The organism is Ancylobacter sp. FA202, from assembly GCF_000380205.1.
Taxonomy (GTDB): domain Bacteria; phylum Pseudomonadota; class Alphaproteobacteria; order Rhizobiales; family Xanthobacteraceae; genus Ancylobacter.
In genome coordinates this window covers 1-57262 of record NZ_KB904819.1, presented here as the reverse complement: position 1 = coordinate 57262, position 57262 = coordinate 1, and the positions used below count along the sequence as shown (strand labels likewise).

Sequence of the window (57262 nt, the reverse complement as noted above, 5' to 3'; positions counted from 1 at the left end):
CTCACAGGAGCTGCGGACCGCGCAGGGCTACGGGCTCTATTCCGCCCGCTACGGCAACCTCTACACCGCCCGCCAGCTGCTCCAGCTCATGCAGCGCGCCTATGGCGACTTCACCCCGGAGGAGAGTGCCTGGACCGAGGCGGACGGCAGGGTGCTCGACCCGTTTCGCCCCAGCGTGCAGCCGGGCGGCTTCGTCTCGATCGCCGAAATGGAGGCGGATCGCGCGCAACACCTGGCGAGCGTGCGACGGCTGTTCGAGAGCTGCGACGTCTTCGTCTTCACGCTCGGCCTGACCGAATGCTGGAAGTCGCGGGCAGACGGCGCGGTGTTCCCGCTCTGCCCTGGCGTCGAGGGGGGCGTCTTCGACCCGGCGCGCTACGCCTTTCACAACCAGACGGCCGCCGAGGTGGAGGCCGATCTGGTGGCCTTCGTCGAGCGGCTGAAGGCGCTCAACCCGACCGCGCAGATCGTGCTGACCGTTTCGCCCGTGCCGCTCATGGCGACGGCGGAGCCCGACAGCCATGTGCTGGTGGCCACCACCCATTCGAAAGCGGTGCTGAAGGTGGCGGCGGAGGCGGTGCGGCGGCTCTACCCCCATGTCCATTACTTCCCGTCCTATGAAATCGTAACCGGCGCGCATAATCGCGGCCGCAGCTTCGGCGCCGACCTTCGCAGCGTGAGCGAGGAAAGCGTGGCCCGCGTGATGCGGCTGTTCCTCTCCCATGCCGCTGGCGTGGACCAAACCGAGGCCAATGCCGGTACCAAGGCCGCTCCGGCGGCTGGCGTGCCCGACCCGTCGGCCGGGCTTTCAGCCCGCATCGTGGCGGTGGAGTGCGACGAGGAAGCGCTGGATCGCCCGGCCGCCGCCTCGCACGCGGCGGGTGAGGCCGCCTCTCGGCGGCTGTCCTGGCCACGCTCGGGCGACTGGCGTGGCGCCATCACCGGCGTGATTGACGGCACCCGCATCGAATCGACCTCCCTCAAGTCCCGCATCGGCGGGCTCGACGAATTGCGGGGACTGGCGACGCTGTGGGTCATGGTGTGCCATGGCGGCGTGCTGTTCGACTTTCTGCCCCCTGCCATCATGGGCTGGGGCATGCACGGCGTCGTGCTGTTCTTCATGGTGAGCGGCTACCTGATAACCCGCATCCTGATCGGGCAGATCCGCTCCGGTGAACCGCTGGTGCATTTCTTCGTGCGGCGCATGCTGCGCATCTGGCCGCTGATGCTCATCGTGCTCGCCGTTGGCGCGGCGATCGAGCCGCGCTTCGCCAATTCGGTCGCCTTCAACCTGCTGCTGGTCAATAATTACGCGCAGGGTCTCGGTATCGAGCCGGTATTCCGTACCGATGTCATGTGGTCGCTGGCGATAGAGGAGCAGTTCTACCTGCTCTGGCCGCTGGTTCTGCTCGCCCTCGGCCTGCGCTTCCTGCCCTTGGCCCTGTTCGGGATCATCCTCGCCGGTTTCTGCTTCGACGCCGGGATCTTGACCACGCCATGGCCGATGCCGATGTCACGCACCACCTATGGCTGCATGCAGTACATCGCCCTCGGGGCGGCGGTGGCGCTCGGCCGACCGGGGCTGTTTGCAGCGCTCGCCGCCATTGCCACCTTCATCGTGCTGTTCGCGCTGGAGACCGGCACCCGCTTCCTTGCCGAGTTTCGTTACATCTGGTGGGGCGCCACCGTCGCCCTGTTCGCGGCGGTCTACCTCAACGTTCACTGGCGCCCGCTCATCCGCTCCTCCTTCCTCGCCTTCACCGGGCGGCTCTGCTATGGGCTCTACCTCATCCACTTCTTCCTCTCCTATTGGACGCTCAGCCGTATCGGCACGGGGCTGATCGTGCCGGGAGCGGTGTATTTTGCCGGTAGCTACGCGCTGGCGATCGCCTCGCTCCACCTCATCGAGAAGCCCGCCCTGGCGCTCCGGCCGGCACTGGAGAACTCGAAGCGGGCGCAGCTCTGGCTGTTGATCGTCGTGCTGACCAGCGCGATGGTCGCGCTCATCTCCATCCTTTCGCGCCTGCCGAAAAGCTGACGCGCGGGCGGCGGGCGGCGGATGGCATCGATCAGCGGGTCGGGGCCGTCACGCCCGGAGGCGGACGGTAGCCCTTCAGGAAGAGCGCGAGGCCGCTTTCGATCGTCATCGTCACCCGGTCGGTCGTCAGCGCGCCGAGGCCAAGCAGGCCCGTCAGGGGAATGTCGACCGAAATGAGCTGCATGAACTGGGAGGCCGCCAGCGCCGGGTCCGGGATGGACAGGTCGCCCCTGGCGCTCGCCGCGCGCAGGAAAAGCTCGATCCGCTCCTGAATCACCTTTGGTCCCGATTCGTAGAAAATACGTCCGAGCTCGGGAAACCTCGGCACCTGGGCGATGATGGTTCGATAAAAGGCGAGCGCGTCCGTCGTCGCGAACATGGTCATGAAGTTCCGGGCGATCAGCCGCAGCGCTTCCTCGACATCCTCCGACTCGGATGCGGAACTCCAGATGGAGTGTGCCGTCTGTTCGCAATTTTGCTGAACAAGGGCCGAGAACACGGCCTCCTTGCTGGGAAAATAGACGTAGAGTGTCGTCTTCGAAATACCGGCGGCCTTGGCGATCGCGTCGGTGCTGACGGCATCATAGGGCAGCTCAAGAAACAGCGCATGCGCCGCCTCCAGCACCTGCCGCACCCTGGGGTTCTCCCGATCGGGCAGGGCGAGAGCCTTGGCGCCCGGCGCGGTTGCCGCCTCCGTGCCGCCGCGGACCGCATCGGACGTGTCGATCTTCAAAGGGTGGCGAACCATGGCGGGCCCCCATGCGCAAGAAAATGGACTGGACTGTTCAGTTCATCATTGACCGCGCCCGCAATATGCGTCAAGCGTAAAACTGAACTGAACTGACCAGTACAGCCAAGGCAGGTCCTCATGCGCGTGGGTCTTTCAAGCATAGCCGGGCCTTCGAGGCGCCGGCGGCCGAACCGGGCGGGGGTTCTCGTCATCGGCCTCCTCGCGCTCGCCGCGCTGACCGGCTGCGGACCGGAGCAGGCACAGGCACCGCGGGCCCTGGAGACGGTGAAGGCTCAGCCGGCCTCCTTCCAGCCGATCGCCCGCACGGTGTCGCTGAGCGGAACGGTCGCCGCGCGGGTGGAGAGCAAGCTCTCCTTTCGCGTCGCCGGCCGTATCGCCGAGCGCAAGGTCGATGTCGGCGACCATGTGAAGGCGGGCGACGTTCTGGCGACGATCGAGACGCCGGAGCAGGTCGCCGATCTGGAGGCCGCCAAGGCGTCGCTGCAATCGGCCGAGGCGACGCTGGCGCAGGCGCAGAGCAGCTTCAAGCGGCAGCAGCAGCTGATCGCGAGCGGCTTCACCACCCGCAGCAGCTACGACGCGGCCGAGGAACAGCTGCGCCGCGCCGAAAGCTCGGTGGAATCGGCCCGGGCCGATGTCGGCACCGCCGAGGAACAGCTCGCCTTGACCGTTCTGAAGGCGGACGCCGACGGCGTGATCACCGCCCGCGACGCCGAGACGGGACAGGTGGTGTCGGCGGCGCAGACGGTGTTCACCCTGGCGCAGGACGGGGCGCGCGACGTGGTGTTCGATGTCTATGAGGCCCTGCTCGCCGATGCGCCTGCAAGCGACAGGGTGGAAATCAGGCTGCTCTCCGACAGGAGCGTGGTCGCCACCGCCATCGTGCGCGAGATCGCCCCGACCTTCGACACCGCGACCGGCACCGTGCGGGTGAAGATGTCGCTGATTGATCCGCCCGCCGCCATGAGCCTGGGCGCGGCCGTGCTCGGCAGCGGGGCGTGGGCGAGCACGGAGGTTGTCACGCTGCCCTGGACGTCGCTTGCCGCCGGTGAAGCCGGACCCGCGGTCTGGGTCATCGACCCCGCGACCAACGCCGTATCGCAACGCGCCATCACCGTGGAACGCTACAGGACGGGGGAAATCCTCGTCAGTGCCGGGCTGGCGGAAGGCGAGCTGGTCGTGACGGCGGGCGGCCAGTTCCTGCGCGCCGGCCAAATTGTCTCCATCTCATCGGGAGAACCGTCATGATGGTTCGACGCGCATTCGTCACCTTGGTCGGGCTCGGCTCCCTGGTCGCGCTCAGTGCCTGCTCGGAGAATGAGGCGGCGCCAGCGCCCCCCGTCCGGCCCGTATTGTCAATGGTGGTGGCCCCGCAGGGCGCCGAGGCGGTCCGCTTCACCGGCACGGTCCAGCCGCGCTTTTCGCGCGATCTCGGCTTCCGCGTGCTGGGGCGGGTGGTCTCGCGCCATGTCGATGTCGGCCAGACGGTTACGGCCGGGCAGGTGCTGGCCGAACTCGACCCGACGACCCTTTCCCTTGCCGTCCGGCAGCTGGAGGCGGAGCTTGCCAAGGCGGAGGCCCAGCTCGTCTACGCAACCGCGACCCGCGACCGGAAAAAGGTGCTTGTCGGCCACAAGGTCGCCTCGCAGGCCGATCTCGATACGGCGGAGGAAGCGCTGGCGAGCGCCAATGCCGCCGTCACCCGCGGCCGCGCGGCCCTCGACAAGGCGCAGGAACAGCTTTCCTACACCCGCCTGCTGTCCGAGACCGATGGCATCGTCACCGCCACCGATGCCGAAGTCGGCCAGACGGTGAATGCCGGCGCGACCGCCATCACCGTCGCGCAGGCCGATATTCGCGAGGCCATGGTCGACGTTCCCGACGAGATAGCGCGGGCGTTCAAGGTGGGCGACCTGTTCACCACCGCGCTGCAGGTCGAGCCCAGCATCCATGCCGATGGCCGCGTGCGCGAGATCGCGCCGCAGGCCGACGCCGCCACCCGGACGCGGCGCATCCGCATCACCCTCGACGCCCCCCCGCCGACCTTCCGCATCGGCACGACCGTCATCGCCTCGCCACAGCAGATCACGCAAAGCGCGATCGAACTGCCGCGCTCCGCCCTGCTCACGGCCGATGACCGCCGTTTTGTCTGGGTGGTGGACGAACAGGCGATGACCGTCGCGCGCAAGCCGGTGGAGGTCACGGACGAGGCCGGCGAAACGGTTCGGATCACCGGAGGGATCGAGGCCGGAACGCGGGTCGTGACCGCCGGCGTGAACAGCCTCACCGAAGGCCAGACGATAAAGCTCGATCCGGAGATGGTTCCATGAACGGCTTCAACCTGTCGGACTGGGCGCTCCGCCACCGCTCGCTGGTCTGGTATTTCATGCTGATCGCGTCGGTTGCCGGCGCCATGGCCTATTTCAATCTCGGTCGTGAAGAAGATCCCAACTTCACCATCAAGACGATGCTCATCACCGCCATCTGGCCGGGGGCGACGATCGAGGACACCGCGACGCAGGTGACCGACCGGATCGAGCGCAAGCTCGAGGAGATCACCACCCTCGACTACACCAAGAGCCAGACCTCGCCGGGCCGGACGACCATCTTCCTCAACCTGCGCGACACGACGCAGGGGCGCGCCGTCAACGACACCTGGCTGCGGGTGCGCAACATCCTCACGGACCTCAAGGGAGAACTCCCCGAGGGCGTGCAGGGCCCGTTCTTCAACGACGATTTCGGCGACGTCTACGGCAATATCTACGCCTTCACCTCCGACGGCCTCACCCAGCGCCAGCTGCGCGACTATGCGGAGGCGGCACGGGCCCAGATCCTCACCGTGCCGAATGTCGGCAAGGTCAATTTGATCGGGGCACAGGACGAGATCGTCTATCTTGAATTCTCCACCCCGCAGATGGCGGCGCTCGGCCTTTCCCAGCAGACCATCATCAATGCGCTGAGCGCCCAGAACGCCGTCGCTCCCTCCGGCACCGTCGAGGCGGATGGCGAGCGGATCTCGGTGCGGACCAACGGGCAGTTCGCCTCGGAGAAGGACCTGAGCAAGGTCAATCTCTGGATTAATGACCGGTTCTTCCGCCTGTCTGATGTGGCGACCATCACCCGTGGCTATGCCGATCCGCCGAGTTCGCTGTTCCGCTATGATGGGCAGCCGGCCATCGGGCTGGCCATCGGCATGAAGCCGGCCGCCAACCTGCTGGAGTTCGGCGAGGCGCTGTCGGAAGAGATGCGCCGGATCGAGGCCGAGCTGCCTGTCGGCGTCGGCGTGCATCTGGTCTCCGACCAGCCACAGGTGGTCGAGGAGGCGGTCGGCGGCTTCACCAAGGCGCTGGGCGAGGCGGTGGCGATCGTCCTGGTCGTGTCCTTCATCAGCCTCGGCATGCGCGCCGGCCTCGTCGTCGCCCTGTCGATCCCGCTGGTGCTGGCGATCACCTTCGTGGTGATGGAATATCTCGGCATCTCGCTCCAGCGCATTTCGCTCGGCGCGCTCATCATCGCCCTCGGCCTGCTGGTGGACGACGCCATGATCGCGGTCGAGATGATGGTGTCACGGCTCGAAGTGGGCGACACGCTGGAGAAGGCGGCGACCCATGTCTACACCTCCACCGCCTTCCCCATGCTCACCGGCACGCTTGTCACGGTCGCCAGCTTCATTCCGGTCGGGCTCAACAGCAGCAGCGCCGGCGAGTTCACCTTCACCCTGTTCGTGGTCATCGCGGTCTCGCTTGTGGTGTCGTGGATTGTCGCGGTTGTGTTCACGCCGCTGCTCGGCGTCAGCCTGCTGCCGAAATCCATGAAGAAGCACCATGAGGAAGCGGGGCGTTTCACCCGGCTGTTCCGCGCGGTGCTGCATGGCTGCGTGCGCTTCAAATGGCTGACCATCGCCGCCACCCTCGCGCTGTTCGTCGGATCGCTGGTTGGGATGGGGTTCGTGCAGCAGCAATTCTTCCCCTCCTCCGATCGACCCGAGGTCATTGTCGACTGGACGGCGCCGCAGAACGCCTCGATCACCGAGACCCGGGCGCAGATGGACCGCTTCGAGGCGGCGCTGAAGGGCGACGACGACATCGCCTTCTGGTCGTCCTATGTCGGCGAAGGCGCGCAGCGCTTCCTGCTGTCCTTCGACGTGCAGCCGGCGAGCCCGAATTTCGGGCAGATCGTCATCATGACCAAGGGGCTGGAATCGCGCGACCGTGTGATCAAGCGCCTCAAGACTCTCGGCGAGCAGGAATTCGTCGGCACCGACGTCTTCGTTCACCCGCTGGACATCGGGCCGCCGGTCGGGCGCCCGATCCAGTACCGGATCAGCGGCCCGGATGTCGCGAAGGTGCGGGCCTTTGCCCAGGAGGTCGCCGGCATTGTCGGCGCCAACGAAAACACCGATCGCGTCACCTATGACTGGATCGAGCCGGGGCGGGTGGTGAAGATCGACATCCTGCAGGACAAGGCGCGCCAGCTGGGCGTGACCTCGCAGGACGTGGCTACGGTGATGAACGGTGTCGTCGGCGGCTCGACCGCGACGCAGATCCGCGACTCCATCTACCTCGTCGACGTCGTGAGCCGGGCCCGCGCCACCGAGCGCGCCTCGATCGAGACGCTGGAGAACCTGCAGATTCCGACCCAGAACGGGCGATCCTTCCCGCTCGCCGCGATCGCGACGTTCCACTATGAGCTGGAGCAGCCGATCCTGTGGCGGCGCAACCGCATCCCGACGATTACGGTCAAGGCGGGCCTGGTGACGCCGGTCCAGCCGGCGACCGTCGTCGACCAGATCAAGCCCACGCTCGACGCCTTCATCGCCAGGCTGCCCCCGGGCTATCATGTCGTCACCGGCGGTGCGGTCGAGGAGAGCGCCAAGGGACAGGGCCCGATCCTCGCCGTCGCCCCCTTCATGCTGATCACCATGGCGACGCTGCTGATGTTCCAGCTCCAGAGCTTCCAGCGCCTGTTCCTGGTGGTGGCGGTCGCGCCGCTCGGCCTGATCGGCGTCGTCGCCGCGCTGCTGCCTTCCGGTGCGCCGCTGGGCTTCGTGGCGATACTGGGCGTGCTGGCGCTGATCGGCATCCTTATCCGCAACTCGGTCATTCTCGTCGTGCAGATCGAGCACCTGATCGGGGAAGGGCAGGACAGGTGGCACGCCGTGCTGGAGGCCACCGAGCACCGGATGCGGCCGATCATGCTCACCGCCGCGGCGGCCTCGCTGGCGCTGATCCCGATCTCGCGCGAGGTGTTCTGGGGCCCGATGGCCTATGCGATGATGGGCGGGATCATCGTCGGCACGGTGCTGACGCTGCTGTTCCTGCCGGCGCTGTATGTCGCCTGGTTCCGCATCAAGGAGCCGGACGACGTGCCGGCCGCGCCCCCGGCAGAGGATGCGAGCCTGCGACCCACGGGTGGCGGCGCCACCTGAACAGGGTTGCGGCGACAGGGGCAGGATCTGCGAATGGACTTCTCCGCGCGTGGCGGAGAAGTCCTGACCCTTGTCAATCCGCCGCGCAGCCGCTTCGGCGGAGCGCTGTCGCACCGGCGAGACGCGGGACCGTGCGGCCGATTATGGACATCGCCCTCAGGCGCCGTAGCCGACGATGCCCTTGATCTCCAGAAAATCGCGCAGGGCGAAATCGGCATATTCGCGCCCATTGCCGGACTGCTTGTAGCCGCCAAAGGGGGCGAACAGGTCCCAGTCCGGGTAGTTGAGATAGACCGAGCCGGCCCGAAGCTGGCGCGCCACGCGGCGGGCCTCGTCGATGTCCGCGCCCTGCACATAGGCCGCCAGGCCATAGGGCGTATCATTGGCGATGGCGACGGCCTGCTCCACGCTGTCATAGGGGATGATCGACAGCACCGGCCCGAAGATCTCCTCGCGCTCGATCCGCATGCCGGGCTTCACGTCGCCAAACACCGTCGGCTTCACATAGTAGCCGGTCTCTAGCCCCTCCGGCTTGCCCGTGCCGCCGATGACGAGGGTCGCGCCCTCATCGATACCGGCCTGGATGAGGTCCTGCACCTTGGCGAACTGCACATCGCTGACCAGCGGGCCGATCTGTGTCTCGGGGTCGGTGGGGGAGCCAACGAGCACCGCCTCGGCGGCGCGGCGGGCGATGTCGAGCGCCTCGCCGTGCCGGTCGGCCGGCACCAGCATCCGGGTCGGGGCGTCACAGGACTGGCCGGTATTGCCGAAGCAGGCCCGCACGCCTTCCGACACCGCCGCCTCGAGATCGGCGTCGGGCAGCACAATGTTGGCGGACTTGCCGCCGAGTTCCTGCGCCACGCGCTTCACTGTCGCGGCGGCGTTGCGCGCCACATCGGTGCCGGCGCGGGTCGAGCCGGTGAAGGACACCATGTCGATGTCGGGATGCGAGGACAGCGCGGCGCCGACTTCGGGGCCGGTGCCATTGACCAGGTTGAACACGCCCTTGGGAAAGCCGGCCTCGTGGACGATCTCGGCGAAGACGATGCCGGAGATCGGGGCGATTTCGGAGGGCTTCAGCACCATGGTGCAGCCGGCGGCAATGGCGGGCGCGACCTTGCACATGATCTGGTTGAGCGGCCAGTTCCACGGCGTGATGAGGCCGACGACGCCAACCGGCTCATGGGTGACACGGGTGGTGCCGCGCGTCTCGTCGAATTCGAAGCGCCGGAACGCCTCGATGGTCGCCTTCAAATGGCCGAGGCCGGCATAGGCCTGGGAATCACGGGCGCGGGCGATGGGCGAGCCCATCTCGCGGCTGATCGCCTGGGCGACATCCTCGTAGCGGCGCTCATAGACCGCGAGCAGCCGCTCAAGGAGAGCCAGGCGCTCCTCCTTGGTGGAGAACTGGAAGCTGGCGAAGGCCGCGCGCGCCGCCGCCACGGCGCGATCAACATCGGCCTGCGTGCCCAGCGAGATGGTGGCGAATTCCTGTTCGGTCGCCGGATCGACCACGCCGAGCGGTCGGTTCTCCAGCGGCTCGACGAAGGCGCCATCGATGTAGAACTTCTGCGTGTTGGGACTCATGAGGGCTCGTCTCTCATCGCTGGGAAGGCAGGGGTCGGCTAATCTGCGCGCTGCGCGTGGCGATAGGCAATACGGATGGCCGCGCCGCAGCACCGATACCAAGGAAAGTTGGGGGTAGCGATCGGCTCGCGAGGAGGCAGGCTCTGCCGAAGCGCCAAGCTCCTGGATTGCCTATGGACTCGGCTGATGGATTAATCGGACTTCTTGCCGACAAACGGGACACCCCGAACCTCAGGTGAAGCATGCACGATATCGTGGAAAAGACGGCGCTCGACATCAGGTCCCTGATCCGGTCCAAGGCGCTGTCGCCGGTCGAGGTGTTCGACGCATTCCGGGCGCGTATCGAAGCGACCAATCCCGTCATCAACGCTTTCGTCACGGTGGACTTCGACCGCAGTCGCGAAGAAGCCAAGTGGGCGGAGGACGCCGTGATGAGGGGTGAGCCGCTCGGGATCGTCCACGGGCTTCCCGTCGGTATCAAGGATCTTCAGCTCACCGCCGGCATGCGGACCACCTTCGGCTCGCTGGTTCACAAGGACAATGTGCCGACGGAAGACGAGCTGATGGTGCAGCGTCTGCGCGCGGCCGGCGCCGTCATCATGGGCAAGACCAACACGCCCGAATATGGCAGCGGCGCCAACACGACCAACCGGGTCCAGGGCGCCACGGTAAACCCGTTCGACCTCGCCCTCTCGGCCTCGGGGTCGTCGGGTGGCTCGGCCGCGGCTCTGGCGGCGGACATGGTGCCGCTGGCCTCGGGCTCCGATCTGGGCGGCAGCTTGCGCACCCCGGCCTCGTTCTGCGGGATCGTCGGGCATCGCCCGTCGCCGGGCGCCTGCCCGATGGAGGTTTCAGGTGACGTCTGGTCGCCGCTCGCCGTCGATGGCCCGATGGCCCGCAACGTGCCGGATGCGGCGCTGCTGATGGCAGCCATCGTCGGAAGGACGCACCGGGATCCCCTCTCGCAGGACCTTTCGGCCGATGCGTTCCTAAATCTCCCCGAAGTCGACACCAAGCGGCTGCGGATCGCGTTTTCCGACGATCTCGGCTGCGCGCCGGTCTCTCGCGACGTGCGGCAGCATTTCCGGATGGTGGCCGAGCGGATGGCGGGCATGTTCGGCAGCACCGAATGGAGCCACCCCGAGATCAAGGATCTGGACGAAACCTTCGAGGCGCTTCGGGCGGTGGGCTATGGTCATTCCCTCGGTGACTATATCGATCAGCACCGTCCTCTCTGCGGCGCCAACGTCGTCTCCAATGTCGAGCTCTCCCGAAAACTCTCTCTTGCGGATGTGGGGCGTGCCCATGCCCGCCAAAGCGAGATTTTCCGCAACTTCGAGACGTTCTTCAGGGACATCGACATATTGATCTGCCCGGCGGCCTCCGTGGTGCCGTTCCCGGTCGAGAACCTCTATGTGAAGGAGGTCGATGGCCGGCAGATGGAAACCTATATTCGGTGGGTTGGCATTGCCTATGCCATCACCCTGAGCAGCCATCCCGCCACGGTCATCCCGGCCGGGCTGGGGCCGACGCAGATGCCGTTCGGCCTTCAGATCGTGGGGCGCAGCCGCGATGATGTGGGGACGCTGGCCGCCGCCGCCGCGATCGAGGCGCGGTTGGCGCGCGACGCCGTACTGGCGCGCCCGCTCCCGGACGTCGGGATGCTGTCGACCCCCGGCATCGCGACCTCGGCGGGAAACATCCCGCCCGCGCTTGCTGCCCACTGAGTGGTTAAGCGGTCATGCGCGTGGGGCCAACAGGCGGCCCCCCGGCGCAGGGTCCGCTCCGGGGAGGCGACGCCCAGCCGGCGTGGGTGCCGGCTGCCCCTCTCCCGGGGAGGGGAGGGTCAGCGCGTCGCCGGGTCGGTCAGGAAGACGTAGATCTTGCGGGTATGCTCCACGATCTCCCACGTGCCCTTCCAGCCGCGCGGCAACATGAGGGCATCGCCGGGCCCGAGCTCGCGGCTTGTGCCATCGAGCTGGGTCATGATGATCTTGCCCTGCAGGAAATAGCAGAACTCCGCCGCCCCCGTCCGATCGGCGGTGAAGTGGCCCGGCGTGCACTCCCAGAGGCCGATGTCGAGCGACCCGTCGGGCGCGGTCCAGAGCGAGGAGGCGCCCTCCTGCTGCCCGGGGCTCAGGGTGGTGGGCTTGTCGGCCAGTGCGCCAAGGTCGATGCCGGACAATTGGGTGAATACGGAAAGGTCGATCATGTCGTCTCCTGCCAAAGGCGGCAGCGATGGCGCCGCCTTGGATCAATGGGCGCGGGGGGGTGAAGGCGCGCGGGCGGTCAGCGCCCGGTGAGGGCGTTGGCCAGCGTGGCGAGGCGCGAGGTGGCGCGCCCGCCGGTGCTCGCCTCGTTGCGGTCGGCCTTGTGATAGAGCCAGTACATGCCGTGCACGCCCAGCCAGCGGAAGGGCTCCACTTCCCATTTGCGCGGCCGGCGGTTCACCCAGGGCAGGCTGGTGCGTTCCGTGTGCTTGTCCAGCACCAGATCGGCCAGTGTCTGCCCGGAGAAGTTCGAGGTGGAGACGCCAAGACCGACATAGCCGCCCGCCCAGCCGATGCCGGTCCGGGGATCCAGTCCCGCCGTCGCGCACCAGTCGCGCGGCACGCCGAGCACGCCGCACCAAGCATGGTCCAGCTTCAGGCCGCGGGTCTGCGGAAGCATGCGGTAGAGAATATCCTTCAGCGCCTGGATGGTCTCGGGCTGGGTCTGGCCGCGCACATCGGTCTTGGAGCCGAACCGATAGGGCACGCCACGCCCGCCCATGGCGATGCGCCCCTCGCGCGTGCGCTGGGCATAGCAATAGGCGTGGGAGGCGTCGGCAAGGAGCTGGCTGCCCTGCCAGCCGATCTCGCGCCACAGATCATCCGGCACCGGCTCGGTGACGATGATGGCGCTGTTCATCGGGATCCACTGCCGCTCATTGCCGGGAATGCCGTGGGTGAACCCCTCGGTGGCCCGCACGATGCGCTTGGCCTTCACGGTGCCGCGATCGGTGCTGACTCGGCCCTTGGCGATGCCGGTGACGGCGGTGCGCTCGTAAATGGCGACGCCGCGCCGCTCCACCGCCTCGGCGAGGCCCCGCACCAGCTTGGCCGGCTGCACCCGCGCCACATCGTGCCGCACCAGGGCGCCCTGCGCCTTGTCGACCCGGATGCGGGTGGCCGCTTCTGACCCGTCGATGAGCTCCAGCCGGCTGGTGGGCACCTCCCAGGCCATGGCTTCCTCATAGCCCTCGCGCAGGCGCTCCATCTGCGCCGGGCTCTGGGCGAAGGTCAGGCAGTCGGTGAGCAGATAGTCACAATCGATGCCCTCTTTCTCCGTGACGCGGCGCACCTCCGCGACGGTGCTGCGCAGCTGCCGCTCCCACTCGATGATTCCCTCGCGCGTGCCGGAGGAGAGATATTTCTCCCGGCTCCAGCCGAATTCGCCCGAGCACCAGCCGCCATTGCGGCCGGAGGCGCCGAAGCCGGCGAATTCCTTCTCGACCACGGCAATGGAGAGGCCCGGCTCTGCCTCCTTTAGATAATAGGCGGTCCACAGCCCGGTGAAGCCGGCGCCGACAATGCAGACATCGACCTCGATGTCTCCCGGCAAAGGCGGGCGATAGCCGGGCACGCCGCCAATATCGGCATACCAGAAGGACACATCGCCATTCTTCTTCACGTCCATCGCCATCGTTCCTTCAGTGACCGGCGGTCGATCCGTCGTCTGCCAAGAGCACGCTCTCCTGCGGCCGCCACGCCAGCTCGACCGTGGTGCCGAGGGCGAAGGGCGCGCCTTGCGTGGGGGTTCGGGCGGTGACATGGCTGCCATCGGCCAGTGTCACCTCATATTTCATCGCAGCGCCGAGATAGAGCATCTCGCGGACCACGCCGGAGAGGATGTTGGTGCGCCCCTCCTGCGGCCCGGTGCCCGGTGCCTGCACCATCACAGCCTCGGGTCGCAACAGGATGACCTGCACGCCATCCCCCTTGGCCGCGCCCGGAGCGGCGAGGGGCGTGCCGGCGACGGTCAGCATCGTCTCGCCGCCGGCCGCGCGGTGCGGGCCGCGCAGCACCGAGCTCTCGCCGATGAACTGGCCGACGAACAGCGTCTGCGGCGCGGTGTAGAGTTCCTGCCCGGTGCCGACCTGCTCGATCCTTCCCCTGTTGAACACCGCGATCCGGTCGGAGAGCACCAGCGCCTCCTCCTGGTCGTGGGTGACATAGACGAAGGTGGAGCCGAGCTCGCGGTGGATGCGCTTGATCTCAAGCTGCAGCACCTCGCGCAGCTTCTTGTCGAGAGCGCCGAGCGGCTCGTCCATCAGCAGCAGCGAGGGATTGAACACCATCGCCCGCGCCAGCGCCACGCGCTGCTGCTGGCCGCCCGACAGCTCGGAGGGGTAGCGATGGGCGAAGCTTTCCAACTGCACCTTACGCAGCGCCTCTCCCACCGCACGGGCCCGCTCGGCCTTGCCGACGCGGCGCTGCTTGAGCGGATAGGCCACGTTCTGCGCCACGCTCATATGCGGGAACAGCGCGTAATGCTGGAACACCACGCCGATATTGCGCTTGTGCGCCGGCACATGGCCGATGGAGCGCTCGCCGAGCCGGATGTCGCCGCCGCTGAGATCGGTGAAGCCGGCAATCAGGTTCAGTGTGGTCGTCTTGCCCGAGCCCGAAGGCCCGAGAAACGACATGAACTCGCCGGGCTCCACCCGCAGGCTCACATTGTCCAGCGCGGTGAAGCTGCCATAGAACTTGCTGATGCCGTCAATGTCGATCGCCGCGCCTTTTGAGGCCGCCTCGTTGCTCACAGCGGTCATGCCCCGCGCCTCCGCAGTCCTAGGATGAGTCCCAGCCCGATAATCAGCGTGGTCGCCAGGAAGATGAGCGACCCCACCGCCGCCACGGTCGGGTCGGCATCCCGCGTCATGGAGGAAAAGATCTGCACCGGCAGCGTCTTGAGCTGTGGGCTGGTGATGAACAGCGACACGATCACCTCGTCAAAGGAGGTGACGAAGGCGAACAGCGCCCCCGACAGGATGCCCGGCAGGATGAGCGGCAGGGTAACGGTGAAGAAGGTGGTGAGCCGCGAGGCCCCCAAACTCGCCGCCGCCGTTTCCAGCCGCGCGTCGAACACGGCGAGATTGGCCCCCACCGCGATCACCACAAAGGGGATGGCGAGCAGCGTGTGCGCCAGCACATAGCCGGTCCATGTGCCGACCAGCCTTGTATCGAGATAGACGGCATAGATGCCCACCGCGAGCACCACGCCGGGCACGATCATCGGGGTGAGCAGGACCACGCGGATGATGCCGCCGGCGCGGGTCTTCAGCCGCTCGATGCCGATGGCCGCCATGGTGCCGATGATTGTGGCCACGACCGCCACCATCGCCGCGATCTTCACCGAGACGACCAGGCTGCCGAACCACTGCGGATTGGAGAAGAAGTTCGCGTACCACTGGGTGGAGAAGCCCTGCGGCGGGAAGGCCAGCGATTTCCTGTCGGCGAACGACATCGGGATCACCACCAGCGTCGGCGCCACCAGCCAGATGGCGATCAGCAGGCAGGAGAGCTGCAGCAGCAGCCGGCCGGGACGGAAGCCTGTCATCGGCTGCCTCCGCTGATCTGGTAACTGCGCCGCATGAAGGGGCCGGCCAGCGCCAGCACGCCGAAGGTCGCCACCAGCAGCACCACGCCCATGGCGCCGCCGCGTCCCCAGCTCAGCAGCGACAATACCTGCTGCTGGATCAGGGTGGAGAGCATGGTCGATTGCGGCCCGCCCAGCAGCAGCGGCGTGATGTAGAAGCCGAGCGACAGGATGAACACGATGGTCGCCCCGGCGAACACGCCGGGCAGCGACAGCGGCAGATAAATCTGGAAGAAGCTCTTCACCGGATGCGCGCCGAGGCTGCGCGCCGCCTGCAGCAGCCGCAGGTCGATGCCGCGCATCACCGCGTAGAGCGGCATGATCATGAAGGGCAGCAGCACCTGCGTCATGCCGATGGTGACGCCGAGCTGGGTGCGGATCAGCCGCACCTTCTCGAAGCCCAGCGCGAGCAGGATGCGGTTGATGACGCCGGAATCCTGCAGCAGGATCACCCAGGCCAGCGTGCGCACCACCCCCGACACCCAGAAGGGCACCAGCACGCACATGATCAGAGCCAGCCGCACGCGCGGCCCGGCGATCGACATGGCGAAGGCGTAGGGATAGGCCACCAGCACGCAGCAGGCCGTCACCCAGAAGGCGATGGTGAAGGTGCGCGCCAGCACGGTGAGGTTCACCGGAGTCTGAAAGAACCACACATAATTCGCCAGGCCGGGCACCGGCTCGGCAAAGCTGCGCAGCACGATGACGCCGAACGGCACCGCCATCACCAGGAGCAGCACCGCGATGGCCGGCAGCGTCAGCAGAAGCGCCCCGCGCGGGGCGCGGCCGGTCAGAACAGACATGGTTCAGCCTCTCTCGCGGACGCGAAGCGCGGCGTGGGGGCGCAGCGCGCGGGCGCCTCGCGCGGGGGATCGGGGCGACGCGGTCGCCCCGACCGTTTCAACCGCCGGATCAGTTGCCAGCGATGAATTCCGCCCATTTGGCGCTGAGAGCGTCGTAGTTCTTGACCCAGTAATCGACGTTCTGGTTGTAGGCCATCGCCTGCTTCTCGGGCGTATTGGTCATGAACGAGGCGGTGAGTTCATCCACCTTGGGCGTGGCGTCGACATTGACCGGCGAATAGGAAGTCGTCTCGGCCATCACTTCCTGCGCGTGCTTGCCGAGATAGGCATTGACCAGCGCATAGGCGGCATCCGTGTCCTTCACGCCGACGGGGATGGCGATCTGGTCCTTGACGACGATCCAGTCCTTCCAGACCGGCTCATATTTCGCCCCGTTCGCCAGAGCCGCCTTGCCGCGGCCCGACCAGACCATGACCATGTCCGCCTCGCCCGACTCCATCATCTGCTGGCTTTCCGCGCCTGTGGTCCACGGCACCAGATGCTCACGGATCGAGCGCCATTTGTTCAGGCCGCGGTCGATATCGGCGGGGAACATCTTGTCCTTGGGCACGCCATCGGCGAGCAGGCCAAGCTCCACCATGTAGCCTTCGGCGTCGGCATAGCCGGGAATGCCGCGCGTGCCGGGGAACTTCTCGACATCGAAGAAATCGGCCCAGCTCTTGGGCGGGTTATCGCCGTATTTTTCCTTGTTATACAGGAACATGACGGCATAGTTCATCGCCGGAACGCTGCACGGGCCGACCTGGCCGGGCGGGATCTTGGAGGTGTCGATCTTGCTGAGATCCAGCTTCTGGAACAGCGTGCCGCAATGGACGAAGGGCGTGTAGTCGCCCGTATCCACCACGTCCCACACGACGTTCTTCGATTCGACCTGCGCCTGGATCTTGGCGTTCTCGGTCGGCCCGTCGGACAGCAGAGTGACGCCGGACTTCTTGACGAAATCCTCCAGCGCCTTGATCTGGCCGTCCTGAAAGACACCGCCATAGGACACGAAGGTCAGCGTCTTGCCCTTGAGCGAGCCTTCGGCGACCTCGCCGGCGACCGGACCTTCGGCCCGCGCGGCGCCGACCAGCGCTATGCCGACGGCGGCGAGCGTGGCGATGCCGGTGAATGTGCTCCGCTTCATCTTTCTCTCCTCTGGACTATGCCCCTGGGGCTTATGCTTTTGCCGTGTGAACGTCGCTCGCCACGGAAGGACAGCGTCCGTCCCGTGGCGTGCCTGCGCTACTCACCCTTGGCGCGGTAAGTATCGAGGTAGGTCGCCGTCGAGGTTGGCGGCGAAATGATGAACAGCACCTCGGCCACGACATCCCCGATGTTCGCGACCCGATGCGGGACCGAGCTCGCGTATTCGACGCTGTCGCCCGCGTGCATTTCATGATGATCGGCGCCCAGCTCCAGCCGCACGGATCCCCTCAGCACGATGAACATCTCGTGCGAGTCGCCATGGGTGTATTGCTCGGGACCGGTGGAGCCGCCGACATCGAATTCCGAGACATAGGTTTCGAAATGGGTCAGCGGGCGGCGCGACAGCAGCATTTTGCGCTGGCCGTCCGTCACCGGCAGCGCCGGGCGTTGCGCGCGGCGCAAAACCGGATCGCGGGTGATCTCCGGCGTCGAGAACAGTTCGGAAATGCTGGTGCCGAAGCAGTTGGCAATGCGGATCAGCGTCGAGGCGCTGGCCCCGGTGAGCCCGCGCTCCAGCTGGCTGAGAAAACTCGCCGAGGTGCCCGTCGCCTCCGCCAGCTGGCGCAGCGACAGACCGTTGGCCCGCCGCAGCCGCCGCAGCCGCTCCGCCACCAGGCGCAACGTGTCGGTCTCATCGGGAACGGGGCGCGTCGAGGAGTCCATCTCGTCCTTCGTCCGGCATGACTTAACAAACGTTAAGTGAAGCCGAACGGAAGTTCAATGGGGCCCGGACGCCAAAATCATGCACGACACCTGCGCCGCGCCGTCAGGCAATGCCTCGATCGGACGACCCGCGGCAACCTCGCTATCGGTCTGAATGTCGGGCCACACCGGGTCGCCTCGTGACCAATGTCAGGCGTAGCCTTGCAATGGCCCGCCCCCGCCGCGCCGCCGCGGAGTCCGCCGAAAGCGCCGCCACGCCCTCACATTCCGGGTGCGAACACCCGGGGGAGGCTCAATTTGTCGTCTCAAGACCACGATTGCCGAGATCCTTCTTCTCGGCGATGAAGCGGGCGGCGAGGACGAACGCGCCCATGGTGAAGTCGCGGCCGTGCTCGGCGATCATCCGTTCGGCGAGCGCCGCGATTTCCGCGAAGAACATGTCCTTGCTTTCGTCGGCCTGGTCGGTCGCGCTCATGCAATCCTCCTGTTGATCTGTTTGAACATGTGGGCCGGCAGGTCGATGACCCCGGCCCAGCCTTGCGCGGCGTGAAAGGCCAGGTGCTCGCCATCGCCCGACCAGACCAGGTCGCGCAGGCCGCCCGGTGCCGGATCGCGAATGACGAGTTCGTCGCGCTGACCCACCGCCATGACGACGATCATGCCGTTTTCATAACCGGCCGCAACGAGGGGCAGATGCGGATGCAGCCGTGCCGCCTCCACCGCCACCAGGCCGGAACGGCCGGTCTCCAAGGTTTTGGGGCGCTCGTGTCCACCGTCCACCGCCCAGACGATGGTGCGGAAGGCGCCGCTGGTGACGAGCCAGCGGGAATCGGCGCTCCAGTCCAGCGTGCGCACCGGGGCCGGATAATCCGGCAGGCGCAGCACGCGCCGGGTCGCGGGGTCGATGAGAGCGACACCGCCATCGAGCAGGCCGGCGGCCAGAAGGCGCCCGTCCGGCGACCAGGCGAGGGCCTCCACCGGCCCGAGCGCGGTCTCGAAATGCGCTCCGTCGCTCTGCGGGTCATTGGTCGGCAGATCAATAACCGAGAGGCGGGAGTCGAAGCCCAGCGCGACACGTTCGCCGCCGGGTGCGGGCGCGATCACGCGGGCGGTGCCCTCATAGCGCGCCATCGCCCGGGCGGTGCCGCCCTCGGGGTCGTAGCGCGTGACGCTGCCGCTGGCGGCGACCCAGCAGACACCCGCGCCGGCGGCAGGCGCGCACGCGGTCGCCAGCGCATCGACGCCCCCGCTGTCATGTTCGACCACCACTTGCGTCGAGCCATCGGCGCCGATCTGCACCACCCGCCCGGTGGCACCGCCAACCAGAAAGCCCGATCGGCCGAACGCCGCCAGACGCAGCGGCGGCTCGCCCACCGGCACCCGTGCCGGGGCCGACACGGCACGGGCGCGCGGGGAAATGGTGGAGCGGCCATCCTCGATCGACATGCGCCAGCGCACGCCCGCCGCTTCCGGGTCCTCCATCGAGACAAGGGCGAGCGAGCCGTCCGCCAGCGCGTAGGCAAGGCGGGCACCGTCGCGGGCGAAAGCGCAGGCCTGAACCTCCGCCTCCAGCCGCCATTGCCGCGCCAGCAGGGTGAAAAGCGGTGATGCCTGGGCTTCCGTCGTGCTCATGTCGTTAGGCTCCCTGCCGATGCCCGGCCATTGGGCTCACTGTTTGCTGATCTCGCGGTCGAGCGCGTCGAGCTGCCCGTGCGATTCCATGAGGTCGCGCGCATCCTCGTCGAGCCGTGCCAGCACCGCGTCGCACTGCGCCCGGGCCTGGGCGAGACGGTCCGCCACGGCTGCATCCTCCCCCGGCGAGAGGTCGCGCTCGCACTGCATCACCTCCAGTTCGACGCCGCCGAGGATCTGCCGGTTCTTCAGCTGGCGCGCATTCAGGCGGGCGATCTCCTGCACGAGCTCCAGACGCTTTCCGAGCAAGGCGCGCAGGCGCTGCGTGTCCGTCATTGGGCATCTCCCGCAGCGCCCGGGCGGAGGGCGGAGACTTCGGCCAGAATGTCCTGCAGGCCGCCGAGCCCGGACAGGAAATGCTGCTCGGCGCTCTCGATATAGCTGCGCAGGCTGTCCCAGATGTCGGCCCGCAGCAGATGGGTGGAATCGCCGCCGAAGCGTTCGAACGCCTTCAGGTCGATCTGGTGCGACAGGGCCATGCCGTTGACCACGAAGTCGGTGAGTTCGCGGCTATGGGATTCGACGAACAGCCGCAGCAGCGGATGGTCGCCATAATCGACGCCATTCGCGCCGAGCGCGCGCTCGATGAAGCCCTGGAAGTGCCGCGACAGCAGATCAAGGCTCTCCCCGCGAATGCGCAGGGTGAAGACCACGTCGCGCTCGACTTTGTCGAGAATGGTCGAGGCAAGTTCGCTGGCCCGGGGAACATGGGCCGGGGGATAGATCCGTTCTGTCATCTGGGGCTCCCCTCGGTTTCCTCAGCCGGCGCGCGCGGCGGCTAGAGCCTTGCGCGGTAGTGCTGGAGCTTTCGGTAAAGCGTGCTGCGCGAGATCCCCAGCCGATCGGCGGCGACCGACGTATTGCCGCCCGAGGCGACCAGCGTGCGCTCGATCAGCCGGCGCTCGGCCTCGTCGATACGGGCGATCGGCTCCCCGGCATCGGACCGCTCGGCCGCCTCGACGCCCCCCTCGCCGCCCGCCTCGCGCAGATGCTGCACGTCCTCGATGAAGTCCTCCGGCAGGTCGTCGATACCCACCGTGCGGTCGATCGCCATCAGCGACAGCGACTCGACAAGGTTACGCACCTCCCGGACATTGCCGGGCCAGTCATAGCGCTCCAGCAGATCGATCACCGCCGGCTTGAAGCACAGCGGCTCGGTGCCCTGACTTTCCGCCACGCGGCTGTTGAAATGGTGCACCAGCAGGCGGATGTCGCCATGGCGGTTCCGCAGCGGCGGAATGGTGATCTTGACCGCGCCGATGCGGAAATAGAGGTCCTTGCGGAAGCGCCCCTCAGCCGCCTCCACCTTGAGATTGCGGTTGGTGGACGCGATGAGCCGCACATTTATCGGCCGAGGCCGCCCTTCGCCGATGCGGTAGACCGCGTTTTCCTCAAGGATACGCAGCAGATAGGGCTGCAGCTCTAGCGGCATCTCGCCGATCTCGTCGAGGCTGAGCACACCGCCATCGGCGATCTCGAAGCGTCCGGCGCGCCCCTCGCGGGTGGCCCCGGTAAAGGCGCCCGGGGCATGGCCGAACAGCTCGCCGCCCAGCAGATCCTTGGAAACCGCGCCGCAATTGAAGGTGACGAAGGGCTCCTTGCCCGTGGTGAGCGCGGCCGCGTGGATGAGCTTGGCGAACAGCTCCTTGCCGACCCCGGTCTCGCCCTCCAGCAGGATGGCGCTGCGGCCCTGCGCGGCGCGCTCGGCCCGCTCAATCGCCTCGATCAGGACCGCGCTCTCACCAATGATGGCGTCCCGCGCCGCCTTGAGCGCCACGCGCGCCGGGCCGGTGCCGGTCCGGACCGCCGGGGCAGGGTGGCCCGGCGGGCCGAGCAGCAGCACGGCGCCGGAAAAGTCACCGGCGTGCATCAGCGGCTCCAGTCGCTGGCTGTCGATGCCGGGAAGGCTGGCGATGTTGTCCGGCCAGTTGTCGCCCTTGAAGTCCATCAGCTGCTCGCCGAGCCGGAGCTCGGTGCCGGGATGGGCATGGCGCCAGCGCGCGGCGGCGATGTCGCTGTGGTGGATCACCCGGCCGCGGCGGTCGAGAATGACAAAGCCATCGCCCCGCCCGCCGCTTTGCAGCCGCGCAAGGCACAGTTCGAGCAGCTGCATCCGCTCGACCCGCAGCTGATCGGCGAGGGCGAGCTCTATATGGCTCGCCGCCATCATGCCGAGGGCGATGTTATGGCGGCGGAAAATGTCCTGCGGGCCGGAGAAGTCGACGACGCCGATGACACTGCCGTCGAGCGGATTGCGGATCGGCGCGCCGATGCAGGTCCACGACTTCACGCCCTCGCAGAAATGCTCGGCCGCGCGCACATAGACAGGCTTGCCCGTCACCAGCGCGGTGCCGATGCCGTTGGTACCGGTGACGGCCTCGCCCCAATTGGCACCGATTTCCAGACGTATGTCATGGGCGGCATCGACGATATGGGGGTCGCCAGCCGTGTCGATGACGACGCCGCGCTCGTCGGTGACGACCACCATGGTCGCGGTCTCGCCGAGGATGTCGGCAAGACGCTCGAAGGTCTTTCCGGCCGCCTGAAGCAGGCCGCCATTGTGCCGGCGCAAGCCGTCCACCTCGTCGGCGGAAACGATAAGATCGCTGCCGCGACCGCGCGGATTGACGCCGGAGACGGCGCTGCGCTGCCAGGAGCGTTCGATGACGCTGCGCACCAGCCCGCCGGATCCGATCGGGCGGCCTCGATCGAGAAAATTCTCCCACGCCTTCATCGTCGCCGATGCGTCGTAGGAGGCGCCTTCCGTGGCGTGCTCCGCGCCGTCCCCGCCCTCTTCCATGCGAGAGGGGAGTGCGGTCGAACGGTGCTCAACGGGCGGCTTTGTCATATGCGCTTCCGTCTGCATTGCAGTGTCCCGTAGCCCACGCACGGGCCCGCCTCCACACAAGGCGGGCCGCAGCTTCTGTCGGAGGCGCTCGATCAGATGTCCCGCGGCGCGGCGAAGCCGAGACGGGCGGCGAGCTCCTGCTTGAACGGTTCGTCGACCTCGTCCTCGGACAGCACGCAGCCATCGAGCCCGGCCAAGGCCTCCAGCACCTCGTCCGTCGCCGGGTCGAAGAAGCCATTGGCACGGGTGGCGAGAGCGAACACCCGGCCCTGCGGGCGGTGCCGGATTTCCCCAAGGAACAGCAGCTGCCGGTTGGTGTCCTCATCGACCACGACGACGCGGTTGTTCAGGCTGATGCGGATATAGGGCCGGGCCGTCGCGGCCCGGTCCACCGAGGCGTAACCGATGAAGCTCCTGCGATCGTATTCGGCAACGGATGTCTTGGCAGCGCGGGCCTGCTTGATGTCCTGCCAGCGCCCACCGGAAATCTGATTGGCGAGACGATCAATCGTCCCCCAATTTTCCCGGATCATCTGCTTGGCAGAAACGTCCTCTTTTCGAGGACCGTCCTTCTTGGTGATGATATACACCAAAGCAACCTCCCCTTTATTTTAGCAAATATCAGATGCCCGGATTCTTGGCGTTCGGCATCTGCTTCGCTTCATTGAGCCGTTTTTACCACGCTTCCAATCAAGCGTCACTCAACCAGGTCTCCCGGCGGACGGGTGCCCCTGCGGTTGAGCGCGACGGCACGGACGGCACTGAAAAACGGGCGTGCGACGCTGCCGACGAACCCGGCGATAAGTTCACGCATGGTCGTTTCCTTTGATGTCGATGCCGCCGGCCGTGGCCGGAGCGGGGCCGGCGCAGGGTCGAGGCGTGAAATTCCCGAACCCTTGCGGGGGGCGGCCCGCCGGGCGGGCGGGAGCCGCCGGCGGGACGCCATGATCATGCGCGGCCGAGCTTTTCAGCGCCGCCGCCGAGCGCGGGCCCGGCGGTGGGGTCGACATAATCGGTGATGTCGGCGATCAGCGTGTTGGTGGTGAGCACCAGCGTGGCGACCGAGGCGGCGTTGCGCAGCGCGGTGTAGGTGACGCGCACCGGATCGACGATGCCGGCCGAGATCATGTCCGTCATCTCGCCGGTGGCGGCATCGAAGCCGACACCCTCGGCCGCCGCCATCAGCTTCTCGACAATGGCCTCGGGGTCGTAGCCGGCATTGCGGGCGATGAACGCCGCCGGGCGGGCCAGCGTCTCGCGCACCAATCGGATGCCTTCGCCCATATCGCCATTGAGATTGCCGAGCCGGGCGGCGACGATGGGCGCGCATTGCAGCAGCGCCGTGCCGCCGCCGGCGACGATGCCCTCTTCCGCCGCCGCGCGGGTGGCGCTCAGCGCGTCGTCGATGAGCTGGAGCGTGCGCTTCTGCTCGACCGGCGTCACGCCGCCGGCATAGATCACCGCCGTGCCGCCGGAGAGCTTGGCGAGGCGCTCCTTCAGCTTGTCCTGCTCGATATTGGGCGGGGCGAGTTCGTGCTGGCGGGTGACCTGCGCCCGCCGGGCGGCGATCGCTTCGGCGTCTCCCCCACCCCGGATGATGACGGTCTCGCGGGCGCTGGCGCGGACCTGGTGGGCGGTGCCGAGATCGTCGAGCGTGACGTCCTCCAGCTTTCCGCCGAGATCGCGGGCGATCACCTTGCCGCCGGTGATGATGGCGAGATCGTCCATCATCGCCTTGCGCCAATGGCCATAATCGGGCGGGTTGACCACCAGCACCTTGCCGCGATTGCCGTCTCCCAGCAGGGTGACGACCACTTCCGGAGCGATTTCCTCGGCGATGATGACCAGCGTGCGCCCGGTCTGCGCCACCGCCGCGCGGAGGCCGGCGATTTCCTGCGGGGCGCGGATCTTGAGGTCGGTCAGCAGGATGTAGGGCTCGTGCAGCACCACCTCCATCTTCTCGACGTCGGTCACCATGTGGTGGGAGATGTAGCCGCGATCGAAGGACATGCCCTCCACCACGTCGAGCGTTGTCGCGATGGTGAGGCCATAATCGGAGGAGACGATGCCGTCGAGCCCGACCCGGTGCAGCGCCTCGGCGACGAGATGGCCGAGATGCGGGTTGGTGGCGGCGATGGTCGCCACCGCTTCCAGCATCGCGCGCTCGGAGGCCGGGCGGGCGCGGCCCTTCAGCGTTTCCACGACAAGCTCGACCGCCGTGTCGATGCCCCGGCACAGATCAACGGGTTTGGCGCCCCGCTCCAGTGCAGCGACACCGTTCTGGATCAGGCCATTGGCCAGCACCATGGCGGTGGTGGTGCCGTCGCCGGCCACCTCGTTGGTCTGCATCGAGACCTCGCGCACCACCTGCGCGCCCATATTCTCGAAGCGGTCGGGCAGTTCGATTTCCGAGGCGATGGTCACGCCGTCGCGCGAGACGATGGGGGTGCCGATCGGCCGGTCGACCATGGCGTTCATGCCTTTGGGACCGAGCGTCGATTCAACCGCCGCCGCCAGCTTGCCGACGCCGCGGGCCAGCGCGCGGCGCGCCTCGCCGTCATGCAGGATCATCTTTGCCATGGCTGTTTCCTCGTTCTTTTGTGTCGTTGTTCGGATCGACGTCGGAACGGAGCGTCGCCGCCCCGTTCACAGAGAGAGCGGCGTGCCGGCGGCTCGGCCAGCGGGCACGGCGCCGGTGGCCTGAAGGGCGCACCCGCCGCAGCAGCCGGTGGACGTTCCGGCGCTGCCGCAGGCGTGGGTGGCAGGGGTGGCCGTCGCCGGGCGCGGCCCCTCGTCGTAGCGGGCATCGAGAAGCCCCCGGCACAGCGCGCCATTGGCCTCCATATTGATGCGTATCGCCCGCAGCCCACGCAGATGCACAGGCAGGTCGGCGGCCGGGATGGGCGCGCCATCGAGGGTGACGAAGGCCAGGTCGGAGGGCCGCGTGGCAAGGCCGCGCGCCAGCAGGATTTCGCGGTAGCGCGACTTCTGGCGAAGGCCCTCGGGGTCGGTGATGACGGCGCGGTCGAGCGTCGCGAGGTCCGTCGTCACAATCGCCGCGTCCGACCAGCCGGCGCGCCGCAGACCGAGAATGACGGCCTCCTGCCGGCGCTGGAACGCCTTGCGCAGGAAGGTCTCGCGCAGGCCTTCCAGCGTGTCGCTGACCTCCAGATCGCGGAACGTGTCGGCGAAGGAGAGGCCGAGATGGGTGCCGCGATTGACCTCTTGCGAGAACATATGGTCTTCGAGCCGGGGATGAACCCCCCGCGCCCAGGGCAGCGCCCGCACCGCCCGGCCGATATCATCCGCCATCAGGAAGGCGAAGTTGGGCGAGCACCAATAGGTCGGCAGGCGGAAGGCGACATCCACGCGGCCGTCGGCACCGATCGCGATGTCTTCCACGAAGCCGAGATCGACGATCGACTCGTCGAGTTCCGGGTCCATGACGCCGGCGAGCTGGTTCCACACGGCGGCGATGCGCGCATCGCCGCCGGTTTCTGTACGGGCGGGGCGGCGCATGGGCCTACTCCGCCGCAACCGCCAGCGAGGCATCCTTCAGCCTCGCCTTCTGCGCCTCGACATCGACATTGTAGAGCCGGGCGGCGTTGAGGCCGAGGATCTTGCGCTTGGCCTCGCGGGTGAGATCGACGCCGCGCTCCTGCTTGATGTCTTCCGGGATCTCGAAGTTCCAGAACTTCTCGACCAGCCAGCGCGGCGTCCAGATCGCGTAGTCGCTGCCGAACAGAATCTTGTCCTCACCGACCCAGAACAGCAGCTCGCTGATCACCTCGGCGAAATAGCGCGGGCGGGAATGGATGAAGGGCAGGGCCACGGCGAGACCGCCATAGACATTGGTCTCCTGAACCGCGATCCAGCAGAAATCATCCAGCCGGGGCAGGCCGCAATGCTCGACGATAAAGTTCAGGCCCTGGAAATCGGTCGCCGCATGGTCGACGTCGTGGACATCGAACGCATCCTTGTCGAGCGGGATGATGGTCGGTCCCTTGTGGACATGGACATTGGTGATGCCGAGCTTCTGGCACAGCTCCAGGCAGCGATAGGCGCTGGGATCGGTGAGCTTCCAGCCGCGGGAATCACCCTTCCACTCCGCCGTGTAGAGCTTAACGCCCTTGATATTGTAGTTTTCCTTCATGAAGTGGATGTATTCGAGCGCCTTCTCGCCATCGCGCGGGTCGAATGCGCCGTTGACGATGTAGCGGTCCGGGTAGGCTTTCGCCATGTCGAGGTTGCGCTCGATGGTGTTGAAGCCGTTCTTGTAGAACTCGCTGAGATAGGTCGACTGCACGATCGCCATGTCGTCGGGACCATCGACGAACAGATCATGGTGCATCTTGTCGGCGCTGTATTTCTCGAACTGCTCCTTGCTCCACAGCTGATCCTTGGGGCTCAGGGCGGTGTGGTAGGCGTAGAAACAGTCGATGAACTGCTTGCCATGGATGTTGGCCTGGTTTTCCGGGCTGCCGTCCCAGAAATGGGTGTGGCCATCGATGATGAAGATCTCTTCACCGTCCGGCGTCCTGAACATGAACCCTCTCCCCTTTTTGACGAATTCTGTAAGCGCGTGGCGTCGCTTTTGATGGCGGCAGGCGTGCCGCCCCGGGCAAGGCAGCCTTCCCCGGGGCGGCGTGCGGGCCTCACTCGATGTATTGGCGGATTTCGTCCATGTCGCCGAACAGCGTCACGGTGTTGTCGTCGACACGGATCATGCGCCCGTAGTGCGTGGAAGTGTTGACCTCGAATATCTCGGCGTTCATTTCCTTGCCGAGGATTTCGCTGATCTCGTCCATCTTGAAGATCAGCTTGCCTTCGCCGTCGATGCGGATCAGCGCCGGCTGGTAGGTGATGGTGACATTGGGCTTCTGGCCCATGAACTCGGCGATGGCGCGCGCCTCGACGCTGTCGTTCATGGTGACGCCGCACTGGTGCGAGATCGTCTGGTCGAAGACGAGGTCGCCCATTTTCTGGAAGATGTTCTGATTGGTGGCCGAGCGAGACATGGTGGACATGGGCGTCACTCCTTGGGAAGGTCGAGGCCGAGCTCGCTCAGGATCTTCCCGATGCGCTCGACCGACTGCGCGCGCGCATCGGAATACTGGACAGGCTTGGAGTGCGGCTGCGACCAGATCGGCTGCAGGCCCGCCGCCGCCTTGTTGGCCAGGCCGACATGCTTGTGCAGCCAGGCCTGGAACAGGCGCTTGTTGTGCGCGCCGTGCTCGGGATCATGCGCCAGCAGGTGGAACAGATCGATCGCATTGGCGAGGTTGCGCTCGTAATCCGCCTCCGCCGCCGAGATCACCGGCGGGGTGATGAAGTCCCCATTCGGGGAAGCTACCTGCATGAGGAAGCCCGAACGGAACAGTTCGCCCACCATCGGCTCGAAGACGATGTTGATGGCGAAGTACTGCTCGAGATAATCCTCCGAGCCCATGATGGACTCGACCGCCTCGCGCGTGCCCTGCCAGAGGCCGTCTTCAAGCCAGGTGCGCTTGCCCGCCTCGTCGTCGAAATTGCCGATGTCCATGCCGATTTCGGCAAGATACAGCGTGATGTCCTGGGCGAGGCGCAGCTTGTACGACGAGTTGGTCAACGTCGCATTGTTGATCATCTGCGTGTAGCCGTAGCGCTGCGCCTGCATCAGCGAGGTGCCGAGGCCGAATTCGGCGTGCTTCCACGCGCCGAGATGGTTCTGCAGCACCCGGACCCACGCCTTGTCGAAGTGCAGCGGCGCGCCGGACTTGCGGCCATTGGCGATGACGGCCTGCACCATCGCCTCGATCTTGGACTGGCGCTGGTAGTGGGTGCGCTCCCACTCCTGGTCCGGGGCGCGGAACAGATGCCAGTTAGAGCTCAATGCGGCGGTGTTGTCCTTGGAGTAGGCGCCGCGCCCGTTCGGGAACGAGATGATCCAGTCCTGCAGCAGATAGCGCTCGGGATCGGGCTGGACGTCGACGGTGACGTCCTCGTAATGGGTCGCGCGCTTGCCGCGCGGCTCGAAGTAGCGGTACTTCCGGCTGTCGGAATCGGCGAAGACGGCCGATCCGGCTGCCCCCGACTTGACCGGCGCCGTTTGCGTGGCTGTCATGGTGTTCCTCCCAAATTATATTTGTCTGGCCAAGGCTTGTGGTGAGTGCGCTCAGGCGTGCGCCAGTTGCTCGGTGGTGCTCGAGGCCGGCGTGAACTTGTCGAAGAAGATCCGCTCGGTCGGCACATCGTTCATCTGCAGGACCGGCACGAGAGCCTCGATCATCGGCTCCGGGCCGCAGGCATAGACGTCGACCTCCTCGCCGAAATCCAGCCGGCGCAGATGGGCGTTCAGCACTTCATGGATGAAGCCGCGCTCGCCGCTCCAGCCGTCCTCGTCGCCGACGCCGGAGAGCGCGGGGATGAAGTGAAAGCGGGGGTTTTCCGCCGCCAGCCGGGCGAAGTCGTCGAGGTAGAACAGGTCCTTGGGCGTACGGGCGCCGTAGAAGAAGTGGATCTCGCGCTGCTCTCCGCTCTCCAGATGGTCGTGCAGGATCGACCACAGCGGCGACATGCCGGAGCCGCCACCGACCAGGATTAGGGCTCCTCCCTTGTCTTCCCGTCGGAAGCAGGTGCCGAAGGGGCCGCGCAAGGTGAGCTCGGTTCCGGGGCGGAGCTCTCCATCGAGGCGGGAGGAGAATTTGCCGTTGGGGTATTTCTTGATGATGAAGGCGAGTTCTTTGCCCTCGACCGGCGTATTTGCCATGGAAAACGAGCGCGTAATCGCCTCTGCCCCCGGGAGCGTGATGTCGACATATTGGCCCGCCCAGAATTTGAGAGGCTGATCGAGCACGATCTCCAGGCGCCTTATGTCGTGGGTCAGTTCGACCACCCGCGCCACTTTTGCGTTGAAGCTCCGCACGGGTATCGATTTCGAGAGGATTTCTTCATCGAAGTTGAGAAGATCCACCTCAATGTCGGAATAGGCCAGGGTCCGGCACAGCAGGATGTGGTTCTGGTCCCGTTCCATCTCGTTCAGCGCGAAGGTGGAGTAGGGCTTGAGCTCGACCTCGCCCTCGTTCAGCACGCATTTGCAGGCCGCGCACCGCCCCTCCTTGCAGCCATGCGGCAGTGCGATGCCCTGTCGGAAAGCTGCGTCGAGGACCGTTTCACCTTCTTCGACCTCGAATTCGACGCCGACCGGATTCAAGCGGACGGTATAGACGTCGCCCATCGTGCGACCTCCCCGTTAGATTCTGGAGCACCTTGGTCGATGCGGGACCGGCAAGGCCGGTCCCGCACGACGTTCAGTTGCAGGGATTGATGGTGAAGCCGGCGCGGTAGGCGGCGAGATGCGTCTCGCGCTGCTCGGGGCTCATCTCCCGCAGCGTGATCAGCGGGCTCTTGATGGTGTGCCCGCGCACATCGTCAAGCGTCCACATCTCCTTCTCCTCGAAGCGCAGATGCGGCTGCGGCACGAGGGTCTTGCCGTCGGTGCGCACGAAGCCGAGATCCTGGATGGCGTCCGCCAGGTCCCAGTCGTGGTAGCAGCTCTCCCATTCGCGCCGGCCGCTGAAGCGACCCATCGCCGGGGTGGGACGGCCCTGATATTCGCTGGCGAAGGCTTCCACCGCGGTCCAGCGGTCGAGCTCATGGGCGAAAGTGTGCAGCTTGCCGTCGATCATGTCGGTGACGATGTCCTCGCGCACCACGCAGGGCACCATCGAACTCCAGCACCGGTGCGGATAGACATAGCCGGTGTCGGCGTTGAACAGCATGTTGGTCTGGCCGCGATGCGAGAGCTTGGCGTACCACTTCCAGTATTCGCCGAATTGCGCATACCAGCCCGGATACTTGTGCTCGAACCACTCGAAGTCCTTGTCGGTCTGGGCCTCGATACGCCAGAAATTCACCGGCCAGCCGACGGAGAAGAACTGCGCGATCTTGTGCACGTAGTTCTTTTCGGTGATGCGCTTCCACGCGGTCTGAACATCGTCGTGGTGGATCTTGATGCCGTACTTCTCCAGCGGCAGCATGTAGGTGCGGTAGTAATCCTCGAAGATCCAGCGATGCCACATCTCCGCGTAGGATTCCTTGTTCTTGTCGCGGTTGGTGGTGCCGTATTCGATGAAGGTGCCGATGGCGGCATCGACGATGGCGTGGTTCTGCCAGAAGGCGTAGCGCATGTCGCGCTCCAGCAGCAGGTGGTTCTCCGGCTCCTTCAGCATCGACATCAGCATGGAGTGGCCATTGCCGACATGCCGGCTCTCGTCCGACTGGACGGAAAGGAACACGGTCGGCAGGGCGTAGTCGCCATTACGGGCGGCTTCCGAGGGCATGGCGACGAACAGCGTGTTGGTGAACGCGGTTTCGGCCACGACGGTCAGGTAGACATTGGCGGAGGTGATGGCGTCGCCGGTGATGAAGCCTTCACCGAACTGGCGGCCAATGGTGGTGGCGTAGCACTTGCCGAAGGCTTCCTCGGTGATATCGAACCCGGCCGGGTCGATATAGTTCTCCATGTACCACTTCTTCAGGTTCATCTGGATCGTCGAGTGCCGGAACTCGTCGACCATCTGCATGGTGAAGCCGGTACGCAGGTCCTCGCCGGGCGCCAGGCGACCGACCATCGCCATGGAACGGGCCGCCGAGATTTCCGGGAAGGGGATGATGGCCAGGAACAGCTTCATCCATTCCACCCAGCGCGGCTCGACATTGCGGAACATGTCGCCGCGCAGGGCCGCGTCGAGCGCGCCATAGACCCGGTTGTCCTTTTCTTCCTGCATCGGGAAGTAGGAACGAAGCACCTGCTTCATCGGATCTTTCGGCGCCTTGGTGATCTTGTAGTCGGTCGGGAAGGTCATCGCCTCCTGCACATAGGAGGGATTCCACCCGAGATCGGCGATCTTCTTCGCGGCGTCGGCGACGGAGATGCCCTTCTGCGCGGTGATCTTGTTAAGGGTCAGTGTACTTGTCATTTTTGCCATCCTGCTCTTGGAGCGGAGTCCACGGTCAATTTCCTCCCGCCAGGCGCGGCACAGCGTTCGCGCTGTCCGGCCGGCCGGGTTTCAGACATGAGCAACCCTTCGCCCGCCGCACAGGCGGCGAGCGTCGAAGGTCTGGGCAAAGGTACAAGGCACCGGATTCGGCTGTTGGCGTAACGGGTGCGGGACGGCGGTCCTGACCTGACCGTCTCGTGACCCGCCGGCGCGGCTTATCGCCGTGCCGGCAGCTTCCCCGGACTTCTCCCCTTCGTTCTTTTTGTGGCCCGCCCCGTAAGGCAGGTCAGCATTGTTCTAATAGTAATGTAGCAAGCACCGTGCCAAGTCGTCGCAGTAGGTGTTTCAACGACTTGACGGAGGCAGAACACGGCTCGCATCGCGGAAGTGAATTGTTTTGCGAATCGCGGTTCCGAAAGTGTTTCATTATGCGAAAATGCTGCAGCGCAGAAGAAACGGTAAACATTGCTTATATATTCGACGGCTCTGCTGCACTGCACTGTTCTATGCTCTGGAATACATGATGCCTGACGAGATCGCGTCAGGGCACCAGCACGGCCCGGCCATGGATCTTGCCAGCATTGAGGTCATGCAGCGCCTGGTTGGCGTCGGCGAGCCGGTATTCCGCCGTCGCCAACTCGACCAGCCCGCGATCGGCCAGCGCCATCAGCTCGGTCAGTTCGGCCCAGGTGCCGACCAGATTGCCGATGATGTTGCGTTCGGAGATGATGAGGTCGACCGCCGGGATCTTGATGTCCTCGCCATAGCCGACAATGTAGTAGCTCCCCATGGGGCGGGTCATGGCCAACCCCTTGGCAGTGGTGCCTTTTTCACCGACGAAGTCGATCACCGCCTCCGCGCCGGCACCGTCGGTCAGCGCCAGCACGGCCTCGACCTCGTTGCCGTCGGCCTTCACGATCTGGTCGGCGCCGCTCTTGGTCGCCAGCGCCAACGAGGCATCTGACTTGTCGACGACGATCACATCGGCGGCGCACATGGCCTTGAGACACTGGATGCCGATGTGCCCGAGGCCACCAGCGCCGATGACGACGCAGCTCTGGCCCGGCAGCAGGTGGCGGGTGGCCTTCTTCACCGCGCGATAGGCGGTGAGGCCGGCATCGGCATAGGGCGCCACTTCCTTCGGCGTGAGCGAGCGCGGCAGCGGGACGATGTTGCGCTCCGACGTGCAGATGAACTCGGCATAGCCGCCATTGCAGTCGAGGCCGGGAAAGCTGCCGGAGCCATGCATGTCGAAGCCGCGGCGGCAGGCGAGGCAGGTGCCGCCGGTGATCTTCGGGTGCACGATCACCGGATCTCCCTTCTTCAGCCCCTCGACCTCCTTGCCGACCTCCTCGATCCAGCCGGCATTCTCATGGCCCATGATGAGCGGCAGCAGCTTGTCGCCGGTAGGGTCCATATGCGGCTTCCACACCCCCTCGATGATGTGGAGATCGGTACGGCAGACGCCGGCGCCGCCGATGCGGACGATGACATCGGTGGATTTCACGATCTTTGGGTCGGGCACGTTCTCTTCCGCCACCCAGATGTCGCCGGAGAGACTCGTGTCGTAGTTTTTCAGCACCTGCGCCTTCATGGCGTCCTCCCTTTTTCGGCACCGCATGGCGTCGCCGTCGAAGGATCCATCGCAGCAAATGTGCCACGCGCTATTTGTTCATGTCCGCAAGGCTTTACTGCACATGCGAAGGCTTTTGCGCGTTCACAGCCTGAACAGGACCACTCATACAGTGTCCAGTTTCTGGATATTGCCTTCGCTCTGTTTTGCGCCGACCCTGCCACAAACGACAAGAACAGACGAGGATAGCGCCAATGCCGCCCCCATCCTCCGCCCCACGCTCCCCCGACGTCCAAGCGCGCGTCGCGCGGGAGGTGGGCGCGCGCCTGCCCGGCGGCGTGCTTTCGCCGGAGATCGCCCGCAGCTGGGAGCGCTGCCTCGCCGGCGGGCTCGACCCGACGCGGCGGCCGGAAGAGGCGGTCATCGCCTTCGCCGACGTGCGGGCCCGGCGTGAGGAGCAGGCGCTGCTGCGCCGTCTCGCCCTGGCGCAGATGCAGCTTCTCTATGAACAGATCGCCGGCTCGAATTTCATGATCGCGTTCGCCGATGCGGGCGGCGTGGTCCTGGATGCGTTGAGCGACCCGTCTTTCGCCGACAGCGAGGCCGGACGCTCCATTGTGCCGGGCAGCGTATGGCTGGAGGGTGGGCGCGGCACCAACGCGCTCGGTCTCGCGCTCGTGGAGCAGGCACCGGCCTCCATCAATGGGCGTGAGCATTTCTTCGCGTGTCACGGCCATCTCAGCTGCGCGGCCGTGCCGATCTTCGACCCGGCGGACCGGCTGGTGGGGCTGCTCGATGCGTCGAGTTCCAATGAAGCACGCCAGCAGCACACCCACGCGCTGGTCCGGATGGCGGCGGCAGCGGTTGAGAATGGGCTGATCGTCAATGGCCGGCCGGATGTGCTGCTGCTCGCCCTGCATCCGCGGGCCGAATATCTCGACACGCTGTCGGCCGGCCTCGTGGCGCTGTCGCCGGACGGTGAGCTGGTGTCGATCAACCGCGCCGCGCGGGGCCTGCTGGCCGGGCTGGACATCACGGCCGGGGGCGCCTTCGACACCCTGTTCGAGCCCGATTTGGGCGTCGTGGTCGACGAGCTGCGCCGCGCGGGCGTCGCCCGGGTCCGCGACCGCGCCGGCAGCCTGCTTTACGTCGCGTGCCGGCGCTTTGCCGCGCCGCCCCTGCGGGTGAGCCCGCCAACGGCGGCGCCTCGCCTGCCGATGCCGACGCCCGTGCCCCCCGCCGCATCGCCCGACGCCTTCGTCTGCGAGGATGCGCTTCTGCTGCGGCGGATGCGCGGTCTGGCGGCCGCCACACGCGAGCGGCTGGCCGTTCATATCCATGGCGAGACCGGCACCGGCAAGGAACTGATGGCCCGCCATGTCCACGCGCTCAGCGGCCGAAGCGGCGCGTTCGTTCCCATTAATTGCGGGGCCGTGCCGGAATCGCTGTTCATCGCCGAACTGTTCGGCCATGACCGCGGCGCCTTCACCAATGCGCGCAACGAGGGCGCGCCGGGGCTCATCCGTCTGGCCGACCGGGGGACGCTGTTCCTCGACGAGGTGGGCGACATCCCGCTCGCCGCGCAGACCGCGCTGCTGCGTTTCCTCGACACGATGGAGGTTCGCGCGCTGGGCGGCGGCAAGGCCGCGACGCTTGATGTGCAGATTGTGTCCGCCACCAATCGGGATCTCGCCGCCGCCGTCGCCGCGCGCCAGTTCCGGGCCGATCTCTACTACCGGCTCAATGGGCTCTCCATTGAAATCCCGCCGCTGCGCGAGCGCGGCGATTTCCATGCCATCGTCCGCCATCTTCTGGCCCGGCAGGCGACGAAAGTCGCGATCGACGACGCGGGAATCGAGCGCCTGCGCCAGCGGCCCTGGCCGGGCAACATACGCGAGCTGCAGTTCTGGCTCCGCCGCGCGGCGATCGAGACCGACGGCGAGGGCGAGGGGCTCACGCCGCTATCCTGTGAGGACGGCATCGACGACGGCGCCCCCACCTGCGCGCATTGTTCCCCTCACGCGCTGAGCCGCGATCGTTGCCGACGGATCCGAGAGACCTTTGCGGCGACCGGCGGCAACATCCAGCAGACCGCGCGCCGGCTCGGCATCTCCCGCACGACGGTGTACAAACATCTGGAAGTCGGCTGACGGCCGCGTGCCGCCGATGGCGCCAATGCCTCGCCTTTATCGAACATTCCCTATGCCGCGACGCCGGCTCGTCCCGGCGGCCGATGCCCCCGCCCGCCTGTCGACCTTGGGGCCCGCGTCAGCAGATGCGCGGCAGCTGGTCGCCGACCAGCATATCGACGATCCGCTCCCCGCCGAAACGGGTCTCCATCACCACCCGCCCGGGCCGCGTCTCGACGATCCGGCCGATCGCCCGGGCCTCGCGGCCAAGCGGATGCGCCCGCAGGGCGGCAAGCCCCGCCCCGGCCTCTTCCGGCGGCACCACCGCGACAAGCTTGCCCTCATTGGCGAGATAGAGCGGATCGAGCCCGAGAATCTCGCAGAAGCCGACGACCTCCGGGCGCACCGGCAGGTCCAGCTCGCGCAGCCGCACTCCGACGCCGCTCGCTTCCGCCAACTCATTGAGCACGGCCGCTACCCCGCCGCGCGTGGCATCGCGCAGGCTTCGGGTCCCCGGCGCGGCGTCGAGCAGCACACTGACTAGGCCATGCAGGGGCGCGCAGTCGCTTTCGATGGCGCTCTCCAGCGCAAGGTCGCCGCGCGCGTTGAGGATGGCCGCGCCGTGGTCGCCGAGGAGACCGTTCACCAGCACGATGTCACCCGGCCGCGCCCGGCCGATGCCGATATGTGCGCCTGCGCGCACGACGCCGATGCCCGTCGTGGTGACGAAGAGCTTGTCACAGGCGCCGCGCGCCACGACCTTGGTGTCGCCGGTGACGATCGGCACCCCCGCCGCCCGCGCCGTCTCGGCCATGGAAGCGGCCACGCGCCGCAGGATATCAACCGGCAACCCTTCCTCCACGATCACGGCGCAGGACAGCGCCACGGGCTTGGCGCCGCCCACAGCGAGATCATTGATCGTGCCGCACACGGCAAGCGTGCCGATGTCGCCGCCGTGAAAGAACAGCGGATCGACCACAAAGCTGTCGGTGGTGAAGGCGAGCCGGTCGCCGATGGTGGCGAGCCCGGCCAGATCGAAGCGCGCCTGATCCTCCAGCGGCGCGTCGGAGCTGGTGAAGGCCGCGATGAAAACCTCCTCGATCAGGTCACGCATGGCGCTGCCACCACCGCCATGGGCAAGCGTGACGGTGGCCGGCAGCGTGCGGCGCGCGGGGCGAACATGCGGGTTCATGCGGCACCTTCGAGGTGGGGCTGGCGTATGCCGCCATACTGGTAATAGGCCGCGCAGGAGCCTTCGGAGGAGACCATCAAGGCGCCGAGCGGGGTCTCGGGCGTGCAGGCCGTGCCGAACATCGGGCATCCCCAAGGCTTGAGCTTGCCGGTCAGCACCTCGCCGCAGCGGCAGGACGCCGGATCGCCGACGCTGATCTCGGGCACGGCAAAGCGCCGCTCGGCGTCGAAACGCGCATAGCGATCGCGCAGCCGGACGCCGGAATGCGCAATAGAGCCGAGCCCGCGCCATTCAAAGGTCTCGCGCGGTTCGTAGACCTCGGCGACAGCTTCCATCGCCGCCCGGTTGCCGGTGTCCGGCACCACGCGCGCATATTGGTTCTCGATCCTCGCCACACCGCTCTCGAGCTGGCGCAGCACCATCAACAGCGACTGCAGCAGATCAAGCGGCTCGAAGCCGGAAACCACCATCGGCTTGCCGAACTCTTCGGCGATGAAGCGGTAGGGCTCGGTGCCGATCACCATCGACACATGGCCCGGCCCGATGAAGCCGTCAATGCCGAGATCCTGCGTCTCCAGCAGCGCTCGCAAGGTCGGGATGATGGTGATGTGGTTACAGAAGATCGAGAAATTCCCCACGCCCTCGCGCGCGGCGCGCCTTATGGTCAGCGCGGTCGAGGGCATGGTGGTCTCGAAGCCGAGGCCGAAGAACACCACTTCGCGGTCGGGGTTGCGGCACGCCAGCGCCAGCGCGTCGAGCGGGGAATAGACGGTGCGAATGTCCGCCCCCTCGGCCCTGGCGGTCAGCAGGCTCTTGCGTGAGCCCGGCACGCGCATCGCATCGCCGAAGGTGGCGAAGATGACCTCGGGCCGCTCGGCAATCGAGACGCAGTCGTCCACGCGCCCCATTGGCAGCACACAGACCGGGCAGCCGGGACCGTGGACGAACTCGATGATATCCGGCAGCAGCCCTTCCAACCCGTAGCGGAAGATGGCGTGCGTGTGCCCTCCGCAAACCTCCATGACAGCGAAGGGCCGCTCGCGGCCGCGTTCCATGCGAGCGGCAATGGTCTCGATCTCGCGGATCACGACGCGGGCAAGGGCAGGATCGCGGAATTCGTCGACGAAACGCATGGCGTGCGTCCTCCCTTCAGGTTGCCGCCGGAATGACGGGGGACGACGGCAGATCGACACTGCCGGTGCGGATGGCCTCAAGCTCGGCCTCCGCCTCGCCGATCTCGGCGAGCACTCTCAGCGTCGCGGCCGCCTCTTCCTCATCGATCAGGCTCATGGCGAAGCCCACATGCACCACCACCCAGGCGCCGACGAGATCGGCGAGCGGGCGGCCGGGCGTAGCGACGCAGACGACGTCGACCGCCCGTCGGACGCCTGAAACATCGACCGTGGCCAGCATGGCGTCCTCATCGACGATCGCGACAATGCGACCGGGAATGCCGAGGCACATGGTTTCCTCCTCAATGGCTGCGCCCGAACGCATCGTCACGGGCAATGCCGTAGCGTTCGAGCTTGGCCCGCAGGCCGACACGGGACAGGCCGAGTTCCTCGGCGGCGCGACTCTTGTTCCAGCGGCAGCGCACCAGCGTTTCCATCAGGATAAGCGCCTCCATGCGCTCGATCCGATCCTTGAGCGGGCCGCTGTCCCGGATCGCCGTTTCAGTCGGCATGGCTTTGGTGGAGGCGGCGGCAGCCCCATGCACGACATGCGGCGACAGGAGGTCGGCGCCCAAATGCTCGCCGGAGGCCAGAACCAGCATGCGCGTCACCTCGTTCTGCAATTCCCGGACATTGCCGGGCCAGTCATAGGCCTCGATGCAGCCTAGTGCCTCGGCGGTGAAGCCTTTCGCCCGCTTTCCATGAGTGGCGCAGAGATGGTCGAGCAGCCGCTGCGTCAACGCCCGCAGGTCGCCGCGCCGCTCCCGCAGCGGCGGCAGGGTCAGGGTCAGCGCCGTCAGGCGATAATAGAGGTCCTCGCGGAAACGCCCGGCCCTGACCTCGCAGGCGAGGTCACGATGCGTGGCCGCGAGCACCCGCACATTGACCCGCTTGACCTCGTTCGAGCCGACAGGGCGGATCTCGCCTTCCTGCAGGAAGCGCAGCAGCTTGACCTGGAAGGCGGGTGTGATGTCGCCAATCTCGTCGAGGAGCACCGTGCCGCCATCCGCCTGGTCGAGCAGGCCGATGCGTTGGGTGTGCGCGCCGGTGAAGGCACCCTTCTTGTGGCCGAACAGCTCCGATTCCAGCAATTCGTCCGGGATAGCCCCGCAGTTCACGGCGAAGAATGGCTGCTCCGAGCGCAGGCTGGAATAATGGATGGCGCGCGACAGCAGCTCCTTGCCGGTTCCGGTCTCGCCGAGAATGAGCACCGGAATGTCGAAGGTCGCCACCTGCGCCGCCTGCCGGCAGATCTCGTTGAGCGGACTGTCGGGCGCGCGGACCAGTGTGTCGAAGTGGAAATTCGCCAGCACCTTCTCGTGCCGCTCCAGCACGCGGGCCTGGGCCGCAGGCGCGGCCAGCTTCAATTCCAGCGAGAGGCGGTCATGGTCGCGCTGGAGCTGGTAGAGCCGTGTCGCCCCCTGAGCGGCCAGCAAAAGTTGGTCCGGATGCCACGGCTTGGTGATGAACTGGTGGATGCCCGCATCGTTGATCGCACCGATCATGTCAGTGGGATCGGTGTAGCCGGTCACAATCATGCGCACGACCTCCGGCCAGCGCGCGCGCACCTCGGTGAGCAGGTCGACACCGGAGCGCTCGGCCATGCGCTGGTCACAGAAAATCGCCTGGATCCACTCGTTCTCGAGGATCTTGAGCGCCTCGGCGGCGCCCAGCGCGGTGTGAACGTCGAAATCCTCGCCGAGCACGCGCGCGATCACCTCGACCGAACGCGGCTCGTCGTCAACGACGAGGATACCGGCGCGCGTCGCGGTCACGTCGTCGCCTCCCCGTTTGCGCCCCAGGCCTGCCCGGCGCTGGCGCGCAGGGCCTGCGCCCGCCTCTCGGCTTCCGCCGCCAGCGTGCCGAGAAGCTGGCGCCGCTGGTCAGCGACCCAGTCGAGCCAAGCTTTGAGGCCGGGCACGCCACGGCTCGAACACTGCAGGATCGCAGCCGTCGGGTTGACGCGGGCGATGTTGCGCTCGATGGCGGCCATGTCGATGTCGAGATGCGGCAGCAGGTCGACCTTGGTGACAAGGACGAGATCGGCCGTCTCGAAGATATTGGGGTATTTGAGCGGCTTGTCCTCGCCTTCCGTCACGGACAGCAATGTCACACGGCGCGTCTCGCCGAGGTCGAAGGCGGCGGGGCACACGAGATTGCCGACATTCTCGATGAACAGCAGCCCGCCCGGCGGCAGCGGCAGCTCATCCAGCGCATGGCCGACCATATGGGCATCGAGATGGCAGCCCTTGCCGGTGTTGACCTGCACCGCAGGGGTGCCGGTGGCGCGGATCCGCTCGGCGTCATTCTGGGTCTGCTGGTCGCCTTCGATCACCGCCGCCGGAACGCGCCCACCAAGCGCCTTCAGCGTTTCAACCAGCAGCGTCGTCTTGCCCGCGCCGGGACCGGCGAGCAGGTTGAGCGCGAACACCCCACCTGCGCCGAACCGCGTGCGGTTGCGCGCGGCGTAGGCGTCGTTCTTGGCGAGGATGCGGTCCTCCAGTTCCACCAGCCGCTGCTCGCCCGGCGTGGCGTGGGCGTGTGGGTGAAGCTCCGCGTGGACAAGTTCGCCATGGCTGTGTGCGTGTCCATGCGTGTCGTGGATATGCCCGTCGTGGACATGCTCGTCGTGGACATGTTCATGGGGATGATCATGGCCGTGGGCAGGGTGGTGATGACCGCCGCCGCCGTTTCGCGCGGCGCCATGGGCGTCGGAGATCAAGACCTCGTCGGGGCCGCAGCCGCAGGTCACGCACATCACACCACCTCCAGATCCTTGATCCGCAAATCCGTTCCACCGTTCGGGCGCAGCCGTCCGCCGCCGCACTGCGGGCAGAGGGCGAGGCGATCCGGCAGGGAAACGGTGGTCGAACAGTCAAAGCACCACGCCGAGCCCGGCTCTTCCAGCACGACGAGCTCCGCGTCTTCGGCGAGCGAGCCGCGCATCACCACATCGAATCCAAAGCGCAGCGCCTCGACCTCGACACCGGCGAACTGGCCGACGCTGAGCCGCACCCGCGTCACCCGGGCGAAACCGTGGTGGCGGGCCGCGTCCCGCAGGGAATCAAGCAAGCTCTCGCAGAGCGCCATCTCATGCATCGCCGCGTCTCTCCCCACGCTCAAAGCTAAGACGCACCGGCACGCAGGGATTGACGGCGGCGACCGCGATCCGCGCCAGCCGAGACGTCTCGTCATTGGTTGGCAAGGCGGCGAGCATACGCGCCAGCAGGCCATCAGGGGCAAGATTCCACGCGCTGGGCGCGAGGATACGGTAATCCACCACGACACCGTCCTCGACGCGCGCGCGATGGGCCAGCAGGCCGCGCGCCGCGTAGGCGAAGCCGATGCCGGGCGGCGGCCGCCTGTCCGGTGCCGGCCCGGCATTCCCGGCAAGACCTGCGAGAAGATCCAGCAGCCGCGCCAGCAGCCGCACGAACAGGCTCATCCCCTCGCGGGCCAGGAGATCGCGGATCAGCGGCGCTCCGCGCCAGCCATCGGCTGCGGTCGTCTCGCGGGCGACGCGCGGAGTGCCGTCCTCCAGCGCCGCGACCACGTCCGCCATGTCCGGTCGATCGAGCTCCACCCGTCCCCAATCGGGATGGAGCGTGTCCTGCAGCCGTCGCATAAGTCGCGCGGTCGGGCTTGCGGCACGATCAAGCCATTTTCCGAACTCGGCGGGGGTCGCCCGCGCCAGATCAAGCTCGCTTGCTGCCACATCGTCGCCAAGCACATGGCGTCGCAAAGCGAGATGGTCCTCGGCAGTCCCTGCGAGCTGACGTAGGGCCGCCCGGTCCGGCGCGCCGCCGAACAGGGCGGGCCATTCGGCAAACACGGCGACGGCGTGGTCGCGCAGGCGCTCACTCAGGCGGTCACGGCACGGCTCCGGCAGGCCGAGAGCGGCGGCGGCCGCCACCGCATGCGCGCCGCCGCACAGATTGTAAACGCGCGGCAGGAGGCCGGCCGCCTCCTCCCGGGAGCGCCCGACCACACAACGCGCGACATCCGGCCCGGCTACCGGCGCAAAGCGCCAGCGCCGGTCCCGGCAGGTCGCGTCGAAGGCGATGTCGAGCGCGGCGAGGCTCATGCCCGCGAACTCCCCGGGGCGGCCGAGCCGCCGCCGAAGATCAGCGCGCGCCGGCTCGGCGCGGCGCGGCGCGTGCCGCCCGCCGTCGGCTCCGGCCCCTTGCCGGCAGGCTCGTCCTCGTCGTCACGCAGGGCCGGGTCGAACAATGCCGCCAGCGCCGCGCGCGCCGTCTCCTCGGCTTGCAGCATCGAGGTAAACTCGAACATTGGCGAGAAGAGCGAACACGCCTTGTAGGGGCCCGTCTCCGGGCGGTTGGCGCCGATGAACTCGTAGGGTCCGGACGGGAAGTCGAGCCGTGTGCGAGCCCCCACCACAAGGCGGCTCCAATCATCCCCAGGGCCGGGAATGAGGACAATGTTCATGAACCAGGGCGTGACCAGCACGCCGATCACCCCACCCTCATGCGGACGGAAACCGATGGCGCGCACGTCCAGCGTCTCATTGACGATGGGCATGCCGCGCATCTGCCCGACATGCACCTCGCGGAACGCAGCCTCGAAACGGCGGGCCACCTCGGCGGCAAGGCCCGTCAGCGGGTCCACAGGCGCCATCGCTTCCGGAGAGGGAACGACCGATGCGGCAAGGCTGGTGCTCCCGGTGGTGTCGACGACCATGAACTGGTCGCGCGCGCCATCGCAGCGCGGGCAGCGCCAATGGTCGGGCAGGCGCGCGAAGGGCGTTCCGGCCGGCACCTGCCAGTAATCGCAGCCCTCGGCAGGATCGTAGATCTGCCAGCAAATCTTGCATTCCAGAACCGCGTCCGGCGGCAGGCGAGCGATATCGCCGAGAAAGGATCCTTCAAAGCGTGGAGCGGCCATCGCCCTAACCCACCGTTTCGAGGATATCGAGGAGGCGCTCGGCGGAATCGGCGAGGTCCTCCGGCGCGGCGCAGGCCACCGCTGGAACGTCGACGATTTCGATCGTGTCGAGGATCAGCGTGTCGGACGAATTGAAGTAGCGCACCCGCCACACGTCGCGCAGCGCCGTCGCCTCGATGCGGCAATTACCGTAGCCGCGCGAGAGAATGACCACGCCGCCTTGCCCCAGCCGGGACTCCAGGGCGGCGATATCCTCCGGCGTTACCGGCAGCAGGGTCAGGTTGATGACATGCGGAAGGGCGTCGGTGCGGCGCTCCCGGCTCTTATGGACGATCTCGGCGAGGATGGCGGGGGCGTTGACGACCCCCGGCAGGCGGGCCGCACCGTCGACATCGACCGGCCATTCCCGCGGAAAGGCGCGGATCAGTGCGCCGCGCGGGAAAGCTCCGATTTCGACCCGCTCGCGGCCCGGCTGGGCGGCGCCGCCGCGCACCCGCCACACGCCGGCAAGCGTCGCCTCCTGGATCTCGATGCGACCGCCCGGCGACTGGACCAGAACCGCCACCTCACCCTCGCCCAGCGTCTCGGCGACGAGCGCTCGGGCGCCCGCCTCCAGCCCCTCAAGCGGCAGGGCGGTGGTCTCGCCGGGTTGAACGCGCGTGAGCGCTTCCTGGATCGCCTTCAGGAACGCGATCGCCGGCAGGGCGCGTTCGGCGTTCTCGATCTCCGGCAGATGCGCCTCATAGGTGCGCATGCCCGAGGGCATCGGCATATAGGCGAGGCCGTCCTCGCCGTCCGGCTGACTGCCGGGACCATAGCCGAGGGGAGGAACGGTGGCGTAGGGCAGAGCCATGGCAGCCTCACGAAAGCGCGGTTGAAAGCGGGGTGGCGGCAAGCGACGATCCGTCCCGGGCCGCCGCCACCAGCGGGGCGAGACGGTCGAGGAATTCGTCCCAATCGCGCATGCGGGAGAGCGAGCCGACGGGCACGCCATCTCGCAGCACGACGATGGCCGGCAGGGCGATTCCCCCGAGCGCTTCACGCAACTGCCGCTCGCAAGCCGGGCCGGCAACGGCGCCGCCATCCGTGCCAAGCGCTGCAGTGAGTTCGGGCAGCACGACCGCGATATCGGGCGTCTCGACATGGCCCCGGCCGTGGGCCGGAAGGAACAGCAACCGCACGCCGGCCGGCCCCTCGCCGGCCGTCTCGCCGTCGAGCCAGGGATAACCCTGCACCTCGATGAGGCGTGCGACCAGCGGATGCAGAGCGGCGGCGGCATCGGGACGAGTGAGGGTCACGGCGTGGTTTCCTCCGGCTTTGAAGCGTGCGGGGCGGCGAGCGCCGCGGCGAGATGCGGCGGCAGCATCGGTTCGCGCCCGGCGAGATCGGCGAAGGCGGCATCCACGGAAGTGGCGTCGCCGCGCATCACCGCCTCTACGGCGGCGAGCGCCTGCGCGATCCGCGCGGCCTCGTCGGCATCCAGAAGGCGACGCCCCGCGCCGAGGAAAACGAGCACATGGTCGCCCGGACGCGCCTCGGGCAGCAGCGAGAGGTCGACGACGTGATGCGCATCGCCATAGCGACAATGCCCGCTCCAGCCGGCGATCGTCTCGATGCGCATGGGGAGGCCGAGACACATGGCATTCACCCGCGCGGCCGGCCGGCGAGCACCCGCGCGTCACCGACGCGACAGGCGGCCTGGGCGCTCGGGCGTCCGGTCTCATAGTCCTCGCGCGAGATGGCAGGTGCCGTGAAACGCTCCCGCGAGCGGCGCGGTGTGGCGACAACGCCGAACTCCTCGACGAGGAGGCGCAGCACAGCCGCGAGCGCCGGCTCGACCTGGGCCGCCACGGCCGGGGTGAGCCCGCCGCCATAATCGTCGAGCCGCTCCGGCTGCACGCCGACGACCAGCAATTGCCGGGGCGCGCGCTCGCGCAGGCGCAGCAGGGCAAGAATTTCCTGGAACCCGGTCTGGTGCAGGCTCACCTTGCGGGTGCCGAGCACCGCCGGAACCTCGTCGTCGCGGAGCAGCTTCAGCGTCGCCGGCGGCAGGCCGTAGTCGATGGCGTCGACGATGATCACGCCCGCCGCGTCTTCGAGATGGGGCAGCAGGTAGAGCCCCTGCGTGCCGCCGTCGAGCACCGACGCATGGCCGGGAAGCTCGTAGCGTTCGTCGAGCGCCTCAATCACCCGGACGCCGAACCCCTCATCGGCCCACAGTATATTGCCGATGCCGAGGACAAGAATGCGATCGTCGTCCATGGGCCGACGCCTCCCGAGCGTGTGTCTCTGTCCCTAGGGTGCGAACGGTCTGCGCCGTTCTTTCGAATGCTTCTTAATTCAAGCCCCGTGCCAAGACAGCGCATGGGAGCTAACCTATTGTTTTATCGCGTAAAAATAGAAGAACTCATCGCATCGGCGCTTCTATGATGGAAGCTTAGTTTCCAGTTTGACCATGAAGCGGAAATCAATCATCCAAAAAAGAGGGCGCAGCCGAAGCTGCGCCCCACACTGGCCGCGCCCCCCGCACGGCCGCCGTCTGAAAGCTGGAAGGAGCCTTCAGTCGGGATCGTCGTCGCGGAAACTGCGATAGCCGTTGGTGATGGCGGAGATCATCGACTGGCGGGACATGATGTCCTCGCGGACCACCGAATAGACATGGATCAGCACGAACAGAATGATCACCCACATGCCGAGATGATGCAGCGTGTGCACCGCCAGGCTGCCGCCGAGCAATGGGATGATCCAGCCGAACAGCGTGTCCTGCCAGGAACCCATGCCTGTCCCCTCCGAATAGAGGGCGAAGCCGGTGCCGATCATGAAAAGGGAGCCCACCACCATCACCCAGAACAAGAACAGCTGGGCGAGCGGATTGTGGCCAACAAACTTCAGCGGCCGCGTCTTAAGGAACATGTACCATTGGATCTCGACAAACAGCCCCCGCCAGAAGCTCTTGCGCCAGAAGGGAAAGGTGAAGAGCTCCCTTGAGTAGCGATTGCCGAGGAAAGCCCAGGCGATCCGACCCAGGAATCCCACGGCGAAGATGTAGCCCGCCGCGAAGTGCAGGAAGCGGATGGTGCCCATGAGGTAATGGGCGCTGGGCTCACCGGACAGAGTGGGCAGCGGCGAGCCGATCAGATAGCCGGTGATGCACAGCACCACGATGGACAGCGCGTTTACCCAGTGCCAGAGCCGCACCGGCGCCTCATAGACATAGAGGGTGGTCAGCCTGCGTCCGGTACCCGCCCGCCCCTCTGGCAGGGGCGCGGCGGCCGGGGAGGGCGGGGAGGCGGGGCCGCTCAGGGCGGAAGAGACGTCGCTCATGGCCACCTCCCTAGCGCACCGTCACCCGCGCCATCTCTTCCCCGTCGGGCGAGATGACATGGGTCGAACAGGCCAGACACGGATCGAAGGAGTGGAGCGTGCGCAGGATTTCCACCGGCTCCTCCGGCCGCTCCATCGGCGTGTTCATCAGCGAAGCCTCGAACGCGCCGATATTGCCCTTGGGATCGCGCGGCCCGCCGTTCCACGTGGTCGGCACCACGCACTGGTAGTTCTCGATCCGCCCATCCTTGATCTTGATCCAGTGGCCGAGGCCGCCACGCGGCGCCGCCACCGTGCCAACGCCCCTGGCCTCCTTCGGCCAGGTGGCGGGGTCCCATTTCTCCACATTGGCGGTGGAGCGGTCGCCCGCCTTGATGTTGGCAATGAGGTTGTCGAAATCGTCCAGCATCATCTGGGCGCAGTAATGCGCCTCCAGCGCGCGGGCGAGGGTGCGGCCAATGGTGGTGGGCAGGGCCTGCTTCGGCGTGAAGCTGGTGCCGGCCAGCGCGTTGAAGCGGCCGAGCGAGTCATCGACCTGCCCCTTCACATAGTCGACGCCCTGGGAATAGGCGAGGATGTAGCGGGCGAGCGGACCCACCTCGACGGCGTTGCCCTTCCAGCGCGGCGCCTTGATCCAGGAGTATTTGGCGTTCTCGTCGATCTGCTGGATGTCGGTGCGGGTGCCCTTGGCGTCGGGACCGAGCTTGTATTGCGGCTCAGTGACGCCGTCCCAGGGATGCAGCCCCTTGTCGGCATCGCCCTCACCATAGGTGTACCAGGAGTGGGTGACGAACTCCTGCACCTGCCCCGGGTCGCGCGGGTCGATGGGGTGCACCTCGGCCCAGTTGCCGTTGAGAATGACACCGCCGGGGAGGCGGTCCGTGCTCTTCTGGCCCTGGATGGACTCGTAGTCGCCATAGTCCATGACGTTGAGCCCGGACAGGCCGCCACCATAGAGCCAGCCCTTGTAGAAGGAGGCGATGGCGATCACGTCGGGCACATAGACGTTCTTGGAGAACTCGAACGCTTCCTGCAGCTTCAGCTTCACGAAATTGAGGCGCTCCATGTTGAGCGGGGCGCCCGCAGCCATGTCGCCGTCCATGTTGATGGCGCAGGGCACGCCGCCGACCATGTAGTTCGGGTGCGGGTTCTTGCCGCCGAAGATGGTGTGAACCTTGACGATCTCCTTCTGGAAATCGAGCGCCTCCAGATAGTGCGTGACCGCCATCAGGTCCGCTTCCGGGGGCAATTTATAGGCCGGGTTGTCCCAGTAGCCATTCTTGAAGAGGCCGAGCTGGCCGCTCTCGACGAACTTCTTCAGCCGGTTCTGCACGTCACGGAAATAGCCGGGGCTGGAATTGGGGTGGTCCGGCCCGACCATCTGCTGGAGCTGCGAGGTCGCCTTGGGGTCGGCCTTCAGCGCATTGATCGGGTTGACCCAGTCCAGCGCATGCAGGTGGTAGAAATGCACGACATGGTCGTGCCATTGCAGCACCTTGGCCATGATCTCGCGGATCAGGAAGGCGTTGTTCGGGATCTTGATCTGAAGCGCGTCCTCGACGGCGCGCACCGAGGCGAGGGCGTGGCAGCCGGTGCACACGCCGCAGATGCGTTCGACGAAGGCCCAGGCATCGCGCGGGTCCCGACCCTTGAGGATCACTTCGAGCCCGCGCCACATGGTGCCGGTGGAGACGGCGTTGCGGATGATGTTGTCGGAATCGACATTCACCTCGCAGCGCATGTGGCCTTCGATGCGCGTGACCGGATCGACGACGATGCGCTTGCCTGATGTGTCGAGCGTGAAGCCGTTTGGCGTCTGGATGGTCATGCCGCCTCTCCCTTGTTGGTGTGATCGGCGGGCGGGCTCTGCTGGTCGGCATCCTTGTGTCGGGCCCGCTTGAGGGCGCTCACTGCGGCGTGCACCGCGATGCCGCCGCCGACGACACCGGCCGCGGCCATGCCCACCCGGTCGGCATTGGCCTCAATGCCGAAGCCGACACCTTTGAGATCCGTCAGGCGTGCATACCAGGACCCCTTGTCCCAGAAGCCATCCTCCGAACAGCCGATGCAGCCGTGGCCGGACTGGATCGGGAAGGAGACGCCATCATTCCAGCGGGTGGTCGAACAGGCATTGTAGGTCGTCGGGCCTTTGCAGCCGACCTTGTAGAGGCAGTAGCCCTTGCGCGCGCCCTCATCGTCGAAGGCCTCGACATATTGGCCGGCGTCGAAATGCGGCCGGCGGTAGCACTTGTCGTGAATGCGCTGGGAATAGAACATTTTCGGCCGCCCCTGCCGGTCGAGTTCGGGCAGGCGGTCGAAGGTGAGCATGTAGGTGATGACGCCGGTCATCACCTCGGCGATAGGCGGGCAGCCCGGCACCTTGATGATCGGTTTGTCGAGGATGACCTCATGCACCGGGGTGGCGCGGGTCGGGTTCGGGCGCGCCGCCTGCACGCAGCCATGCGAGGCGCAGGAGCCCCAGGAGATCACCGCCTTGGCATCCTTGGCCACCTTTTTCAGCTGGTCCACGAAAGGCTTGCCGCCGATGATGCAGTACATGCCATCCTCGTTCAGCGGCGGGTTTCCCTCCACCGCGAGGATGTAGTTGCCCTTGTACTTCTCCATCACCTCATCGAGGATCGCCTCCGCCTGGTGGCCGGCCGACGCCATGAGGGTGTCGTCGTAATCGAGCGAGATCATCGACAGCACGACGTCCTTCGCCAGCGGATGCGCCGAGCGGATGAAGCTCTCCGAACAGCAGGTGCATTCCAGCCCATGCAGCCACAGCACCGGGGTGCGTGGCTTGGTTTCCATCGCATGGGCGATTTCGGGCACGAATTCCGGCCCCAGCCCGAGCGCGGCGGCGGTGAGCGAACAGTATTTCAGGAACGAGCGGCGGGTGATGCCCTGGCGTCGCATCACCTCGTAAAATGTCTCAAGCCCGGCCATGCGGCGGATCCTCCCGATCGATTGCCTCGGCGCACGTCGAGGTGCACCGGCGAGGAAGACATGAGCAATGGCCGTGCCAGACGAATAATTGGTCTAATTCCAATGAGTTGGCATTTATCCTGACCGGCGGAGCGGAAGCTGCAAGATCGCTTTCCATACCGACCGGAAAGCGGCTTACCGCTGCATCAGGCGCGCTGCCGCAACCACGACCTGGCCGAAGGCGAGCCCGCCATCATTGGCCGGCACCTCGGCGGGAATGAGCAACGGGAGCCCGGCCGACGCCAGACGCGCGACGAGATGGTCGAGCAGCACGGCGTTCTGCATTACTCCCCCCGACAGCGCGAGGGCGCGCGCCCCGTGTTCCGCGGCCGCCGCCAGGGCGGCATCGGCGAAGGCCCGCGCCACGCCGGCATGGAAGCGCGCGGCGATCACCGCTCGCGGCTGGCCGGCTGCCAGATCGGTGACGGCGGCACGCCACATCGGTGCCGGGTCGATCGTGGCGAGGCCGTTTTCGGCCACGACACCAGAGGCATAGAAGCCGCCTGTTCTCGGCGCGCTCTCGGCAAGGGCCTCCAACGCCATCGCCGCTTCCCCCTCGAAGCTCAGGCGGCGCGGGGCGAGGCCCAGCAGCGCCGCCATGGCGTCGAACAGCCGGCCAGCGGAACTCGCCAGCGGCACGTTGATCCCGCGCGCGATCATCGCCCGCACCGTCGCGGCCGGCAGCCCATCGAACAGCGCCGGGGAGATGTCGCCCGGTGGCAGCGAAGCGTCGAGATGGGCGAGCAGCACACGCCACGGCTCGCGGCTCGCCACGTCACCGCCGGCGAGCGCAATGGGCCTCAGCCGCGCCAATCGCCGGCTTTGCGTATAGTCGCACAGAAGGATTTCCGCGCCCCAGGCCGTGCCGTCCTCGCCGAGGCCGAGCCCGTCCAGGGCGATGCCGATGACCGGGCCGGCATCCACCGCCCAGCCATTCTCCGCCATCGCGGCGGCGATATGGGCGTGGTGATGCTGGACGCCGATCAGCGGTAGCCCACGCTCCGCCGCCAGGGCGGCGCCGCGCCGGCTGGCGCGGTAATCCGGGTGGAGGTCGACGGCGATGGCCGCCGGCCGATGGTCGAACAGAGCCGCATAGTCGGCGATAGCCGTCTCGAATGCGTCCTGCGTCGTGAGTTCATCGAGATCGCCGAGGTGGTGGGAGAGCAGGGCCCGCCCCGCCGTCGAGAGGCAGATGGCGCTCTTGAGTTCCCCACCAAGGGCGAGCACCGCCGGTGCCGAGGAGAACCCCGGCGGCAGCGGGCGGGGCGCTGGCGCCAGGCCGCGCCCACGCCGCATCACCCGCAAGGCGCCGGCGGCGACCCGCGCCACGCTGTCATCCAGCCGCCGGGCGATGGGACGGTCGTGACCGAGCAGCCCGTCGACGATGCCCTCGAGCCCTTCCCGCGCGTCTTCGTCGCGATAGATCTGCGGCTCGCCGGAGCGGTTGGCGCTGGTCATCACCAGCGGCCGACCGACGGCTTCCGTCAGCAGATGATGCAGCGGCGTATAGGGCAGCATCACGCCAAGCCGCGCATTGCCCGGCGCCAGCGAGGGCGCCAGCGTGGGTGCCAGCCTTGCACCATCACGCCGACGCAGGAGCAGGATCGGTGCGGAGGGACGGCACAGCGCCTCCCATTCCGCCGGCTCCAGCGTGCAGATCTGGTCCAGCATGGCCCGGTCGCGCACCATCAACGCCAGCGGCTTGCCGGGGCGGCTTTTTCGCCGCCGCAGTTCGGCGACCGCCGCCTCATTGGTGGCGTCACAGGCGATATGGAAACCGCCGATGCCCTTGATGGCGAGGATCGCCCCGGCCCTGAGCCGCCGGGCCGCCTCGGCCAGTGGATCGCCGGGAACACGCGCACCACCCATCTCCAGCGCGAGGCGCGGCCCGCAGGCGGGGCAGGCGATCGGCTGGGCGTGAAAGCGCCGGTCGGCTGGGTCGCCATAGTCACGCTGGCATTCGCGACAGAGGTGGAAGCCGCGCATGGTGATGGTCGCGCGGTCATAGGGCAGGCCCTCAACGATGGAGAAGCGAGGCCCGCAATCGGTGCAATTGGTGAAGGGGTAGCGGTGGCGCCGGGCGACCGGATCGCGGATCTCGGCGAGGCAGGCCGGGCGCGCTCGCCGCGATGGTGAAGCCGTCGCAGCGGAACGGCGGCACCGGCCTGCGCTCCACCGCCTCGACACGGGCGAGGGTTGGCGCCTCCTCTGCCAACGCGGCGGCGAAGGCCTCCAGCACCTCGGGCGGCGCGGCGGCGTGGATCGACACCGCGTCGCCGACATTCGACACCTTGCCCTCGACACCAAGCCGGCGGGCAAGGCGCCACACGAAAGGGCGGAAGCCGACGCCCTGCACCAGCCCGCGCACCCGTATCTCCTCGGCCGCGCGCTCGTCTCCTTCCCAGTCTCCTCGCATGGCTTCGCTCAGTGCACCGTGCACACCATGCAGGGGTCGAAGGAACGCACAATGTGCTGCACAGCGACCGGCGTGGTCTCGCCCTGCCGTACCGGCGCGCCCACCAAGGCGGCCTCCAGCGGCCCCGGCACGCCGGCGGCATCGCGCGGGGAGAAGTTCCAGGTCGTCGGGGCGATGATCTGGTAGCCGGCAATGCGTCCGTCTTCGACCCGCAGCCAGTGGCCGAGGGCGCCCCGCGCCGCCTCGGTCAGGCCGGCGGCACGCCCCTCGCGCGGCATCTCGCCTTGGGCGCACCAGGGCGCGCCGGGCTCCAACCGCCGCACCCAGTCTTCCATGGCCAGAAGCGTGCGCGCCGTCTCGATCAGGCGCGCCAGCACGCGCACGAACACGCTGCCGCCGCGCGAGGCGACGAGCGCGCGGATCAGCGGCTGGCCGTCAACCATCTGCCGCGCCACCGCGCCGGTCTCGAAGGGCAGGCCGGCGAGACGTGGCGCCTTGCACCAGCTGTAGCCCGTCTCATCCGTCGCGTCGGGAAAGGTGAAGCCCTCAAAAGGATGATGCGCCCGCCAGCGTCCTTCCATTCGCGCATTGGTGTGGTCTTCGGCGATGGCGTCGGTATCGAGTGCGCCGCGTCCCTCCGGCGTGACGATGCCGCGCGCATAAAGCCGGCCGTCCTCGTCGGGATAGGCGCCGTAGCTCAGGTAGCGATCATAGGCGCGGCCCAGGCCGGCGAGTTCAAGATCCTCCGCAATGGCAAGGAACAGCGCCAGGTCGCTGTCGCCACGGCGCAGTGCGTCCAGTTCCTCCGGCGCCGCCAGCGCGGCAATGCGTGCCAGAGGCACGCCGAACAGCCGCTCCTCCAGTTCCTGGCGCGTCGCGCCAAGCGTCGCCAGCAGCCGCATCTTGTCGCGCGCATCGGCGCCGCGCGTCACGCCGCCGGGCTGGATGGCGAGGGTATGCGGCCAACGTCCGGCGAGCAGGCCGAGCACATGCAGCAATGTCGTTCGCGTCGCCAGCGCCGCCCGCACGGATGTGCCCTGCGCCGCCTTGAAGCGCGCCTCGGCACGCGCGAACCAGGGGTGGCCAGCATAGATGGCACGGGCGAAATCCGGCATGAAGAAGACGTGGAAATGCGTCAGGTGATCGGCGACGTTCTCGGTGGCGACGAGAAGGTTGGTGGCAACCCGCCCGTTCGGCGTCGGTGCCACGCCCTGCACCCCGGCCAGCGCCAGAGCGGCGGCGTGGGATTGCGACACCGAGCAGATGCCGCAGATGCGCGGGGCGATGACCAGCGCATCGCGCGGGTCGCGGCCTTCGAGTATCCGCTCGAAGCCTCGGAAGAGCGGTGAGGTGACGAAGGCCGCCAAGACCTCGCCGCCGGCAATGTCGAGCCGCACTTCCAGGTCGCCTTCGACCCGGTTGAACGGCCCGACCACCAGCCTTCTTGTTCCTGCGTCCACGTCCGCCACGCTCACCGCCGCCTGAGATCGCGCACGGCCGGTGGCGCCACCACGTGGTCGCTGGTGGCGTTGCGCCTCAGCCGGTCAGGCGTTGCCGCCTTGGCGAGGGAGGACAGGGCGACGAACCACGCCTTGGGCATGTCGGTCGGCAGGCCGACGGGAATGCCGGCGATCTTCGGCGTCTCGAGAAAGACGTGGCCGGGCTCCTCGAATTCCGGCGCGGTGCAGTTGATGCAGGCATAGCCGCCGCGCGTGCAGGAGCCTTCGCCGTTCCATAGCCGGGTGTTGCAATCGGCATGGGCCTGCGTGCCGACGCAGCCCAGATGTTCCATCATGCAGCCAAGGTCGGAGAGCTTCTCCGCGCTGGCCTTGTATTCGTAATACTCGTTCCGCGGGCAGCCATGATGCACGAGCTGGTCGGCATAGGAGCGGGGCCGGTTGTAGACGTCGAGATCGTCGGCGCCGAGCAGTCCTGTCGCCAGCAGCATCAGGGTCTCGGTAATCCAGTTCGGATGCGTCGGGCAGCCGGCAATGTTGATGACAGGCAGGCCGCTGCGGGAACGGAACGCCGCGCCGAGCGCGCCGCCGACGCGCCGCCCGTCATATTGCAGGCCGCAGGCGTCGGTCGGGTTCGGTCCCGCCGCCGTTACCCCGCCATAGGCGGCGCAGGTGCCGACGGCGACCACGTTCTGCGCCAGTGCCGCCAGCCTGCGCACCCAGTCGATGGTCGGCACGCCGGTTCCGGCGAGCAGATGGAAGCGCCCGGTATTGTTGGGCCCGCGCAGCATGGCGCCCTCGACGCAGAGCGCATCGAGGCGCAACTCGCCGGAAAGCACAGCCTCAAACAGCGCGAGCGCTTCCGTTCCGGTTTCCTCCGACAAGGTCGGGTGCCAGATAAAGCGGATGCCGGCACTCCCGAGCGTGGCCGCGAGGTCCGGCGCCTCGGCGCAAAGCAACGACATGGTGCAGCCGCCGCAGCCGCCGGACTGGATCCACAGCACGTTGAATCCGTCCATGTTCAGCCCTCCCGCGCCGCCGGCAGGCGCAGCGTCATCACCGCCCCGCCCTCCGGATGATTGCTCGCTTCCAGCGTGCCGCCGTGTTCCTTCACGATGCGATAGCTGATCGACAGGCCGAGACCCGTGCCCTTGCCGATCGGCTTGGTGGTGAAGAAAGGATCGAAAATCCGCGCGGCAATCTCGGGGTCGATGCCCGAGCCGGTGTCTCGCAGCACCAGCACTACCTCGTCCCCGCCGCGCCCCGTGATTTCGAGCCGGCGCACGGGTCGATCCTCCATGGCATCGACGGCATTCTGCACGAGATTCATCAGCACCTGGTGAACATGGCCGGGATGGCCGACCGCCGCCAACCCTTCCGGCACATCGACCACGGTCTCGATTTCAGGCGCGCGCGCCTTCGCCACCCAGTCGAGAGCCGAACGTGCCAGCACGGCGAGGTCGAACACCTCGCGCGCCTCGCGCCGATCGGACGAAAAGCGGCGGAGATCGGCGACAACGTCCCGCACCCGCTCGGCGCCTTCCAGCATGCCGTCCAGCGTGCCCCCCATATTGGCCAGCGTGTGCTGGATCTTCAGTTCCTCGCGCAGCCGGGCCAGCGTCGCCGTAGTGGCGCCGCGCTCAATGGCGTCGATATAGGCGGTCAGCCGACCGCTGTAGCGGCGCAAAGTGTGAGCATTGCCATAGACGAAGGAGATCGGGTTGTTGAGCTCGTGAGCGACGCCGGCCACCAGCCGGCCGAGCGAGGCCATCTTCTCCGAATGGACGAGTTGCTGCTGCGCCTCTTTCAGGCCCTCATGCGCCGCTTCGAGATCCCTGTAAGCCTTGCGCAGTTCGCCGATCGGCCGGCAGACCAGGACAAGGCCGACCGATCGCCCACGGGAATCGAAGCGCACGGCGCCATTGGCGGAGACGGGGAACGAGCCTTCCGGGGTGCGGAAGACGAGCTCTCGGTCGCTTATGCGGGCGCGCCGCTCGACGGCCTCGCGCAAATGGCGGAAATGCGCCGGAGATTCCTCGGCCAGCAAATCCTCGAAGGGGAGCCGGGCGAGATCGCCCGGCGAGCGGCCGAAGGCGCGCTCGGCGGCGAGGTTCACCTGCTCGATCCGGCCCGAAAGGTCGCAGGCGATGAGGATATCCGTCATCGAGGCCATCAGCCCGGCGATGAAGGTCTGCGCCTCTTCAAGCTCCTCGTTCTTCTGCTCGACCGCCACCTGCTGGGTGAGCAGCTCGGCATAGGTCTCGTCCATCTTGCGGATAACGGCGATCCAGGCCTCGTCCGTCTCATCGGCCGGTCGCGGCAGCGGCTTTCCGTAGCGCAGCGCGTCTTCCCGCATGCTCAGCGTCCATTCCGGCGTCCGAAGATCCCCTCATCGCCCCCGGCTCGATCTCGACAGTAAGCCGGCAGAGAAGGAACGGCAACGCATCCCGCGACAACAGGCGATGCCGCTCCGCGCTGTCGGGAAAGGAAGAGCCCGGCCCGCGCCCGACCAGCGCCACATCCTGCGCGATCGGCACGCCCGGATGCCGAAGGGCAGGGTGCTGACGGCCACAGGTGAGGTGGCCGCCGCCCGCACGGCCAGCGTGCGGGTGGAACGGGCCCTGCGGGGCCCCGTCAACCGACAGCGCCAGGGCCGCGTCCAACTGGGCGTGCCGAACGGCCTCGGTACGGCCGCCATGCAAGCCGTCAGAAGCTCGCCTTCAACACGGCGTTGAAGCCGTTCTGAGTGACGCCGTCACCGAACTGGCCGGTATAGGCGATGCCGAGCGTGGTGTTGGCGCCGACCAGCATATCCAGCCCCAGTTCCAGCACCGCGGCATCCTCGGCGATCGGGACGCCGGTCACCGTGAAGGCGTCGGACGACACGAAGGCCTGGCTGACCGCCGGGGTGATGTCGCCGAAGGCATGGCGCCAGCCGAGAACCCCGCGCAGCGTCACCTCGTAACTATCGAAGGTGAGAGCCTTGGAGACGCGAAGCCCCAGCGTGGTGAAGGTGGTGCCCATGTCGGACCCGCTGGAATAAAGCGCGGCCGAACCGCCGCGTTCGGCATAGCTTCCGCTATCGAGGCTGACATAGGCGAGGTTGACATAGGGTTCGAGCGCGGCGAAGGGCGTGTCGATCCGATAGCCCAGTTCGCCGAAGGCCTGCAGCGTGCCCACGTCGTAATCGGCGGTCAGGCTGTCATAGAAGCCCGGGAAGCCCACCGAGCGGGTGGTCGACACGTCCTGCAACGTGTAGGCGACGCCGCTGCGCAGGGCGAGCGGACCCCACACCTTGCCGCCATAGAGACCGATATGCCAGTTCTCGCTGCTGCCGGACGAGGCGCGGTCGGCGATGGAGAAGTCGGTAAAGCTGTAGCCGCCGGCGATGCCGAGGCGCCAGCCATCGGCGATGGTGGCATCGGCGCCCATCAGGAAGCCGCCGGTGGAAGCGTCGAGGCTGGCCGCATTGGCGTTGCCGTCGAACGAGCCCCAATTACCGAAGGCGGCGGTCCACAGGGCGAACTTCTCCGTCGTCGCGGGGGCGGCGACGGCCTTCATCGGCATGGCGAGGTCGGCCGCGACCTGAACCGGCGAGGCGGCACCGTAGCCAAGCGCCGAGCCTGCGCCCTCATAGCTCACCACCGGCGCGGAGGAGGCGCCCACGCCGCCCTGCGCGGCGCGCAGGCGATCGGCCAGCGCCGAGCGGATCAACGAGGATTGCTCCATGTATACGCTCTGCGCGGAGGCATGCAGCTCGCCCGAAAGCTGGTTGTAGGCGTTCGGCACGGCGTCGGCCGGCAGCGACACGATGGCATCGAACACCGGATTGCCCGCGCCGAGTGTCTGAGCCGCACCGGCGACCGCGAACTGGTTCGGCGTGCGGGCATAGGAGGTGAAGAGCGCGTCATTATAGAGCAGCGTCAGGAAGATGTTCTGCCCGTCGGATTCGATGCTGGGCGTCAGGAACGCATAATCGGAGATCACATTGGTGAAGGTGCCCGTGATCGTGCCGGAGCTGGACAGGATGGTGAGGGTCGAGGACGCCGCATAGACGCCGGGCTCGGCGATCACCTCCAGCGTCGCGCCATTGGCGATGGTGACGTTGCCGGTGACGATCAGCAGGTCATGCTCGCCGGTGGGCGTGACATCCACCTGGTAGGTCGACCCCGTCTCCATCTCGAGCGCGCCGTCCACCGTCAGCGTTCCCGGCGAATTGCCAGGGGCAATCGTGCCGCCATTATTTACCTTCGTGCCCTTGACGATACCACTGCCGGCAAGGGTGCCGCCGCTATTTACGACGACGCCGCCCGCCAGGCTGCCATTCACCCGCAGCTTGGCGGGGGCTGAAGGAAGTGAGCTGTAGGTGGCGGCGGAAATGGTTGTGACGCCGGTGTAGGTGTTTTGCGCCGAAAAAACCCATTCGCCAC

Annotated in this window: 50 protein-coding genes (1 of these 50 cut by a window edge); 6 read left to right on the top strand and 44 right to left on the bottom strand. The window is 67.0% G+C overall.

Annotation, left to right across the window (positions count from 1 at the left end; all coding sequences use genetic code 11):
- Positions 1-2038 carry the 3' portion of a GSCFA domain-containing protein gene (locus A3M1_RS26220; RefSeq protein ID WP_018391491.1) on the top strand. It extends 224 nt beyond the left edge of the window, so the window shows 2038 of its 2262 coding nt (coding positions 225-2262); its start codon lies beyond the left edge, outside the window; its stop codon occupies positions 2036-2038.
- Positions 2039-2069: 31 nt separating this feature from the next.
- Here the strand turns inward: A3M1_RS26220 and A3M1_RS25340 are convergent, their stop codons facing one another.
- Positions 2070-2771 carry a TetR/AcrR family transcriptional regulator gene (locus A3M1_RS25340; RefSeq protein ID WP_198291195.1) on the bottom strand — a complete coding sequence of 234 codons (702 nt, stop codon included), beginning with the start codon at positions 2769-2771 and terminating at the stop codon, positions 2070-2072.
- A 282-nt stretch (positions 2772-3053) separates the two neighbouring features.
- On the opposite strand from A3M1_RS25340, the gene A3M1_RS0123745 reads away from it, so the two are divergent.
- Genes A3M1_RS0123745 through A3M1_RS0123735 form a run of 3 tightly spaced genes read left to right on the top strand, consistent with a single transcriptional unit; the run spans position 3054 to position 8217 of the window.
- Complete coding sequence (locus tag A3M1_RS0123745) at positions 3054-4037, top strand: efflux RND transporter periplasmic adaptor subunit (protein WP_245261949.1); 984 nt, start codon at positions 3054-3056, stop codon at positions 4035-4037.
- On the top strand, positions 4034-5119 hold the full coding sequence (locus A3M1_RS0123740) for an efflux RND transporter periplasmic adaptor subunit (protein ID WP_039784564.1): 1086 nt from the start codon (positions 4034-4036) through the stop codon (positions 5117-5119). The genes A3M1_RS0123745 and A3M1_RS0123740 overlap by 4 nt, the downstream gene beginning before the upstream one ends.
- On the top strand, positions 5116-8217 hold the full coding sequence (locus A3M1_RS0123735) for an efflux RND transporter permease subunit (protein ID WP_018391487.1): 3102 nt from the start codon (positions 5116-5118) through the stop codon (positions 8215-8217). Before A3M1_RS0123740 ends, A3M1_RS0123735 begins: the two co-directional genes overlap by 4 nt.
- Positions 8218-8373: 156 nt before the next feature.
- Here the strand turns inward: A3M1_RS0123735 and A3M1_RS0123730 are convergent, their stop codons facing one another.
- Positions 8374-9804, bottom strand: coding sequence for an aldehyde dehydrogenase family protein (locus A3M1_RS0123730; RefSeq protein WP_018391486.1), 1431 nt, complete (start codon positions 9802-9804; stop codon positions 8374-8376).
- A gap of 242 nt (positions 9805-10046) precedes the next feature.
- Here A3M1_RS0123730 and A3M1_RS25335 point away from each other — a divergent pair, with 242 nt between their 5' ends.
- Positions 10047-11531, top strand: coding sequence for an amidase (locus tag A3M1_RS25335; protein ID WP_018391485.1), 1485 nt, complete (start codon positions 10047-10049; stop codon positions 11529-11531).
- Between the two features lie 119 nt (positions 11532-11650).
- Here the strand turns inward: A3M1_RS25335 and A3M1_RS0123720 are convergent, their stop codons facing one another.
- The 21 genes from A3M1_RS0123720 to A3M1_RS0123615 form a co-directional block, all read right to left on the bottom strand.
- A complete protein-coding gene (locus A3M1_RS0123720) occupies positions 11651-12016 on the bottom strand; it encodes a cupin domain-containing protein (protein WP_018391484.1) in 366 nt (121 codons plus the stop codon).
- A gap of 77 nt (positions 12017-12093) precedes the next feature.
- On the bottom strand, positions 12094-13482 hold the full coding sequence (locus tag A3M1_RS0123715) for an FAD-binding oxidoreductase (RefSeq protein WP_026221482.1): 1389 nt from the start codon (positions 13480-13482) through the stop codon (positions 12094-12096).
- A 13-nt stretch (positions 13483-13495) separates the two neighbouring features.
- Positions 13496-14617, bottom strand: a complete 1122-nt coding sequence (locus tag A3M1_RS0123710) for an ABC transporter ATP-binding protein (RefSeq protein ID WP_018391482.1) — start codon at positions 14615-14617, stop codon at positions 13496-13498.
- Positions 14614-15405: an ABC transporter permease gene (locus tag A3M1_RS0123705; RefSeq protein ID WP_018391481.1), complete on the bottom strand. Its 792-nt coding sequence runs from the start codon at positions 15403-15405 to the stop codon at positions 14614-14616. Before A3M1_RS0123705 ends, A3M1_RS0123710 begins: the two co-directional genes overlap by 4 nt.
- Complete coding sequence (locus tag A3M1_RS0123700; RefSeq protein WP_018391480.1) at positions 15402-16247, bottom strand: ABC transporter permease; 846 nt, start codon at positions 16245-16247, stop codon at positions 15402-15404. Before A3M1_RS0123700 ends, A3M1_RS0123705 begins: the two co-directional genes overlap by 4 nt.
- A gap of 109 nt (positions 16248-16356) precedes the next feature.
- Positions 16357-17433: an extracellular solute-binding protein gene (locus A3M1_RS0123695; RefSeq protein WP_018391479.1), complete on the bottom strand. Its 1077-nt coding sequence runs from the start codon at positions 17431-17433 to the stop codon at positions 16357-16359.
- Between the two features lie 98 nt (positions 17434-17531).
- Entirely contained in the window at positions 17532-18158 is a 627-nt protein-coding gene (locus tag A3M1_RS0123690; protein ID WP_018391478.1) for a helix-turn-helix domain-containing protein, read from the bottom strand.
- Between the two features lie 292 nt (positions 18159-18450).
- On the bottom strand, positions 18451-18633 hold the full coding sequence (locus tag A3M1_RS0123685; RefSeq protein WP_018391477.1) for a hypothetical protein: 183 nt from the start codon (positions 18631-18633) through the stop codon (positions 18451-18453).
- Positions 18630-19790 (bottom strand): WD40 repeat domain-containing protein, encoded by a 1161-nt coding sequence (locus tag A3M1_RS25555; protein ID WP_018391476.1) that lies wholly within the window; start codon positions 19788-19790, stop codon positions 18630-18632. The genes A3M1_RS0123685 and A3M1_RS25555 overlap by 4 nt, the downstream gene beginning before the upstream one ends.
- 36 nt (positions 19791-19826) lie before the next feature.
- The gene (locus A3M1_RS0123675) at positions 19827-20126 is read right to left on the bottom strand and encodes a hypothetical protein (protein WP_018391475.1); all 300 of its coding nucleotides are present in this window, start codon (positions 20124-20126) and stop codon (positions 19827-19829) included.
- Complete coding sequence (locus tag A3M1_RS0123670; RefSeq protein ID WP_018391474.1) at positions 20123-20587, bottom strand: hypothetical protein; 465 nt, start codon at positions 20585-20587, stop codon at positions 20123-20125. The genes A3M1_RS0123675 and A3M1_RS0123670 overlap by 4 nt, the downstream gene beginning before the upstream one ends.
- Before the next feature lie 41 nt (positions 20588-20628).
- Positions 20629-22698: a sigma-54-dependent Fis family transcriptional regulator gene (locus A3M1_RS0123665; protein ID WP_026221480.1), complete on the bottom strand. Its 2070-nt coding sequence runs from the start codon at positions 22696-22698 to the stop codon at positions 20629-20631.
- A gap of 92 nt (positions 22699-22790) precedes the next feature.
- Entirely contained in the window at positions 22791-23288 is a 498-nt protein-coding gene (locus tag A3M1_RS0123660) for a hypothetical protein (protein ID WP_157626329.1), read from the bottom strand.
- A 358-nt stretch (positions 23289-23646) separates the two neighbouring features.
- Positions 23647-25278, bottom strand: coding sequence for a molecular chaperone GroEL (locus tag A3M1_RS0123650; RefSeq protein WP_018391471.1), 1632 nt, complete (start codon positions 25276-25278; stop codon positions 23647-23649).
- 66 nt (positions 25279-25344) lie between these two features.
- On the bottom strand, positions 25345-26217 hold the full coding sequence (locus A3M1_RS25325; protein ID WP_018391470.1) for a metal-sulfur cluster assembly factor: 873 nt from the start codon (positions 26215-26217) through the stop codon (positions 25345-25347).
- A 4-nt stretch (positions 26218-26221) separates the two neighbouring features.
- Entirely contained in the window at positions 26222-27244 is a 1023-nt protein-coding gene (locus tag A3M1_RS0123640) for an amidohydrolase family protein (protein WP_018391469.1), read from the bottom strand.
- A gap of 109 nt (positions 27245-27353) precedes the next feature.
- Positions 27354-27725: an MmoB/DmpM family protein gene (locus tag A3M1_RS0123635; RefSeq protein ID WP_018391468.1), complete on the bottom strand. Its 372-nt coding sequence runs from the start codon at positions 27723-27725 to the stop codon at positions 27354-27356.
- A gap of 5 nt (positions 27726-27730) precedes the next feature.
- The gene (locus A3M1_RS0123630) at positions 27731-28801 is read right to left on the bottom strand and encodes an aromatic/alkene monooxygenase hydroxylase subunit beta (protein WP_018391467.1); all 1071 of its coding nucleotides are present in this window, start codon (positions 28799-28801) and stop codon (positions 27731-27733) included.
- Between the two features lie 51 nt (positions 28802-28852).
- Positions 28853-29914, bottom strand: coding sequence for an NADH:ubiquinone reductase (Na(+)-transporting) subunit F (locus A3M1_RS0123625; RefSeq protein WP_018391466.1), 1062 nt, complete (start codon positions 29912-29914; stop codon positions 28853-28855).
- Positions 29915-29987: 73 nt separating this feature from the next.
- Entirely contained in the window at positions 29988-31658 is a 1671-nt protein-coding gene (locus tag A3M1_RS0123620; protein WP_018391465.1) for an aromatic/alkene/methane monooxygenase hydroxylase/oxygenase subunit alpha, read from the bottom strand.
- 562 nt (positions 31659-32220) lie between these two features.
- Positions 32221-33273 (bottom strand): NAD(P)-dependent alcohol dehydrogenase, encoded by a 1053-nt coding sequence (locus A3M1_RS0123615; RefSeq protein ID WP_018391464.1) that lies wholly within the window; start codon positions 33271-33273, stop codon positions 32221-32223.
- A 233-nt stretch (positions 33274-33506) separates the two neighbouring features.
- On the opposite strand from A3M1_RS0123615, the gene A3M1_RS0123610 reads away from it, so the two are divergent.
- A complete protein-coding gene (locus A3M1_RS0123610; protein WP_018391463.1) occupies positions 33507-35402 on the top strand; it encodes a sigma-54-dependent Fis family transcriptional regulator in 1896 nt (631 codons plus the stop codon).
- A 118-nt stretch (positions 35403-35520) separates the two neighbouring features.
- On the opposite strand, the gene hypE is transcribed toward A3M1_RS0123610, so the two are convergent.
- From hypE to A3M1_RS25300, 21 genes are all read right to left on the bottom strand, one after another.
- Positions 35521-36573, bottom strand: coding sequence for a hydrogenase expression/formation protein HypE (gene hypE, locus A3M1_RS0123605; RefSeq protein WP_018391462.1), 1053 nt, complete (start codon positions 36571-36573; stop codon positions 35521-35523).
- On the bottom strand, positions 36570-37706 hold the full coding sequence (hypD, locus tag A3M1_RS0123600; protein WP_018391461.1) for a hydrogenase formation protein HypD: 1137 nt from the start codon (positions 37704-37706) through the stop codon (positions 36570-36572). Before hypD ends, hypE begins: the two co-directional genes overlap by 4 nt.
- A gap of 16 nt (positions 37707-37722) precedes the next feature.
- Positions 37723-38037: a HypC/HybG/HupF family hydrogenase formation chaperone gene (locus tag A3M1_RS0123595; RefSeq protein ID WP_018391460.1), complete on the bottom strand. Its 315-nt coding sequence runs from the start codon at positions 38035-38037 to the stop codon at positions 37723-37725.
- Between the two features lie 10 nt (positions 38038-38047).
- Positions 38048-39520 carry a sigma-54 dependent transcriptional regulator gene (locus A3M1_RS0123590; protein WP_018391459.1) on the bottom strand — a complete coding sequence of 491 codons (1473 nt, stop codon included), beginning with the start codon at positions 39518-39520 and terminating at the stop codon, positions 38048-38050.
- Complete coding sequence (hypB, locus tag A3M1_RS0123585) at positions 39517-40503, bottom strand: hydrogenase nickel incorporation protein HypB (RefSeq protein WP_018391458.1); 987 nt, start codon at positions 40501-40503, stop codon at positions 39517-39519. Before hypB ends, A3M1_RS0123590 begins: the two co-directional genes overlap by 4 nt.
- On the bottom strand, positions 40503-40844 hold the full coding sequence (gene hypA, locus A3M1_RS0123580; RefSeq protein WP_018391457.1) for a hydrogenase maturation nickel metallochaperone HypA: 342 nt from the start codon (positions 40842-40844) through the stop codon (positions 40503-40505). Before hypA ends, hypB begins: the two co-directional genes overlap by 1 nt.
- Positions 40837-41829, bottom strand: a complete 993-nt coding sequence (locus A3M1_RS0123575; protein ID WP_018391456.1) for a nickel-dependent hydrogenase large subunit — start codon at positions 41827-41829, stop codon at positions 40837-40839. Before A3M1_RS0123575 ends, hypA begins: the two co-directional genes overlap by 8 nt.
- Positions 41826-42647 (bottom strand): [NiFe]-hydrogenase assembly chaperone HybE, encoded by an 822-nt coding sequence (gene hybE, locus A3M1_RS25320; protein ID WP_018391455.1) that lies wholly within the window; start codon positions 42645-42647, stop codon positions 41826-41828. The genes A3M1_RS0123575 and hybE overlap by 4 nt, the downstream gene beginning before the upstream one ends.
- A gap of 4 nt (positions 42648-42651) precedes the next feature.
- The gene (locus tag A3M1_RS0123565; RefSeq protein WP_018391454.1) at positions 42652-43500 is read right to left on the bottom strand and encodes a hydrogenase expression/formation protein; all 849 of its coding nucleotides are present in this window, start codon (positions 43498-43500) and stop codon (positions 42652-42654) included.
- A 7-nt stretch (positions 43501-43507) separates the two neighbouring features.
- Positions 43508-43945, bottom strand: a complete 438-nt coding sequence (locus A3M1_RS0123560; RefSeq protein WP_018391453.1) for a hypothetical protein — start codon at positions 43943-43945, stop codon at positions 43508-43510.
- Positions 43942-44286 (bottom strand): HypC/HybG/HupF family hydrogenase formation chaperone, encoded by a 345-nt coding sequence (locus A3M1_RS25315; protein ID WP_051087054.1) that lies wholly within the window; start codon positions 44284-44286, stop codon positions 43942-43944. The genes A3M1_RS0123560 and A3M1_RS25315 overlap by 4 nt, the downstream gene beginning before the upstream one ends.
- 5 nt (positions 44287-44291) lie before the next feature.
- On the bottom strand, positions 44292-44909 hold the full coding sequence (locus A3M1_RS0123550) for a HyaD/HybD family hydrogenase maturation endopeptidase (protein WP_018391451.1): 618 nt from the start codon (positions 44907-44909) through the stop codon (positions 44292-44294).
- A 297-nt stretch (positions 44910-45206) separates the two neighbouring features.
- The gene (cybH, locus tag A3M1_RS0123545) at positions 45207-45971 is read right to left on the bottom strand and encodes a Ni/Fe-hydrogenase, b-type cytochrome subunit (RefSeq protein ID WP_018391450.1); all 765 of its coding nucleotides are present in this window, start codon (positions 45969-45971) and stop codon (positions 45207-45209) included.
- A 10-nt stretch (positions 45972-45981) separates the two neighbouring features.
- Entirely contained in the window at positions 45982-47799 is a 1818-nt protein-coding gene (locus A3M1_RS0123540) for a nickel-dependent hydrogenase large subunit (protein WP_018391449.1), read from the bottom strand.
- Complete coding sequence (locus tag A3M1_RS0123535) at positions 47796-48920, bottom strand: hydrogenase small subunit (protein ID WP_018391448.1); 1125 nt, start codon at positions 48918-48920, stop codon at positions 47796-47798. The genes A3M1_RS0123540 and A3M1_RS0123535 overlap by 4 nt, the downstream gene beginning before the upstream one ends.
- Positions 48921-49094: 174 nt before the next feature.
- Positions 49095-51056 carry a carbamoyltransferase HypF gene (gene hypF / locus A3M1_RS25310; protein ID WP_245261957.1) on the bottom strand — a complete coding sequence of 654 codons (1962 nt, stop codon included), beginning with the start codon at positions 51054-51056 and terminating at the stop codon, positions 49095-49097.
- On the bottom strand, positions 50977-51375 hold the full coding sequence (locus tag A3M1_RS27015; protein WP_085930274.1) for an acylphosphatase: 399 nt from the start codon (positions 51373-51375) through the stop codon (positions 50977-50979). The genes hypF and A3M1_RS27015 overlap by 80 nt, the downstream gene beginning before the upstream one ends.
- Before the next feature lie 8 nt (positions 51376-51383).
- Positions 51384-52835, bottom strand: coding sequence for a nickel-dependent hydrogenase large subunit (locus tag A3M1_RS0123525; protein WP_157626335.1), 1452 nt, complete (start codon positions 52833-52835; stop codon positions 51384-51386).
- An 11-nt stretch (positions 52836-52846) separates the two neighbouring features.
- Positions 52847-53851: a HupU protein gene (locus A3M1_RS0123520; RefSeq protein WP_018391445.1), complete on the bottom strand. Its 1005-nt coding sequence runs from the start codon at positions 53849-53851 to the stop codon at positions 52847-52849.
- A gap of 2 nt (positions 53852-53853) precedes the next feature.
- Entirely contained in the window at positions 53854-55188 is a 1335-nt protein-coding gene (locus A3M1_RS0123515; RefSeq protein ID WP_018391444.1) for a sensor histidine kinase, read from the bottom strand.
- 350 nt (positions 55189-55538) lie between these two features.
- Positions 55539-57262 (bottom strand): autotransporter domain-containing protein (locus A3M1_RS25300; RefSeq protein ID WP_018391443.1); only part of this gene is annotated, 1724 nt, incomplete at its 5' end.

What these genes read in the sequence shown, in the direction of transcription:
- A3M1_RS0123740 (WP_039784564.1), top strand. Translation starts at nt 4,034, where the DNA reads ATGATGGTTCGACGCGCATTCGTCACCTTGGTCGGGCTCGGCTCCCTG.
- A3M1_RS0123735 (WP_018391487.1), top strand. Translation starts at nt 5,116, where the DNA reads ATGAACGGCTTCAACCTGTCGGACTGGGCGCTCCGCCACCGCTCGCTG.
- A3M1_RS0123730 (WP_018391486.1), bottom strand. Translation starts at nt 9,804, where the DNA reads ATGAGTCCCAACACGCAGAAGTTCTACATCGATGGCGCCTTCGTCGAG.
- A3M1_RS25335 (WP_018391485.1), top strand. Translation starts at nt 10,047, where the DNA reads ATGCACGATATCGTGGAAAAGACGGCGCTCGACATCAGGTCCCTGATC.
- A3M1_RS0123720 (WP_018391484.1), bottom strand. Translation starts at nt 12,016, where the DNA reads ATGATCGACCTTTCCGTATTCACCCAATTGTCCGGCATCGACCTTGGC.
- A3M1_RS0123715 (WP_026221482.1), bottom strand. Translation starts at nt 13,482, where the DNA reads ATGGACGTGAAGAAGAATGGCGATGTGTCCTTCTGGTATGCCGATATT.
- A3M1_RS0123710 (WP_018391482.1), bottom strand. Translation starts at nt 14,617, where the DNA reads ATGACCGCTGTGAGCAACGAGGCGGCCTCAAAAGGCGCGGCGATCGAC.
- A3M1_RS0123705 (WP_018391481.1), bottom strand. Translation starts at nt 15,405, where the DNA reads ATGACAGGCTTCCGTCCCGGCCGGCTGCTGCTGCAGCTCTCCTGCCTG.
- A3M1_RS0123700 (WP_018391480.1), bottom strand. Translation starts at nt 16,247, where the DNA reads ATGTCTGTTCTGACCGGCCGCGCCCCGCGCGGGGCGCTTCTGCTGACG.
- A3M1_RS0123695 (WP_018391479.1), bottom strand. Translation starts at nt 17,433, where the DNA reads ATGAAGCGGAGCACATTCACCGGCATCGCCACGCTCGCCGCCGTCGGC.
- A3M1_RS0123690 (WP_018391478.1), bottom strand. Translation starts at nt 18,158, where the DNA reads ATGGACTCCTCGACGCGCCCCGTTCCCGATGAGACCGACACGTTGCGC.
- A3M1_RS0123685 (WP_018391477.1), bottom strand. Translation starts at nt 18,633, where the DNA reads ATGAGCGCGACCGACCAGGCCGACGAAAGCAAGGACATGTTCTTCGCG.
- A3M1_RS25555 (WP_018391476.1), bottom strand. Translation starts at nt 19,790, where the DNA reads ATGAGCACGACGGAAGCCCAGGCATCACCGCTTTTCACCCTGCTGGCG.
- A3M1_RS0123675 (WP_018391475.1), bottom strand. Translation starts at nt 20,126, where the DNA reads ATGACGGACACGCAGCGCCTGCGCGCCTTGCTCGGAAAGCGTCTGGAG.
- A3M1_RS0123670 (WP_018391474.1), bottom strand. Translation starts at nt 20,587, where the DNA reads ATGACAGAACGGATCTATCCCCCGGCCCATGTTCCCCGGGCCAGCGAA.
- A3M1_RS0123665 (WP_026221480.1), bottom strand. Translation starts at nt 22,698, where the DNA reads ATGACAAAGCCGCCCGTTGAGCACCGTTCGACCGCACTCCCCTCTCGC.
- A3M1_RS0123650 (WP_018391471.1), bottom strand. Translation starts at nt 25,278, where the DNA reads ATGGCAAAGATGATCCTGCATGACGGCGAGGCGCGCCGCGCGCTGGCC.
- A3M1_RS25325 (WP_018391470.1), bottom strand. Translation starts at nt 26,217, where the DNA reads ATGCGCCGCCCCGCCCGTACAGAAACCGGCGGCGATGCGCGCATCGCC.
- A3M1_RS0123640 (WP_018391469.1), bottom strand. Translation starts at nt 27,244, where the DNA reads ATGTTCAGGACGCCGGACGGTGAAGAGATCTTCATCATCGATGGCCAC.
- A3M1_RS0123635 (WP_018391468.1), bottom strand. Translation starts at nt 27,725, where the DNA reads ATGTCCACCATGTCTCGCTCGGCCACCAATCAGAACATCTTCCAGAAA.
- A3M1_RS0123630 (WP_018391467.1), bottom strand. Translation starts at nt 28,801, where the DNA reads ATGACAGCCACGCAAACGGCGCCGGTCAAGTCGGGGGCAGCCGGATCG.
- A3M1_RS0123625 (WP_018391466.1), bottom strand. Translation starts at nt 29,914, where the DNA reads ATGGGCGACGTCTATACCGTCCGCTTGAATCCGGTCGGCGTCGAATTC.
- A3M1_RS0123620 (WP_018391465.1), bottom strand. Translation starts at nt 31,658, where the DNA reads ATGACAAGTACACTGACCCTTAACAAGATCACCGCGCAGAAGGGCATC.
- A3M1_RS0123615 (WP_018391464.1), bottom strand. Translation starts at nt 33,273, where the DNA reads ATGAAGGCGCAGGTGCTGAAAAACTACGACACGAGTCTCTCCGGCGAC.
- A3M1_RS0123610 (WP_018391463.1), top strand. Translation starts at nt 33,507, where the DNA reads ATGCCGCCCCCATCCTCCGCCCCACGCTCCCCCGACGTCCAAGCGCGC.
- hypE (WP_018391462.1), bottom strand. Translation starts at nt 36,573, where the DNA reads ATGAACCCGCATGTTCGCCCCGCGCGCCGCACGCTGCCGGCCACCGTC.
- hypD (WP_018391461.1), bottom strand. Translation starts at nt 37,706, where the DNA reads ATGCGTTTCGTCGACGAATTCCGCGATCCTGCCCTTGCCCGCGTCGTG.
- A3M1_RS0123595 (WP_018391460.1), bottom strand. Translation starts at nt 38,037, where the DNA reads ATGTGCCTCGGCATTCCCGGTCGCATTGTCGCGATCGTCGATGAGGAC.
- hypB (WP_018391458.1), bottom strand. Translation starts at nt 40,503, where the DNA reads ATGTGCGTGACCTGCGGCTGCGGCCCCGACGAGGTCTTGATCTCCGAC.
- hypA (WP_018391457.1), bottom strand. Translation starts at nt 40,844, where the DNA reads ATGCATGAGATGGCGCTCTGCGAGAGCTTGCTTGATTCCCTGCGGGAC.
- A3M1_RS0123575 (WP_018391456.1), bottom strand. Translation starts at nt 41,829, where the DNA reads ATGAGCCTCGCCGCGCTCGACATCGCCTTCGACGCGACCTGCCGGGAC.
- hybE (WP_018391455.1), bottom strand. Translation starts at nt 42,647, where the DNA reads ATGGCCGCTCCACGCTTTGAAGGATCCTTTCTCGGCGATATCGCTCGC.
- A3M1_RS0123565 (WP_018391454.1), bottom strand. Translation starts at nt 43,500, where the DNA reads ATGGCTCTGCCCTACGCCACCGTTCCTCCCCTCGGCTATGGTCCCGGC.
- A3M1_RS25315 (WP_051087054.1), bottom strand. Translation starts at nt 44,286, where the DNA reads ATGTGTCTCGGCCTCCCCATGCGCATCGAGACGATCGCCGGCTGGAGC.
- A3M1_RS0123550 (WP_018391451.1), bottom strand. Translation starts at nt 44,909, where the DNA reads ATGGACGACGATCGCATTCTTGTCCTCGGCATCGGCAATATACTGTGG.
- cybH (WP_018391450.1), bottom strand. Translation starts at nt 45,971, where the DNA reads ATGAGCGACGTCTCTTCCGCCCTGAGCGGCCCCGCCTCCCCGCCCTCC.
- A3M1_RS0123540 (WP_018391449.1), bottom strand. Translation starts at nt 47,799, where the DNA reads ATGACCATCCAGACGCCAAACGGCTTCACGCTCGACACATCAGGCAAG.
- A3M1_RS0123535 (WP_018391448.1), bottom strand. Translation starts at nt 48,920, where the DNA reads ATGGCCGGGCTTGAGACATTTTACGAGGTGATGCGACGCCAGGGCATC.
- A3M1_RS27015 (WP_085930274.1), bottom strand. Translation starts at nt 51,375, where the DNA reads ATGCGAGGAGACTGGGAAGGAGACGAGCGCGCGGCCGAGGAGATACGG.
- A3M1_RS0123520 (WP_018391445.1), bottom strand. Translation starts at nt 53,851, where the DNA reads ATGGACGGATTCAACGTGCTGTGGATCCAGTCCGGCGGCTGCGGCGGC.
- A3M1_RS0123515 (WP_018391444.1), bottom strand. Translation starts at nt 55,188, where the DNA reads ATGCGGGAAGACGCGCTGCGCTACGGAAAGCCGCTGCCGCGACCGGCC.